The 57,671-nt window shown below is 63.2% G+C and carries 43 protein-coding genes (2 of these 43 running past the window's edge); 26 read left to right on the plus strand and 17 right to left on the minus strand.

Features of this window, described 5'->3' with window-relative positions; genetic code table 11:
* The 5 genes from PanNE5_RS18975 to PanNE5_RS18995 all read left to right on the plus strand — a co-directional run.
* Window positions 1-735: the 3' portion of a hypothetical protein gene (locus PanNE5_RS18975; RefSeq protein WP_261938624.1), read on the plus strand. It extends 1,197 nt beyond the left edge of the window; the window shows 735 of its 1,932 coding nt (coding positions 1,198-1,932); the start codon falls outside the window, past its left edge; it ends in the stop codon at window positions 733-735.
* A gap of 10 nt (window positions 736-745) precedes the next feature.
* Window positions 746-1,762 (plus strand): ATP-binding protein, encoded by a 1,017-nt coding sequence (locus PanNE5_RS18980; protein ID WP_130025919.1) that lies wholly within the window; start codon window positions 746-748, stop codon window positions 1,760-1,762.
* A complete protein-coding gene (locus PanNE5_RS18985) occupies window positions 1,759-4,449 on the plus strand; it encodes a hypothetical protein (RefSeq protein ID WP_261938625.1) in 2,691 nt (896 codons plus the stop codon). The genes PanNE5_RS18980 and PanNE5_RS18985 overlap by 4 nt, the downstream gene beginning before the upstream one ends.
* A 148-nt stretch (window positions 4,450-4,597) precedes the next feature.
* On the plus strand, window positions 4,598-5,239 hold the full coding sequence (locus tag PanNE5_RS18990) for an HAD family hydrolase (protein ID WP_172417063.1): 642 nt from the start codon (window positions 4,598-4,600) through the stop codon (window positions 5,237-5,239).
* Between the two features lie 574 nt (window positions 5,240-5,813).
* Complete coding sequence (locus PanNE5_RS18995) at window positions 5,814-6,776, plus strand: LysR family transcriptional regulator (RefSeq protein ID WP_017234396.1); 963 nt, start codon at window positions 5,814-5,816, stop codon at window positions 6,774-6,776.
* Window positions 6,777-6,842: 66 nt separating this feature from the next.
* On the opposite strand, the gene PanNE5_RS19000 is transcribed toward PanNE5_RS18995, so the two are convergent.
* The 8 genes from PanNE5_RS19000 to PanNE5_RS19035 form a co-directional block, all read right to left on the minus strand.
* Window positions 6,843-7,649, minus strand: coding sequence for an enoyl-CoA hydratase/isomerase family protein (locus PanNE5_RS19000; RefSeq protein WP_261938626.1), 807 nt, complete (start codon window positions 7,647-7,649; stop codon window positions 6,843-6,845).
* A 75-nt stretch (window positions 7,650-7,724) separates the two neighbouring features.
* Window positions 7,725-8,333: a UbiX family flavin prenyltransferase gene (locus PanNE5_RS19005; RefSeq protein WP_017234394.1), complete on the minus strand. Its 609-nt coding sequence runs from the start codon at window positions 8,331-8,333 to the stop codon at window positions 7,725-7,727.
* Entirely contained in the window at window positions 8,330-9,787 is a 1,458-nt protein-coding gene (locus PanNE5_RS19010; protein ID WP_261938627.1) for a UbiD family decarboxylase, read from the minus strand. The genes PanNE5_RS19005 and PanNE5_RS19010 overlap by 4 nt, the downstream gene beginning before the upstream one ends.
* 20 nt (window positions 9,788-9,807) lie before the next feature.
* Window positions 9,808-11,361 carry an AMP-binding protein gene (locus tag PanNE5_RS19015; protein WP_261939872.1) on the minus strand — a complete coding sequence of 518 codons (1,554 nt, stop codon included), beginning with the start codon at window positions 11,359-11,361 and terminating at the stop codon, window positions 9,808-9,810.
* Between the two features lie 11 nt (window positions 11,362-11,372).
* Entirely contained in the window at window positions 11,373-11,885 is a 513-nt protein-coding gene (locus PanNE5_RS19020) for a (2Fe-2S)-binding protein (protein WP_017234391.1), read from the minus strand.
* Complete coding sequence (locus PanNE5_RS19025) at window positions 11,882-12,700, minus strand: FAD binding domain-containing protein (RefSeq protein ID WP_017234390.1); 819 nt, start codon at window positions 12,698-12,700, stop codon at window positions 11,882-11,884. The genes PanNE5_RS19020 and PanNE5_RS19025 overlap by 4 nt, the downstream gene beginning before the upstream one ends.
* On the minus strand, window positions 12,697-15,741 hold the full coding sequence (locus PanNE5_RS19030) for a xanthine dehydrogenase family protein molybdopterin-binding subunit (protein ID WP_261938628.1): 3,045 nt from the start codon (window positions 15,739-15,741) through the stop codon (window positions 12,697-12,699). Before PanNE5_RS19030 ends, PanNE5_RS19025 begins: the two co-directional genes overlap by 4 nt.
* A gap of 438 nt (window positions 15,742-16,179) precedes the next feature.
* Window positions 16,180-16,971, minus strand: coding sequence for a sterol desaturase family protein (locus PanNE5_RS19035; protein WP_039830428.1), 792 nt, complete (start codon window positions 16,969-16,971; stop codon window positions 16,180-16,182).
* A gap of 126 nt (window positions 16,972-17,097) precedes the next feature.
* Here PanNE5_RS19035 and PanNE5_RS19040 point away from each other — a divergent pair, with 126 nt between their 5' ends.
* The gene (locus PanNE5_RS19040) at window positions 17,098-17,787 is read left to right on the plus strand and encodes a TetR/AcrR family transcriptional regulator (protein WP_017234387.1); all 690 of its coding nucleotides are present in this window, start codon (window positions 17,098-17,100) and stop codon (window positions 17,785-17,787) included.
* An 80-nt stretch (window positions 17,788-17,867) separates the two neighbouring features.
* On the opposite strand, the gene PanNE5_RS19045 is transcribed toward PanNE5_RS19040, so the two are convergent.
* From PanNE5_RS19045 to PanNE5_RS19055, 3 genes are all read right to left on the minus strand, one after another.
* Window positions 17,868-19,325 (minus strand): aldehyde dehydrogenase family protein, encoded by a 1,458-nt coding sequence (locus PanNE5_RS19045; protein ID WP_017234386.1) that lies wholly within the window; start codon window positions 19,323-19,325, stop codon window positions 17,868-17,870.
* A 156-nt stretch (window positions 19,326-19,481) separates the two neighbouring features.
* Entirely contained in the window at window positions 19,482-20,837 is a 1,356-nt protein-coding gene (locus tag PanNE5_RS19050) for an MFS transporter (protein WP_261939873.1), read from the minus strand.
* Window positions 20,838-20,951: 114 nt separating this feature from the next.
* Entirely contained in the window at window positions 20,952-22,727 is a 1,776-nt protein-coding gene (locus tag PanNE5_RS19055) for a GMC family oxidoreductase N-terminal domain-containing protein (protein WP_261938629.1), read from the minus strand.
* A 382-nt stretch (window positions 22,728-23,109) separates the two neighbouring features.
* Here PanNE5_RS19055 and PanNE5_RS19060 point away from each other — a divergent pair, with 382 nt between their 5' ends.
* Window positions 23,110-24,138, plus strand: coding sequence for an XdhC family protein (locus tag PanNE5_RS19060; protein WP_261938630.1), 1,029 nt, complete (start codon window positions 23,110-23,112; stop codon window positions 24,136-24,138).
* 368 nt (window positions 24,139-24,506) lie between these two features.
* Entirely contained in the window at window positions 24,507-25,355 is an 849-nt protein-coding gene (locus PanNE5_RS19070; RefSeq protein ID WP_261938631.1) for a class I SAM-dependent methyltransferase, read from the plus strand.
* 56 nt (window positions 25,356-25,411) lie between these two features.
* On the opposite strand, the gene PanNE5_RS19075 is transcribed toward PanNE5_RS19070, so the two are convergent.
* Window positions 25,412-25,891: a hypothetical protein gene (locus tag PanNE5_RS19075; RefSeq protein ID WP_261938632.1), complete on the minus strand. Its 480-nt coding sequence runs from the start codon at window positions 25,889-25,891 to the stop codon at window positions 25,412-25,414.
* A 265-nt stretch (window positions 25,892-26,156) separates the two neighbouring features.
* Here PanNE5_RS19075 and PanNE5_RS19080 point away from each other — a divergent pair, with 265 nt between their 5' ends.
* The 9 genes from PanNE5_RS19080 (at window position 26,157) to PanNE5_RS19120 (ending at window position 36,453) form a co-directional block, all read left to right on the plus strand.
* The gene (locus PanNE5_RS19080) at window positions 26,157-26,702 is read left to right on the plus strand and encodes a carboxypeptidase-like regulatory domain-containing protein (protein ID WP_232424638.1); all 546 of its coding nucleotides are present in this window, start codon (window positions 26,157-26,159) and stop codon (window positions 26,700-26,702) included.
* Between the two features lie 41 nt (window positions 26,703-26,743).
* Entirely contained in the window at window positions 26,744-29,296 is a 2,553-nt protein-coding gene (locus PanNE5_RS19085; RefSeq protein ID WP_410007597.1) for a cation-translocating P-type ATPase, read from the plus strand.
* 206 nt (window positions 29,297-29,502) lie between these two features.
* Window positions 29,503-30,120: a sigma-70 family RNA polymerase sigma factor gene (locus PanNE5_RS19090; protein WP_026132027.1), complete on the plus strand. Its 618-nt coding sequence runs from the start codon at window positions 29,503-29,505 to the stop codon at window positions 30,118-30,120.
* On the plus strand, window positions 30,117-30,851 hold the full coding sequence (locus PanNE5_RS19095) for an anti-sigma factor domain-containing protein (RefSeq protein WP_150563900.1): 735 nt from the start codon (window positions 30,117-30,119) through the stop codon (window positions 30,849-30,851). Before PanNE5_RS19090 ends, PanNE5_RS19095 begins: the two co-directional genes overlap by 4 nt.
* A gap of 187 nt (window positions 30,852-31,038) precedes the next feature.
* Window positions 31,039-31,830, plus strand: a complete 792-nt coding sequence (locus tag PanNE5_RS19100; protein ID WP_261938634.1) for a DUF1295 domain-containing protein — start codon at window positions 31,039-31,041, stop codon at window positions 31,828-31,830.
* Between the two features lie 31 nt (window positions 31,831-31,861).
* Window positions 31,862-32,965, plus strand: coding sequence for an SAM-dependent methyltransferase (locus PanNE5_RS19105; protein ID WP_261938635.1), 1,104 nt, complete (start codon window positions 31,862-31,864; stop codon window positions 32,963-32,965).
* Window positions 32,966-33,116: 151 nt separating this feature from the next.
* Window positions 33,117-34,421 carry an NAD(P)/FAD-dependent oxidoreductase gene (locus PanNE5_RS19110; RefSeq protein WP_017234374.1) on the plus strand — a complete coding sequence of 435 codons (1,305 nt, stop codon included), beginning with the start codon at window positions 33,117-33,119 and terminating at the stop codon, window positions 34,419-34,421.
* The gene (locus PanNE5_RS19115; RefSeq protein WP_261938636.1) at window positions 34,418-35,245 is read left to right on the plus strand and encodes a DUF1365 domain-containing protein; all 828 of its coding nucleotides are present in this window, start codon (window positions 34,418-34,420) and stop codon (window positions 35,243-35,245) included. Before PanNE5_RS19110 ends, PanNE5_RS19115 begins: the two co-directional genes overlap by 4 nt.
* Window positions 35,242-36,453: an SAM-dependent methyltransferase gene (locus PanNE5_RS19120; RefSeq protein ID WP_261938637.1), complete on the plus strand. Its 1,212-nt coding sequence runs from the start codon at window positions 35,242-35,244 to the stop codon at window positions 36,451-36,453. Before PanNE5_RS19115 ends, PanNE5_RS19120 begins: the two co-directional genes overlap by 4 nt.
* 62 nt (window positions 36,454-36,515) lie before the next feature.
* Here PanNE5_RS19120 and PanNE5_RS19125 read toward each other — a convergent pair whose 3' ends face one another.
* Together PanNE5_RS19125 and PanNE5_RS19130 are read right to left on the minus strand one after the other, a co-directional pair.
* Window positions 36,516-38,291: a sensor domain-containing diguanylate cyclase gene (locus PanNE5_RS19125; protein ID WP_261938638.1), complete on the minus strand. Its 1,776-nt coding sequence runs from the start codon at window positions 38,289-38,291 to the stop codon at window positions 36,516-36,518.
* Window positions 38,292-38,517: 226 nt separating this feature from the next.
* A complete protein-coding gene (locus tag PanNE5_RS19130) occupies window positions 38,518-40,539 on the minus strand; it encodes an NADPH-dependent 2,4-dienoyl-CoA reductase (protein WP_261938639.1) in 2,022 nt (673 codons plus the stop codon).
* A 188-nt stretch (window positions 40,540-40,727) separates the two neighbouring features.
* On the opposite strand from PanNE5_RS19130, the gene PanNE5_RS19135 reads away from it, so the two are divergent.
* The 3 genes from PanNE5_RS19135 to PanNE5_RS19145 all read left to right on the plus strand — a co-directional run bounded on the left by PanNE5_RS19135 (window position 40,728) and on the right by PanNE5_RS19145 (window position 43,599).
* The gene (locus PanNE5_RS19135) at window positions 40,728-41,297 is read left to right on the plus strand and encodes a PadR family transcriptional regulator (protein WP_017234369.1); all 570 of its coding nucleotides are present in this window, start codon (window positions 40,728-40,730) and stop codon (window positions 41,295-41,297) included.
* A 338-nt stretch (window positions 41,298-41,635) separates the two neighbouring features.
* A complete protein-coding gene (locus tag PanNE5_RS19140) occupies window positions 41,636-42,580 on the plus strand; it encodes a beta-propeller fold lactonase family protein (RefSeq protein WP_232424646.1) in 945 nt (314 codons plus the stop codon).
* Window positions 42,581-42,591: 11 nt separating this feature from the next.
* Window positions 42,592-43,599, plus strand: a complete 1,008-nt coding sequence (locus tag PanNE5_RS19145) for a sterol desaturase family protein (RefSeq protein ID WP_261938640.1) — start codon at window positions 42,592-42,594, stop codon at window positions 43,597-43,599.
* Window positions 43,600-43,630: 31 nt separating this feature from the next.
* Here PanNE5_RS19145 and PanNE5_RS19150 read toward each other — a convergent pair whose 3' ends face one another.
* From PanNE5_RS19150 to PanNE5_RS19160, 3 genes are all read right to left on the minus strand, one after another.
* Window positions 43,631-44,224 (minus strand): molybdopterin-dependent oxidoreductase, encoded by a 594-nt coding sequence (locus tag PanNE5_RS19150; RefSeq protein ID WP_261938641.1) that lies wholly within the window; start codon window positions 44,222-44,224, stop codon window positions 43,631-43,633.
* A gap of 181 nt (window positions 44,225-44,405) precedes the next feature.
* Complete coding sequence (locus PanNE5_RS19155) at window positions 44,406-44,885, minus strand: VOC family protein (RefSeq protein ID WP_261938642.1); 480 nt, start codon at window positions 44,883-44,885, stop codon at window positions 44,406-44,408.
* Window positions 44,886-44,947: 62 nt separating this feature from the next.
* Complete coding sequence (locus PanNE5_RS19160) at window positions 44,948-46,375, minus strand: NAD(P)/FAD-dependent oxidoreductase (protein WP_261938643.1); 1,428 nt, start codon at window positions 46,373-46,375, stop codon at window positions 44,948-44,950.
* Window positions 46,376-46,601: 226 nt separating this feature from the next.
* On the opposite strand from PanNE5_RS19160, the gene metE reads away from it, so the two are divergent.
* The 6 genes from metE to PanNE5_RS19190 form a co-directional block, all read left to right on the plus strand.
* Window positions 46,602-48,890 carry a 5-methyltetrahydropteroyltriglutamate--homocysteine S-methyltransferase gene (gene metE / locus PanNE5_RS19165; protein WP_261938644.1) on the plus strand — a complete coding sequence of 763 codons (2,289 nt, stop codon included), beginning with the start codon at window positions 46,602-46,604 and terminating at the stop codon, window positions 48,888-48,890.
* Between the two features lie 382 nt (window positions 48,891-49,272).
* A complete protein-coding gene (locus tag PanNE5_RS19170) occupies window positions 49,273-49,932 on the plus strand; it encodes a response regulator transcription factor (protein WP_150608314.1) in 660 nt (219 codons plus the stop codon).
* The gene (locus tag PanNE5_RS19175; protein ID WP_261938645.1) at window positions 49,929-51,296 is read left to right on the plus strand and encodes a sensor histidine kinase; all 1,368 of its coding nucleotides are present in this window, start codon (window positions 49,929-49,931) and stop codon (window positions 51,294-51,296) included. Before PanNE5_RS19170 ends, PanNE5_RS19175 begins: the two co-directional genes overlap by 4 nt.
* 60 nt (window positions 51,297-51,356) lie before the next feature.
* Entirely contained in the window at window positions 51,357-53,072 is a 1,716-nt protein-coding gene (locus tag PanNE5_RS19180) for a glycosyltransferase family 39 protein (protein WP_017234363.1), read from the plus strand.
* Between the two features lie 317 nt (window positions 53,073-53,389).
* Complete coding sequence (locus PanNE5_RS19185; RefSeq protein WP_017234362.1) at window positions 53,390-56,563, plus strand: efflux RND transporter permease subunit; 3,174 nt, start codon at window positions 53,390-53,392, stop codon at window positions 56,561-56,563.
* 12 nt (window positions 56,564-56,575) lie between these two features.
* Window positions 56,576-57,671, plus strand: partial view of an efflux RND transporter periplasmic adaptor subunit gene (locus tag PanNE5_RS19190; protein ID WP_017234361.1) — the 5' portion only. Its footprint extends 158 nt past the window's final position; only the first 1,096 of its 1,254 coding nucleotides appear in the window; its start codon is at window positions 56,576-56,578; the stop codon falls past the right edge of the window.

Below are 57,671 nucleotides of genomic sequence, written 5' to 3' on the forward strand. Positions count from 1 at the left end.
GCGCGTGATCCGGTGCGTACCGCGAGCCGACTGGGGATCACGTACCAGCAACTGCTCTATCTCGCGGACGTACTGTGTGCCAACTACAACGCCACCCCTCATCGGGCACTCGGAGGACAGTCACCACTAGAGGTGCTTCGTGCCTTCGCTCACCGTGGGTTCGATGGCCCCTTGCTGCCGGCCTTGCCTACACCCTCGTGGAACTCGCCCGCATTGGGTGTGGAGATCGTCACGCCCGTCGTCCGTGGCTCGATACGGCAGGGCCGGCGGCCCTATGTCGAATTTGGCGGCGCACGATACAGCAACGAGAACCTGCAAAGCGCGTGGCATTTAATCGGCAAGAGGATTGTGGTGCATGTGCCGCGCGATGCGCGCAAATGCGACGCCTATCTAAGCAATGGCTTTGCGTTTGGCGAATTGACAATACTGCACGCAGGGTGGGGGCGACATGCCCACACCCTGGAGATGCGGAGGACGATTCAGGCCAACGAGCACCGCTATGCACCAGATGACGATCCCATGCAGGAAGTTGCACGAGCGCTAGCCACACGTATCGAAGAACAATCACGCAAGCGTCCAACCAAGATATCTCGCGACGCGACCAAGCTTGCCAATCTGGCACGTGAGAGCGGCGTCACCATCGACGCGACAGCAGCGCCAAAGCGACCTGCGCGAGTGCCACACATTCGCTCGCTGACACATCGACTCAAACCAGTGGTGTGGAAAGGGCGCTAGGAGAGAGATCATGAGAACGACGAAACCACCGCAAGGCACGCGAATGACTTTGCCCGAGCTTCTTCAGCTCCGGGACGAAAAGCTAAACGTGCATCCATTGATCAAGGACCAAGTCATCGCGCCGACGCCCGCGATCAAGGAGGCATTCGATATTGTGGAAGACGCCTTGATTCATTATGAATCGGGGGTATGCTTCGTTGCCGAATCACGGTTTGGCAAAACGTTCGCCATCAACCTGATCGATACCACTGTCACACAGCATTTCGCCAATGTTCCTCGGTTGCGCGTGAGCGCGAAAGAGCACGACCATCCCACCGAGCGCGCCCTATACACCGATCTCCTGCTGGATCTGGGCCATGGTAGCCCAAACACGGGGACCGCAATCGCACGCCGGATCCGTGTTTTTTCGCTGATGCTCGCGGCCGCGCAGACGAACGCGAGCGACCGGATTCTGCTGTTTGTCGACGAAGCTCAGAACTGGAAAACGGCGGATTTCACGCACATGCGTGATTTGTCCAACGACTTGACGCGCCAGGGCATCTCCCTCGTGGTGGTGCTGTTCGGTCACCACCAGCTCCACACGCTGCGAACCGAGCTGCGCACAGCGAAACGAACCGACTTAATTGGCAGGTTTCTGCTCTCGCCCTATGCATTTCATGGCGTCCGTTCGGAACAGGATCTTCTTGTAACGCTGCAGTGCTATGACAATCCTGACATCTTTGAATTTCCGTCGCGCAGCGGGGTATGCATCTCCTCCTTCTTCCTACCGCGCGCCTACGATGCCGGCTGGCGCATACAGCGTGAGGCACCGGCATGCTGGGATGCTTTCGCCACCTTCGGCAACCACCGCACGGGCCACGACGCAGAAATCGGCATGAAATGGGTCGGAGGGGCCATTCGTGACTTCCTGTGCACCCACATGGACGACGATGGCAGAGATTTCCAGGCATCAAGAGACGCATGGATCCAGGCGGTACAACGCAGCGGCTTCGAGGCGACGCTCTCGCAAGATCCGGCGGGTCTATGAATCTCTTGATGACCCCACTCGGCGGCCAGGCAGCACACGGTGCACTGCGAGACGGGTTGGCCTGGGCGCCAGCGTGGTTTGTCGTAGGCGAGAGCGCTTATGCGTGCTTGGGGAAGCTTGCGATTGCGAATGCCATGGGCGCCGCGGAACTGTGTGCCAGCGTATTCGGCAAACCACTTGCCCCCAACGATTACTCTCGGCGCCATCCCCGCGAATTGCTGTGGGGCGAGTGGATGACGCAACGCAAGTCCGAAAGCGCCCTGATCCGGCAAATTCGTGACGGGGTGCTACAGTCCGAACCCGGTCGCTGGGCAAGCGGGCTCGCCAGCGACGAGGCGCTCAGATTTTGCCCGACCTGCCTGAGCCTCGGGTTTCATCATGCAGCCTGTCAAATTGAAGCGCTGGAGAAATGCCCGATCCATGGGGATACGCTACGCTCAAACTGTCCTCAGTGTGGCGCTCGCACGCCACGATATGCACTGACACATGCAACTTTTGATGCGCCGTTCAGTTGCCCGTCATGCGGTCATTGGTACGGCGCCGCCTGGGGCCCAACATCAACGGGAAACGCATTATCCGACATTGTTGTTGCAGAGACTGAATATGCGTCGTTGACACGCTGGCTAACGGAGCTCGCCACGCTAAGCCTCACGTGGCCAAATCAATCCAATTGGTCTTGTTCATTCTCGGACGTTGAGCGAGAGCGAAGGATATCGGTATTTCACGCGCTCAATCACATCCGCTGGTCACGGACGCCCGCATCGCTTCTAGCGCCCTCAAGACAAATCGCCGTCATTGGCAGCTTGCGGTCTTCTGGCCCCTTGACCTTCAGCCAGATCAACGTCCGCGAAAAACACATGGTGTCGTTGTTTCGTGCCTTTCGCCGCTGGCTGTGGAACTCGCTCGGGCTCGGTGGCGATGCATCAAATCGGAGCTACGTCACGCGATGGCTCGAACAACATGAAGATGGCGCAATGCTCGTCTCGCCTCCTGATGAGCCGCCTGAGCTCAGCGCCTATATTCTGTGGCGACAGCGATTCGAAAGAGCACGTGACGTACGCGCGCCTAAGCCACTGACGTCGTTGCGCAGTCGAATGGCTTCATGGCCGGTCGACGTTATCGTGACGATGGAAACATGGGTCGCATACTGTGCAATGAGCTTTCTGGCTGACTACGCCGTGTGCGTGCATTGGCAAAGCCAGATCAAAACACTGGATTCGCCAGGCCCCCGCAACCCTCGATGGATGGAGCTGATCAATGAATTTCGCCCGAAACTCAATTCGGCAAATCCGCCGTGGCCGCGTCACTTGAACTACGCGTATGAATCGGATTCGCCCGGCATGGCGACCCAGATCTGGACCTTCGTTTGCGCGGGCGAAGGCTATGACACATGGATTCATCTAGCATCGTGGCTTGTCGCCGCGATCCCGACGGTTGCCACACGCCTATCGAGGCACTTTGAATGCACAGACCGCGAGATCAGCGCACCACCGACGAGCGTGGAGGAACGAAATACCGCGTCCACTACCAAGCTGGATCGCCCGCAACGCCTAGCGCTTTTGCATCCGGGGCCCGAACTCGATGGTCATGATGGCACATTCCGCGCGCCGGAAGGTCCGTCGATACCGTTGCAAAATGACCTGCAGGCCATCAACGCGTGGTTGGATACATTTCGGGATCATCCCGCAGCCGCCACGAGTTACAAACGCGCCCTCGAAAAAATTGTAAATTGGGCTTACGTGCAACGTGGCAAGGCCATGAGTTCGCTTGACAGCAGTGATTTTGATGCATTTGAGGCCTTCCTGCTGGAGCCCAATCCACGGGCGTTGTGGATCATGGGCAACGGCACCGATGCACAATGGGCACCATTTCGTGGCCCACTCGCGCTATCGAGCATTCGCACGACAATGGTCACAGTCCGCCTATTCTACGAATGGTTAAGCAGCATTCAGTATGCCACGAACTGTCACGAAATCCGTCCGTATCAAACCGGGCCGCTGGCCCTTGCCAACCCGCTGATCGCAGGGAGCGTAAAGCAAATTCGCAGCGAGCCTATTGGTTCCTCTGCAATGGCCTATCTCTGGCAGGCGATTAAGAATGATGGCACGCCGGAAGGGTTGCGACGTGAACTCCTGATATCGCTTTGCTTTTACGGGACGCTAAGCCTGCCCGAAGCTCAAGCACTATCAGGCGCGGACCTCTCCATTCAGCCGCATGAAACTGTGCTCAAAGTTCGGCGCAGATTGCCCGATCGTCAGATCGTCTACGTGGTGCCGCCATTAGCCGAAATGCTGAGCCACTGGGTCGGTCTGATGGCCATCCAAACTTCGTCGGACGACTTGTGGACGGTTGAAGAAGCGCCTGCCAATCCCACGTCGGAACCCCTTCTTGGCACGGGTCTCGTGGGGATTCAACAGATCGCACGGCAGGCGTTCCGCGATGCGGCGTCATTGGCGACCGCAGTATCGGATGCTCACACAGCCGAGCAACTATTGCATGCAGGTGCCCGGCGATTGGCGAACACATTTTTGCAACAGGTCGAAGATGCTGGGGGAAACAACTGGGCACTCTTTGGCAAGCCTTACAGCATTCCATCCTCGACGTTGGCATACTTGGGACCTCGTGGCAGACTTCCCGCCGAAAGACTGCTAAAAGATCTCGCTAGAATTTCACACCTGTGGCGTTAGCCTTGCGACGGACGAGCGAGGCGTAAGGTTCGGAAATGCAGCGGGCAGGGGAGAGGGAGGTAGATTCGAAACAAGTATGGGCCGGTATGCCCACATGAACATGTCACGCGGTCTTTGTGATTCGCCCGCAGACCTTCGGACGCCGATCATGCCAATTGCACCGCAAGAGCATTCCGCGACAATCGACGCCGTGCTTTTCGACGTCTACGGAACCCTCTGTAACGTCGGTCGGAGAAAGCACCCGTTCTTGAAGTTGGCGAAGCTGTCACCAGATCCGCGCGCAGCGCTTGAAATGGTGATGACGCGTCGCATGACGCTTGAGGATATGGCCAATCACGTCCATGCCGGCGCCGACATGTTGGCCTCACTCGAAAGGGACTTGCAGATCGAACTGGCGAGTATCAGGCTATTTCCCGATGCCGACAAAACCCTACGAGTCCTTGCAGCAAGGGGCGTCAAGATCGGACTAGTGTCCAATTTGACGAGCCCGTACGCACAACCGGCGCTCGATTGTTTGCCCATCACGCCCACGACCTGCATCTGGTCATTTGAATCCGGATGGCTCAAACCAGATTCTCGAATGTTCGAACGGGCATGCGACGAGCTTCGGGTTGACGTCCAGCACACCGTAATGGTGGGGGATTCGCTCGCCGGTGATTACGCAGGTGCCAATTCCGCAGGCATTCGGGCAGTTCTCATTGACCGATCTGCCTCTCGGCACCAAGGGATCACCAGCATTGGTTCGCTAGAGCTGCTACTGCGGACCATCCACGCGCCAGGGAAACAGTAGGGAAACTCCAAATACCATTGATCGACGTAACAACAGCACCTGCCTAGATGGACACAAATTTGCCACGATTCTGCGAGTCGCCGTTTGCAAGACAGAAAATTGCTGCGAATCCGCAAATTGGCTGAAGTCGCACATTTGTGTCCCAAAAACGGGTTTTGTTAACCTAATTTGTGTCCGCCGACTCCAGCCCCTTGATTATTGCTGTCCACAAACGGGTTTCGCTAGCCCACTTTGTGTTCGCTAATTTTCGTAATTTAACATAATGTACATTATGCGAATAGAATCCGCATTTTGGGCTTGCGGGTTTACCACTTTCGCTCCGCAACATCCTTCAATCCCACATTGTCCAGCGTCGCGTCCGCCAGCAATCCCTCTAAGCGTAGAAAGTTATCAGAGTGGCCGCGCATCATGCCAAATAATGTAGCCTAGCCGCTACAATCAACACTGTTGATAATCTTTAACGTTCGTCGGGAATTTATCTGAAGCACGATCACTGTGCTAGCAACCAGCGCCCGTCATTGCTCCTTGTCCCTCATCAGATCATCGCAAGCAGCGCTATTATTTGGCACGAGTCATGGAATTTCGTCAGGTTCAATATTTTCTCTGTCTTTTTGAGGAAGGCACCGTAACGAAGGCGGCGCACCGTCTAAACATTGTGCAGCCCGCTCTCAGCATGCAGATTGCGAAGCTGGAAGATCAGCTTGGTCAGCAGTTGTTCGAGCGCACCAAGCAAGGTATGGTGCCGACTGCGGCGGCTCGCGAAATGTACCGTCTTTTTCTGCCGATCATGCGCGACTTCGCAAATGCTCGCGCACAATTGATATGCAGCGATGGTGAAATTCTCGGTCACGTCGACATCGGCTTGATCGCCTCCATCACTGAAGGCGTGCTGGTGGAAACGCTCAGCGCGTTCTCGCAGAAATACCCGGACGTGAGCGTGAAAGTCGCGGACGGTTACAGTACCACGTTGATCGATGCGGTAACCGCGGGTCATCTCGACGCTGCCATTGTCAACAAGCCGCGCCGGCCGCTGGCGCTCAACGTCGAGCACATCGTCGACGAGGAAATGGTGCTGATTACCAGCGCGGGCAATGCGTCGACGCTGCCACGCCAGCTGACGCTGCGCCAAGTCGCCTCGCTCGGCCTGCAACTCGTGCTACCCACCCGCGGGCATGGCCTGCGGAGCAACATCGACAGCTTCGCGCAGAACGAGGCCATCGAGCTTGTACCGAAGTTCGAGATTGACTCCCTGGTCGCGACCATCAAACTCGTGGAGCAAACCCAGTTGGCAACCATCGTGCCGCGTATCGCCGTGCATCAGGCGTTGGCTGCTGGCCGCCTGCGTTCTCACAACATCGTCTCGCCGCGCCTGATCAGGCAGGTGGTCGCCGTCTCGCATCCGCGCCGACCGTTGAATCCGGCAACCAAGCTCTTCCTGGCAATGCTGGCCAAGAACATGATCCTGCGTCTGCAGCAACAAGCCGAGGGGTCTGTGCATGGCACGACCGGGGAGCGCTCATCGGCAGATGCAGAATGACGGAACGCCGCCGGCTTGCGGCGGCATTGCGGATCAAATCACTGACCGTTCCGTCGGTGGCCGTGATCAGGAACCGATGAACTTCGGCGCTCGCTTGCTGTGGAATGCTTCCACGCCCTCCCGGAAGTCGTCGGAAGAACGCAGCCGGCTGTAGCAGTGCCCTTCCAGTTCGATGGCAATGGACAACGGGGAATCCTCGGTGTCGTTGAGCAGTTTCTTCGCGGTGCGCTGGGCGATCGGCGAGAACGCACGCAGTTCGTCCACAAGTCGATCGGTGGCCGATTCGAGTTCGGCATCCGGCACGATCTCGGTAGCGACGCCCCAGTCGTAGGCCTGCTTGCCGGGGATGCGGCGCGAACGCATCACGATGTCCTTGCTGCGGGTGATGCCGACCATCTTCTGCAGACGGGCCGAACCACCGGAGCCCGGAATCTGGCCCAGCTTCTGCTCGGGCAATGCATATTGCGTGGTTTCGGTGACGATGCGGAAGTCGCAAGCCAGCGAGATTTCAAACCCCACACCAAAGCAGTAGCCGCGATTTGCAGCAATCACCGGCTTGCTGCAGCGAGCCGGGGCGGCAATGTTCCATGCCAGTTTCGACACATGCTCGGGGCTGGCCTCAAGGAAGCCCTTGATGTCCCCGCCGCTGGAGAAGTGCTCGCCCTCGGCGCGCAGCACGATAACGCGGACACGGTCGTCGGCATCCAGCGCTTCGAACACCAGGCGCAACTGGTCACGTTCCGGCATGGAGATGATGTTGAATGGCGGACGCTGCAGGATGATGTCGGCGCGTTGGCGAGTGGCGTCGATTTCAACGCGGAAGCCGTCGAGGTTCTCCAACAGGTTTTGAGCGGGATGGCTGATTTGTGTCATTGCGTTCTCCTTGGTGGCTTGTTGAAGCGGCGCTGCCCGATGGGGCGGCTGTCCGCTGGAATTTTCATTTCCGGCTTATTCGTCGTGACTGTTTCGCTTTTCCATGCCGGCCCAGCGCTTGACCAGACCTTCATGTGGAATGTCGAACAGGTCGAGCAGCCGGCCGATCGTATGGTTGACGATGTCGTCCAGCGTTTCCGGCTGCGTATAGAAGGCCGGTACCGGCGGAAAGACGATGCCGCCCATTTCGGTGACGCTCGTCATGTTGCGCAGGTGGGCGAGGTTGAGCGGCGTTTCCCGCGCGAGCAGCACGAGGCGGCGCCGCTCTTTCAGAATCACGTCCGCCGCGCGGCTGACAAGGTTATCGGCGAAACCCTGCGCAATGCTCGCCAGCGTCTTCATCGAGCACGGTGCGATCACCATCCCCGCCGACTGGAAGGAGCCGCTGGCGATGGTGGCGCCGATGTCCTTGACGTTGTGCACGACGTCGGCCAGAGCTTCGATCTCGGCACGCCTCATGTTCAGCTCCTGCTGCGCGGTCATGACACCGGACGACGACATCACGAGATGCGTTTCGCAGGTGCCGGCGGCGCGCAGCATTTCCAGCATGCGCACGCCGTAGATCGCGCCGCTGGCGCCGGTGATGGCGACGATGAGCTTGCGCTTTGGCGGGGCGGAGTTCATTTGCGTACGAGGCTCAGGGTGTTCCAGTTCACCGCAACGCCGCTTAGCACTTCTTCGTTCAGATCAACCTCGTTCTCGCCGGGGATGCGGACCTTGGTGAAGACGTGGCCGTGGTAAACCACCGGCTTGGTGGCATCCAGGCCCATCTTGGCGCTGACACCTTGCATATGGGTTGGGGCCGGCTCGCCATTGGGCCCTTCGGTGCCCACCGTGGTGGAAGGATCGAGCACCGAACCGAGCGCGCCCGAGATCACGATCAGGTCGCGATCGGCCTGGAACCGCGTGGCAACTGCCCACTCAACCTGCTGCGGATCATGCACGTCGACGTCATCATCGACCACCGTGACCTGCTTGATGTCGTAGTGCGCGCCGAACGCGGCCAGGATGACGTTCTTCGCCTCACCCTCGCGACGCTTTTTCATCTTGACGAACAAGTGGTAGCGGCCGACGCCGCCGATGGACAGATGCACATCGAGCACGTTGGGATGACTGCGCTGCAGATGAGCGAGCAACGTGGCCTCGCGCGGGATCGAGCCCAGCAGCAGGTGCTCCATCTCGGCCGGAATGATGGTGTGATACACGGGCGAGTTGCGGTGTGTGACCGCATCCACGGCGATCACTTCGCGGTTTTCCTGCTCGCTGTAGTACTTCGGAAATTCACCGAAAGGACCTTCCAGTTCGCGCACCTTGGGCAGAATCTTGCCTTCGATGACGATCTCGGCATTGGCCGGCACGCGCACATCGTTGGTCAAGCACTTGACCACCGGCAGCGGCGCGCCTTGCAGGGCGCCGGCGATTTCCAGCTCGTCATGGTCGATCGGTGTGATCGCCTGCGAAGCCAGCAGCGTGAGCGGGTCGGCGCCAATCACGACGGCGACGTCTAACGCCTGATTGCGCCCTTCCGCCTCCTGATAGAACGCGTGCAGGTGGCGCGGCAGCATCAGGATCGCCATGCGATCCTTGGCGTGGACCTGGATGCGGTTGATCGAGACGTTCTGAATGCCAGTGACCGGATTGCGGGCGATTACCATGCCGGCCGTGATATAGGGGCCGTTGTCATGCTCGCTATGCGTCGGGATCGGCAGCAGTGCATGCAGATCGATCTCGCGATGCACGACTTGCTGGCAGGTGGCTTGCGCTTGCGGCACTTCGCGCCACGGCAGCGGATTCTCGGCCGCGCGGCGGAAGGTTCCGAGCAGTTCCGACGATGGCACGCCCATTGCCTCGGCGATCCAGCCGCGGCTCGCCATGAAACCGGAAATGACTGGGATCGCGTGACCTTCAGGCAGCGGGAAAAACGCGGCCTGCTTGCCGTCCAGGCACTTGGCGATGGCGGCCAGGCGATGCTTGAGCGGCACGTTCTCGCGCAGCACTGCCAGGCGGCCCGTGTTGCTCAGATGCTCCAGCCATTGGCGCAGGTCGCCGGCGACGGCCGGGCGTTTTGCTGCCTCCATTTTCAATGCCTCCTCTTCTCTTACTTGGTGTTCGTTGTTGCGTCGGCCGGCGGTACGACGCCTTCATATTCGCCGGCGACGAGTTTGCGGCGCAGCACCTTGCCGACCGGCGACTTCGGAATCTCGCGCACGAAGACGTATTCGCGCGGGCGCTTGAAGTTCAGCAGGTCGGATTGCTTGCAGTGCGCATCCAGCTCGGTCGGGTCGATAACTTCCTTGCACTTGATGAAGGCCACCACGCGCTGGCCCCAACGCTCGTCCTTGAGGCCAGCCACAACGACTTCATCGACCTTCGGATGCAGCGACAGCACCGATTCGATATCCACCGGTGAAATGTTCTCGCCGCCGCTGATGATCATGTCGTCCACGCGGCCGCTGACAAACAGGTCGCCGTCGTTGTCGATGTAGCCGGTGTCACCGGTGAAATACCAGCCCTGACGAATCGCTTTCGCGTTGGCATCCGGACGGTTCCAGTACCGCTCGAAGGCCTCGTCGCCGGCGAGGTCTGCAATGACCTCCCCTTCTTCGTTCGGTGCAGCGACATCGTCGGGCGACGTGGCATTGAGCTTGACGACGCGGATGCGGGTATTGATGCCAGCACGGCCAGCGCTTCCGGGTTTGCGCATGGCCTCCTGGTCAATGGCGAAGGTATAGACCTCTGAGGAGCCGTAGTGGTTGACGAACAGCTCCGGCTTGAAAGTGTCGTTCAGTCGCTGCAGCAAGGCATCATGCATGGGCGCACCGGCAAAGCCCAGCTTGGTGACGGACGAAACGTCCGACGGATGCTTCTCGCGCTGGGCCAGCATGTCGTGATACAGCGTCGGCACGAGATAAAGGCAGGTGATGCGTTCCTCGGAGATGTAGCGCAATGCGGCGACAGGGTCGAACTTCGGCACGCAGACGAACAGGCCGTCGATGAGCGCCATGGCCAACAGCGAGCGTACGCCCATGGTGTGGTACAGCGGCATCACGCCCAGGGTGCGCTCACCACGGCGATACAAGTTTTGTGCCACATGGGCCAGGGCCGCGGCGCGCTCATGCCGGTGTCGGCGCGGTACCCCCTTGGGCCTGCCGGTCGTGCCGGAGGTGTAGAGCATCAGCGAGATGTCGTCGCTCTCGGCCTGCAGGATGGGCTGCTCGGGAGCGCGCTCCTGTAGCTTGCCGAATGCCATGGTGCCGCCTTCGGCGCCGTTGACGGCGATGCGCGTCAGCTTCTGGGCCACCGGACTCTCGGCAACGGCGGCCGCGCTCACGGCTTCGAAAACCACGGCCTTCGCGTCGGCGTCGGTCGCGCAATAGTCCACCTCCTCCGGCTTCGCGCGCCAGTTCAGCGGCGTGGCGACCACGCCCAGGAACTGGCAGGCCCAGTGCAGGGTCGCCATCTCGATACGGTTTTGCAGTACCACCAGGAGATGATCGCCGCGCTGGAAGCCAAGCTCGCGCAGGCCCGCGGCAGTGCGCTGTATGACCTCATACCACTGTGCATACGTCAGTCGCTGCTGCCCGTCGACGATGGCCAGCGCATTCGGACTGCGTTCGACACTTTGCAAAAATGTGCGTCCAAGATCCAGCATTGATGTCCCCTTTATTTTTGGTCTGCGGCGCGGGCACGGCGGGATGCAGCCGTCTCGAGCACAGCCTTGACGATATTGGTGTAGCCGGTGCAGCGGCACAGGTGTCCGGAAAGCATGTCGCGCACTTCGGCTTCCGTCGGGTCGGGCTTGCGCTGCAGATAGTCCTGGCACGACATCATGATGCCGGCGGTGCAGAAGCCGCATTGCAGCGCGTGATTGCGACGGAAGGCCTCCTGCAGGTCCGACAGCCCATCACCACCGCCGTTGAGTCCTTCGACCGTATCGACGCGGCGGCCGTCGGCCTGGACGGCGAGCGTGAGGCAGGAACGCGCCGCGACGCCGTCGAGCTGCACGGTGCAGGCGCCGCAGACGCCATGTTCGCAGCCGACGTGGGTGCCCGTTGCGCCGAGTGCTTCGCGCAGGAAGTCGGACAGCAGCATGCGCGGCTCGCAGCTTCCGGTGCGTTCGCGGCCATTCAAGGTGAGGCAGATTTTCACGGTACTGCCCTTTTCATGCTTTTTCATGACAGTGCCTTTTGGATGACGGCGTTACCCAGGTGGCGCACGAGCTGGCGCCGGAATTTCGCCGAAGCGTGATGATCGTCACGTGCGCCGAGTTCCCACGCGAAATCGTTGATCGCGCTTTCGAGATCCGCACCCTGCAACCGCTCCCAGGTCTTCGCGCGAGGACGGTCGGACACACCACCGACGGCGAGGCGGATGCTGTTCGGACCGACCACGGACGCCACCGAGACGATGGCAAAGTCGCCGTGACGCAGAGAGAATTCGTCGAAGGCATAGCGAAAGCGTCCATCAGCCAGCGGATAGCGCACCTCCTCCACCAACTCGTCAGGTGCGCGTGCGGTCATCAGCATGCCTAGGAAGAAGTCCTCCGCCGCCAACACGCGACGGCCCTTGCGATTACGCAACACCACCTGACCGCCGAGCGCCACCAGAGCCAGCGGCAGTTCCGCGCTCGGGTCGGCATGTGCCACCGAACCGCAGACCGTGCCGCGATTACGGATCTGAAAATGCGAGATATGGGGAAAGGCCTGCGCCAGCAGCGGCACTTCCTGCGTCAGCGTCTTGCGCCATTCCACGCTGCCCTGCGTTGCGGCCGCACCGATCGCCAGATAGCCGTTGTCAGGACGCACATAGTTCAGGTCTACCGTGTGCGATACGTCGATCAGCACGCTGGGCTGGGCCAGACGCAGGTTGAGCACCGCCATCAGCGACTGGCCGCCGGCGAGGATGCGCGCATCTTCGCCGCTGCTGCCGAGCAGTTCGACAGCTTCGGCGACGCCGTCGGCGCGAACATAGTCAAATGCTTGAGGCTTCATTTACCGATTCCGAAGAAAGCGAGCAGACGGGCGAGGAACGAGGGCTTGGTTGTCGTTGCAGCCTGCGCCCCAGTGCCGCCAGCTTCACGCCCGAGTTGTTCGAACAACTGGTTGAGGACCATCTTGGCCGCGCCTTCAAGCATGCGGCTGCCGACCGCAGCGACCTTGCCCGAGACTTCGGCGGCGTAGTCGTAACGCACCCGCGTGCCGCCATCCTTGGGCTCGAGCATCACGAGGCCGCTGCCGCGCGCGCTGCCGACCGACGACAGACCGGAGCCGGCCAGGCGCAGGCTGTGCGGCGGCTGCAGTTCGGACAGCGCGACCTCGGCGGTATAGCGCGCCTTGATCATGCCGATGCCAAGCGTGACGTCGGCGCGATAGCGGTTCTCGCCCACAGGTTCGAGCGCATTGCAGCCCGGGATGACTTTGGCCAGCGCCACCGGATCGAGCAACACGCGGAACACGGCTTCGGGCGGGGCGGACAGCACAACTTCGCCCTTGGCGGCGAGCGACTTGCCGCCCTTGCCGCGCTTCGCCTCAGCGCCTGTGTCGGCGAGTGCGCCCTGCTCTTGCTGGATCTGCTGCTGCACCTGTTTGCTCGGCGGCGGTTCGTCAATGCCGATCAGCTCCATGATCTTTGCGGGCGTGAGTGGCAGCGTGACATCGTCCACGCCGAGCGCATCCGCGACGGCATTGCCGATGCATGCCGGCGTACTCATGTTGTTGCCCTCGCCCAGGCCTTTGGCACCGAGCGGCGTGAAGGGCGACGGCGTCTCGATGTGAATGATGGTCGGTTCGGGGATCTCGCAGGTGGTCGGCACCAGGTAGTCGGCAAAGGTGCCGGATTGGAAGCTGCCGTCCTCGCCATAGCGGAACTCCTCCATTAGCGCCGCGCCCACCCCCTGGGCGAACGCGCCGCGAATCTGGCCGTCGGCCAGCGCCGGATTCAGGATCTTGCCGGCGTCGTGGGTCGTGATGTACTTGTCGATACGCACCCGACCGGTGTGGCGGTCTACTTCCACGGCGCAGATGTCCAAGGCAAAGCCGTACGCGGCCGAGGTATTGATGCGATCCTGTTCGTCGGGTGCCTGTAGCGATTCGCCAGTCCAGAACGCGGTTTCCCGCAGACCCGGCTCGACGCCTTCGGGCAGTAGGCCGGGCGCCCAGTGCGGGCTGGCGGCCATGCGCGAGAACACGAGTTGTTTCTCGGGATTCTGCGTCGCGTAGACCTTGCCGCCGGCAAACACGACATCTTGCGGCGTGCATCCGAGCTGCGGCGCGGCGATCTGGGCCAGCTTGTCCCGCAGCTTGCAGCAGGCGAGGTGCACGGTTCCAGCGACGGCACCGGCAAAGCGGCTGGAATAGTTACCCGCCGCGACCGACCAGGCATCCTTTTGCGTATCGAATTCGACGTTGACGGCGACTTCATCGGGATGGATGCCGAACACATCAGCCGCAACCTGCGTGCAGACGGTGCGATGGCCCTGCCCTGCCGGTGCCGAGGCGATCACCACGTTGATACCGCCAAGCGGATCGATGCTGACACTTGCGGCGGCGATGGCACCATTCTTCGGACCGGCTTTCGCCCGTGCTTCCTTGGGCAGCACGGTGGAGATGTAGCCCATGTTGGAGATGGAAGGTTCCACGATGGCAGCGAAGCCAATGCCGTAGAGCCGACCTTCGGCGCGCGCTGCCGCACGCTTGGCATAAAGCGCTTCCAGCCCGCCCTCGCGCGAGGCAAGTTCGAGCGCCAACTGGTAGTTGCCGGAGTCGATCAGCGCGCCGGCAGCGGCACGGTACGGAAAGGCGTCGGCGGGGATGAAATTGCGACGATAGAGTTCGGGCTCGTCAATGCCGAGCATGCGCGAAATGCGCTGCATCAGGCGTTCGAGCTGAAAATAGACCTGCGGGCCACCGAAGCCGCGCACCAGGCCGGCGGGCGTCTTGTTAGTCAGCACCACGCGGTTGCGCACGAGCAGGTTGGGGATCGCATAAGCGCCGGTGAGGCAGCCGTGCATGCGGTAGAAGGTTGCCGGTTCCGGCGCACGCAGATAGCCGCCGCAGTCGTCGAACTGGTCGTACGCGAGCGCGGAAATGCGGCCATCGGCTTCTACCGCCGCCTTGAGATTGGACACGCGGCCGGTGGCGGATGTGAGACCCACCAAGTGTTCAAGGCGGTCTTCCACCCATTTCACCGGAGCACCGGCCTTGCGGGCGGCGAGGCACATCAGGACCACGTACTGGAACACAGCATGCTTGACGCCGAAACTTCCGCCCGAATCGCGGAAGGTGCGATGGCGTAGCTTGGTGCCGGGCACCCGCAGCGCCATGGCCATCACGGTGTGCAGCGAGAACGGCCCCATGAAATTGGAACTGACGTCGAAGCCTTCTTCGGCGGAAAGATATTCCGCAACCACAACAGCCCCCTCAATCGGCGTGCAGGAGTTGCGCGGGTATTCGGTAGCGATTTCAATGCAGTGCGCGGCGTTGGCGAACGCGGTTTCGGGATCGCCGTAACGGAAGCTGCGATCGCTCACCACGTTCGAACCCACGCCTTCGTGCAGAATCGTCGCATTTGGGCCGATGGCGTCTTCGACACTGACCATCGGCGGCAATGGCTCGTAGTCCATGGCAACCAGATCGGCGCCGTCCTCGGCAAGGTAGCGCGACTCCGCGATCACTACGGCAACGGGATCGCCGACATAGCGCACGCGATCCGTCGCCAGCGCCCACATCTCCATCGGCGCCTTCACGCCGACGACAAAGGGCTTTGACCAATCGCGGATATCGTTGCCGGTCAGCACGGCACGCACGCCCGGGGCGCGCTCGGCGTGGCTGGTGTCGACGTGCTTCAGGACGGCATGCGCATGCGGTGAGCGCACGATGGCGGCGAACAAGGTGCCAGGTTTCACACCGACATCGTCGCCATACTGACCGCGGCCGATCAGAAGTGACGCGTCTTCGATCCGGCGCTGCGGGCGGCCGACATGCGGCTCGGCCTGTGGCGACGCTACCCGAGGTTGAGCGACTTTCATTTCCATGGTGCTAGCCTCGTAACGGCGGTGCGCGACGGGACCGCGCAAGCGCGCCAGCCATAGATGGCGTGGCGAAATAATTGGGTCATCGGCGTCTCCATTCGTACTCCGCACGCGGGCGCTGAACGCTGTGCAGCGCTCGCGCACTGCCTGATATCGGCATGCGGGCCGGCGTATTCGATTTAATCGTTCCGAGTATAAGCACCGAATATCATCACATCAAATAATCTTTAATGATTCAATTCATCAGTATTTATGATGACAAGATTCACGCATCGGGCTTTTCAGGATTTCTTTCCTGACGTTTCCGCAAGAGGGGGCGAAATAGGACGGAACCACGTAAAAAAGCGCCCGCCCGGCTAAGCCGGGCGGGCGCTTTTCGTTATCTTTTCATTGCAAGGGATACTGAGTCAGTATCTCCGATTGACATGCCGCGACCCGTGCTCAGGCAGCCCGGCGCTTGGCCTGCGCCCTCGCCTCGCGGTCCAATTGCTGGGCGGCGAGCTTTTCCTTGTCTTCCGGCTTGCGGGCGTCGTCGGACATGCCATTGAACAAGGTAGCGACTACCCCCTTGTTCAGGTCGCTGGTGCCGAACAACGCGTCACAGATCGGAAACGTCAGGTTGAAGTTGCGGTCATGCATGAAGTCCGGATTGTGATGCAGAACATGCATGCGGCGCACGGTGTTAATCAGCGGAATGTGGTCAAGGATCGGATGATCCAGGTGAGACGCGGTATGCAGCCCTTCATACATCAGGAAGTACGAAGCCATGGCCAGCATGGCAATATAGCCGGCGTTGGCCGTCCAGAGATTGCCGACCAGCAGCGCAGGAGGCAGCGCGGCGAAAACGAACAGGATTGGCGCGAACGGCGGGAACAGCAGCGCGCGCCACTCTTTCTGGCCGTTATATTCCAAGGTCTTGTGCGAGAAGAACTGATGATGGGTAGCGACATGGCGCTTGTAGGCGGACTTGAGCACGCTCTTCGGGCTGTGCAGCAGGTAGCGGTGGGCGGCCCACTCCGCCCAATTGCCGAACAAGAACATGGGCACGACGACGTACGCCCATTCCTGCCAGCTCACGTTGTGCAGGTGGGTCGCGCAATATACGATCACCGAGAGGGTGAACACAAGGGTGAAACCAAGGTGCATTTCGCCCCGGTACCAGCTCGGCGTGTTTTGCACATAATCCTGCCGGAATGCGCGCGAGCGCGCGACGATTTCTTCTTCGCGGTTCATCATCAATACCTTCCTGTCTCCAAGCGCTGGTCCAGCCCGAAATTTTTGTCGGGCAACTTGTGCCATAGAATGACGATGGCACAATTAAGTCAATTGACTTAGTTAAGTCTACATACTTAAATTCAGATGTCAACTCCAAAAACACAAAGATCGGATGGCAACGAGACCCGCACCCGGATAAAGGCGGTAGCGCAACGGCTGTTTGCGCTGCATGGCATTCACGGTGTTGCGATCAAGGACATCGTCGAGGCCGCCGAGCAACGGAACAAGGCCTCGGTGCAATATCACTTCGGTTCGACGGAAGGCCTGATCGGCGAATTGCTGGTGGACGGCGCCAAGCAGATCGATGCCTTTCGGCAAGCCATGCTTAACGAAATGGCGGCTGCCGGCGGACCGCGCAACGTGCGCGATGTGCTGCAAGCCTTCATCCGTCCAGTGGATCAGATGGCGGAGAGTGCCGAGGGCAGCACTTATCTGCGCTTCCTGTCCAACGTACAGATGACGCACCGTGCGCTGATCAAGACCCACATCGGTAACCGCTGGAACGCTGGCTACCGGCAATGCCTGGAGCACTTCCGCGCGCTGCTCGGCCACATCCCGCCGGCACTGGTGGAGCAGCGAATGTCGCTGGTCGCTACCTATGCCACGGCCATCTTTGCCGCCAAGGAAGCGGCACGCGACGAGGGACGGACGTCGAGCCGCTTCTGGAGCGTGCCCTACACGCTCGACAACATCATCGACACTTTCCAGGCCATGCTGGAATGCACGCCCTCGGCATCGACGCTGGAACTGCTGGACGAGCGCGACAGCGCATGAAAATCGGCCAGGTCGAGCCGCGCGACCTGGCCGTTTCTGGCAAGTAGAACCTCGAGGGCGGAGGCGCGCCCTACATCCGCTTACATCACGCCCGAACGGCGGAAGATGTGCTTGGTCTCGAGGAAGTCGAACAGGCCCTCGTAGCCATGCAGGCGGCCGATGCCGCTGCGGCGATAACCGCCTGTCTCAGCTTCCGCGAACAGCCGGTTGTGGTCGTTGATCCAGACCGTGCCGTTGCGCAGTGCACGCGCCAGGCGCATGCCGCGGTCGCCGTCGGCGGTCCAGACGCTGGCCGAGAGGCCGTACACCGTGTGATTGGCGCGCGCCACCGCTTCCTTCTCGTCCTCGAACTTCTCCAGCACCAGGAAGGGGCCAAAGATCTCTTCCTGCACGAAGGAGGCGCTGGTGTCGGCGTGCGCGACCAGGGTCGGCGTCAGGAAGTGGCCGTTGGCCAGCTTGCCGCCGGGACGACCGCCGCGCAGGACCACTTCATCACAGGTATCCATGGCCTGCTGGGCCGCGCGGTCTACCGCTGCGGCGGCACTCGCGTCGATCAACGGCCCCATGCCGGCGCCTGGCGTATCTCCCGGCGCCACCACGATGGCTTCGAGCGCCATCTTCAGCTCGCGCTTCATCTCGTCGTAGCAAGAGGCATGCACCAGCACGCGGCGCGCGGCGGTGCATTGCTGGCCGGAGATCACCGTCGCTGCTGCCGCGATGCGCGTGGCGACCGTGGCGAAGTTTTCGGTAGTGTCCGGAAACACCAGACAGCAGGACTTGCCGCCGAGCTCCAGAGAGAGTTTCTTCATGGTCGGCGCGGCGGCAGCCATGATGCGTTGGCCGGTCGCATTCGAACCGGTGAAGCTGAGTACGTCGACGTCTTCCGATGCCACCAGCTCCTGCGCCACTTCACTGCCGCCTTCGGAGACGAGATTCACCACGCCACGCGGCAAGGCCTCGACCGCCGCCAGCTGCCGCAGCACCTGCGCGGTGATCTGCGTGGTCTGTGCCGCCGGCTTGATGACTACCGTGCAACCTGCGGCCAGGGCCGGAGCGAGCGAGCGGATCAACAGCACGATAGGCGCGTTCCACGGAATGATCAGGCCGGCGACGCCGGCGGGTTCACGTAGTGTGGCGGTGTAGGCGCCCGGCTCGACTTCCATGAAGTGACCAGGAATGTGCCGGGTCAGGCCGGCGTAGTAGCGGATCTCGGAAATCGCGCCCGCCAATTCTCCTCGTGACTGGGCCACGATCTTCCCGTTTTCCTGCGTCAGCAGACCGGCCAGCTCAGGGTGCCGTTCCAGACGATCAGCCCATTGCAGCAGGACGTTCTGGCGCAGGCGCGCATCATGCGGCCACAGCGAGGTCTCGAACGCTTGCTTCGCTGCGGCAATCGCGATCCTGGCATCTTCGCGATTGCTCTGCGCGAAGGTGCCCAAAAGGCTGCCGTTCGCCGGATTGCGGCTTTCTCCAGTGGCGCCGCTCAGCGCGCCCTGCCATTGGCCATTGATCAGATTCAGTGCTGCGAGCTCGGTCATGTTGATTTTCGATGCATTGCGGCGAGTGCGGTCGGCATCGCCATCGGATGACGGATGACTTTGCGCACGTCCTGCGCATTTTCATAACAAGGTTGGGAAGCGGCGGTCCCGCTTGTCCGCAGGGCCGCGCCACTAACCACTACCACTAGCCACTACTTAAACTGCGTCATTGGACGGCTTGTCGAGATTGCCCTGTGTCTCCGGAACGATCAGCGCCCCAATCAGGTAGATCACGCTGATGCCCGCGAGGAAGAATGCGAGGGTCGTCGGCAGGCTCGTCGGTGCCGGCGAAGCCAGCGACACGAAGGTCGGCATGATGCCGCCGATGGCGAAGCCGATGTTCCAGGATAGACCGGTACCCGTGGCGCGGATGGCCGTCGGGAAGCGTTCGTTCAGGAAGATCAGGACCGGCGCATAACCGCTGCTGCCCAGCATGCTGAACAGGACGACATAGCAGGTCAGCGTGGTGATATCGGAGATGCCGGGCATCTTCAATGCGAGCATCGGCAACAGAATCAGACGGGCAACGCCGACGACGAGGAAGGTCTTCTTGCGGCCGATCAAGTTGCTGAGGTGTCCGGTCAGGACCGAGGCAACGATCACGCTTACGCTTGCCAGCATCAGAATGGCCCCAGCGGTTTCGCCGGGCGTATGGTTCACGACCTTCAGGTAGGTCGGCAGGAAGCCGGAGGTCAGGTAGTAACCACTGCCGCCGCCGATCGTCAGCAGCAGGTTGACGAACAGAATGGAACGGAAGTCTGCCGAGAACAGCGCGCGCACCGGCGAGCGGGACGACTTGGCCTGCGCCGCCTTGGTCGCTTTGGCTGCCTGCAGCTTCTTGAAGAGCGGGGATTCTTCCAGGTTGTTGAAGACGAAGATGCCCAGGATGGCGCTGATCAGGCCGGCGAAGAACATGCAGCGCCAGCCCCATTCATCGAAGGCCGCGCCAGGGAAGATCCACGACAGAAGGTAATACACTCCCGACGCGAGCAACGCCCCCAAGCCGGCACCGCCACCACCGATAAGTCCGGAGCAGGCACCGCGCCACTTTGGCGCCACCGATTCCGTACCGATCGTGTGCGTCGAAGCGACCACGCCACCGACGAATATCCCTTGCACCAAGCGCAGAGCCAGGAAGATGACCGGCGCAATGAAGCCGACCTGATGTACGGTTGGCAGCGCCCCGAACAATGCGGTTGAAACGCCAACGCCGACCATCGCAAAAATCATGGCGCGCTTGCGGCCATGCTGGTCAGCGTACGAACCGAACAGCGCGGAACCCAGCGGGCGCATCAGAAGGGTGACGCCGAATGAGGCATAGACCGCGGCCAGCGACAGCATCGCATGTTCCGACGGAAAGAAAAGGCGGCCGATGATCGGTGCCACGAAGAGCAGGATAAAAAGGTCGAAGAGGTCGAGCGACCAGCCGACGCAGGAGGCCAGTACGGCGCCTAATACCTGTTTGTTGCTGACCGGTTGAGCGAGTGCCGCATCGTTTGTTGCTACAGCCATGATTGTCTCCTTGTGTTTTTGTAAGCGCGCGTGGCAAATGCGGCGCATGTGGTCAAATCAAATCAAACCAAATGAATCGTTCCTGGGAAGACGTGTGCAATTCGCGTTGTCGACCTACGCCTCACTGCTAACGAGGACGCCGGGAGGCGCCTTGCGCCGCGCCAAGATCGCGTCGGCAATTTTTTCCGCCATCATGATGGTCGGGATATTGGTATTCGCCGACGGCAGCTTGGGCATCAGGGAAGCATCGACCACGCGCAGGTTCGCCACGTCGTGCACCAGCCCTTCCTGATTGGTTACCGCCATGCGATCGCTGGCCGGCCCCATGCGGCAAGTGCCGCTGGCATGCCAGACGCCGAATACATACTTGCGGATGAAAGCATCGAGCTCCTTGTCGTCCGCCAGCAGCGCCGACATGCGAATGCCGCCGGTGACGAATGTGTCGATGATCCATCGGCGCAGCGGCGCCGGTGTGTCGAGAGCCAGGCCCAACACCTTGGTCAACGCGGCATTGCCGGCACTAAAGCGGCTAAGTGCCTTGACCCGCGGCGAAAACGCGGCAGGGAAGAAATCGTCGGGATGGCGGTGCAATGCCGTCTGCTGCACGATCTGCGCGACCCTGCGCACGCCGATGGCCATGCGCCTTGCGTCGCGCTCGTCGTCCAGCAGATTCAAATCGACGCGCGGTGGCGTAAAAGGGTCAGCGGAAGTGAGCTGCACGCGCCCGCGCGAGAATGGCCGGTTGCACCACAGGAAGAACAGGCCAAGCCGATTGCCCAGCGCATGCCATGCTGCGCGCGTGGCACTCGACAGATACATGTCGGCGTTATCACACCCGTCCAGGCCGGAGGAAAAGCGCGCTGCGGTCATGCTCGCGCGGCGTCGCGAGAGCGGCATGCGAAATTCAGGGTCCAGGAAGTGGCAGAAGGTCAGCGAGGGATGGTCCTGCAGGTTGCGGCCCACGCCCGGCCGGTCGGCGACAACCGGAATGCCCAGCGCTTGCAACTCGCTGCCGGCGCCGATACCGGCGCGTAACAACAAGGCCGGCGATTGCAGGGCGCCGGCCGACACGATGACCTCCGCGGCATCGATCTGCAGGCGCTCGCCGCCCGCGCTCATCGCCACCACGCCATGCGCGCGCTGGCCGGTGACGATGAGGCGTTCGACTGTCGTATTCGAGTAAATACGGAGATTGGTCCGCGCGCGCGTCGCCGCATCGAGGTAGGCAACCGCGGTTGAAACACGCTTGTCGTCGAGATTGGAAAACGCAGCGGGAAACATGCCATCGCCGAATTCCGCGTTCTGGTCCTCAAGCATTGGTAGACCGTTGCGCTGCAAGCCTTCCGCAAACGCGTGACAGAAGCGCGGCCAGGCATCCGGCTTGATGCGCCGGATGGCAACCGGCCCATTGGCACCGTGCAGCGCAGAGCCGCCGTAATCCACATCACGCTCGAGCTTGCGAAAGTAAGGCAGGACATCCTTCCATGCCCAGCCGGAGGCGCCCTGCTCGGCCCAGTCATCGTAATCGCGGGGCAAGCCGCGGTTGGCAGCCTGGACATTGATGCTCGATCCGCCGCCCATCACCTTGCCCTGTTCATAGACCTTGAGCGGTGAGGCTGCGGTCGCCTTGGCTTTAAGCTCCGGCCAGATATAGCGGTCCCCGCAGAATACGGGCATTGGGTAACTGTCGAGGATTTCCGCCGGTATGGCACCAGGCGGCGTGTCGGAACCCGCCTCGATGAGGGCGACTCGCAGCTCGCGATTCGCGGACAGTCGATGCGCGAGTACACAGCCCGCCGATCCACCGCCGATGATCACGTAATCGAATCGCTCACGCACGTTTTGCACAGAATGTCTCCTGATTCGTCGATGCGCATGGCCTCGGGGCATTGCCGCATCTCGACTATCGCCAACGGGTGCCGCAATTCGCGGCGACATGCAGCGACTTGCCTTCCGGCCAGGTACAACTTGTTCTTCGACGTGTGCCTTTTGCCTGGAACCGGACTGCGTTCTTCCTGCTGCAGCGCTTTTTGGGCATTCACGGCACATCTTGTCCTTGCGTTTGGCAAAGATTAGACTGATCACGTCATCGCTTCAAATAATGTTTACTGATTCAAACTATCATTATGACTGATACAAAGAAATGCAGGTCGCGACGCAAAGCCACTGAAGGCGCCCATGCATTCATTCCGACGAATCGATCCCTTTGCCCTTCAATGCCCATCCTCTCCATCATTCGCTGGGACTGAACCATCTGGCATACACGAAAATCATGGACAACATTGATCTGGAAGTCTTGAAGACCGCAGTGCAGTGGTCTGAGTCAGGGGCCTACACGCTGCTTGCCACCGTTGTTCGCACGTGGGGCTCGGCACCGCGGCGCGTAGGCTCCTTAATGACCATCCGCGAGGACGGGCATGTTAAAGGGTCGATCTCGGGCGGCTGCATCGAAGACGACCTGATACAGAAGATAAGCACCGGCGAGTACCGCGACCGGAAACCACGTGTACTCACATACGGCCTGAGTGCCGACGAAGCCCATCGCTTTGGATTGCCATGTGGTGGAACCCTGCAGTTCGTACTGGAACCGGTTTGCGCTCAGTCGCGGCTGCCGGAACTGCTTCAGGTGCTGCAAAGGCAAGAGCTGGTGACGCGCAAGCTGAACCTGGTCACCGGCGTTGTATCACTCACGCCGGGTGCGCAAGTCCCCGCCCTCCGATTCGACGAGCATTGCCTCACGGCAGTGCATGGCCCGCGCTACCGCCTGATCATCGTAGGCGCCGCACAGGTGTCGCGCTATGTGGCCGCGATGGCGAAGAGCCTGGACTATCAGGTCGTCGTGTGCGATCCGCGCGAAGAGTACCTGGATGAATGGGATGTGGAAGGCGTCGAGTTGTCGCGCGAGATGCCGGACGATCTGCTTCTCCGACTGCAGCTCGATGCCCGAAGCGCAGTCCTGACGCTAACCCACGATCCCAAGCTGGACGACATGGCATTGCTCGAGGCACTGATATCGCCGGCCTTCTATGTCGGCGCTATCGGCTCACGGGCGAATAACGAGAAGCGGCGCGAGCGACTGGCACTGTTCGATATCAGCGAGGCGGAAATCGCGCGACTGCATGGCCCGGTCGGCATGCACCTCGGTGCGCGCACGCCACCTGAAATCGCGATCGCGATCCTTGCGGAGATGACCGCCATACGCAATGGCGTGCCAGTGCTGCAAATCCATGAGACGCGGCACGCGCATCGTCTCGTCTCGCCTCGCCTGAGGGATGTGCAGCTTGAGCAAGGTCAAGCATAGTTTGAAATTCTAGCGGTGCGCATGACGGTGTCTCACTCGCAAATGGTCACCGTCGCCCTGCACGGACCTGATCATCAGTTGGGAACACCATGGATCGCGCCGGAACGAACGCCAGGCTGATCGTGTTCCTGCATGAAGGGCTCTGCTCGATTTCGATGTGGGGGAGACTGGCCGCAGCGCCTGTGCGATGCCATCGGCCGCCGTGGCTGGGCGTATGCGCGCGATGGATACGGTCGCTCCACCCGACCAGACGTGAGCACGGCCGCCGATCATGTTCAGCAGGGCGATTCCGCGCGTCAGCGAGTCTTTTCGGTAAACTGCCGGTATTTACGGGACGGACCACCGCCCGCTGCTTACTTAGTCTGCTCATGTCAAATGCCCACGAAGTCCGCCCCGGCCAGTCCATCGAGCTGCTCAAGGAACTCCACATCCTCACGCGCGACGGCAAGATGAACCAGGACAGCCGGCGCAAGCTCAAGCAGGTCTATCACCTGTTCCAGTTCATCGAGCCGCTGCTCCAGGAAATCAAGACCGAGCGCGGTCGCGTAACGCTCGTCGATCACGGAGCCGGCAAGTCGTACCTGGGTTTCATCCTCTATGACCTGTTCTTCAAGGCACTCGCGGACGACTCGCATATCTACGGCATCGAAACCCGTGAGGAACTGGTCAAAACCTCGCAAGCGCTCGCCGAGCGGTTGGGTTTCACGGGAATGTCGTTCCTGAACCTGTCCGTGGCGGACTCCATCACCTCGCCGGCACTGCCGCCGACGGTCGACGTCGTCACCGCGCTGCATGCCTGCAATACCGCCACCGACGACGCGATCCGTTTCGCGCTGGCCAAGCAAGCGCGTCATATCGTGCTCGTGCCCTGTTGCCAGGCCGAGATCGCAGGCGTGCTGCGCAAAAACAAAGGCAAACAACTGGCGGGCAATCCACTCACGGAAATCTGGCGCCACCCGCTGCATACGCGTGAATTCGGAAGCCAGATCACGAACGTGCTGCGCTGCCTGCAGCTGGAGGCCCACGGCTACCACGTCAGCGTGACCGAACTGGTGGGCTGGGAACACTCAATGAAAAACGAGCTGATCATCGCGCAATACAAGAACCTGCCGCGCCGCCGCCCCGCCGAACGCCTGGACGAGGTGCTCGCTTCGCTCGGGCTGGAAGAAATGCGCGAACGTTTCTTTACCTCGCCAGCACCAGTGTCAGCGGAGTAGTCCCTACGATCTGAGGTGCGCGAAGCGCGAACAACAACGCGCCACGCGCCCTCCTCTCAACGCGCCGGTCGAACGAACCCGGAGTGCCGGTTGACTTCGTAGCGCTGAACGACGACATCCTTCTCCGCCGTCACCACATCGGCAGTGATGGTGTCGGCATCTCGCTCGACCACCTTGCCGAGTTTGAGGCGCGCGTTGCCCATGCGCTTGAGCCACCCGTCCATGTTGTTTCGGACCTGATCAACGCTCAACTTGAGATCTTCACGCTGGGCCCCCGGCCCGCCCCCGCCCGCGGCGCCAGGCCCCCAGCACGGCCCGCAGCCGCCAGGGCCCTCCATCATGCCCGGCCCGTAGCCATAACCGCCGCCCATCATGCCCGGCCCGTAGCCATAACCGCCGCCCATCATGCCCGGCCCATATCCCCGCCCGCACCCCCAGTCGTCATCCTTCGGTTGCGCAAGCGCCGGGATCGCAGTGATTATCAAAACCGCTGACGACGCGATCGATAACGCGCGCTTCATGGTTCTCTTTTCCATCTCATCAATCTCCTGAACCTAAATCCTGACAGCACCAACGCGTGTACAAACCGCGCGAATGCCGGGCCAATCGTGCATGTTCAGGGTAGGCGACGCCCCAAGGCGTGCCTTGAGGCAGGTCAAACCTTTGATCGCGTCGGCCGTGCCGCGCCAACGACGTCGGTGCGCATCAAGCGTTGCCGCCGGCCGGCAGCGCGGCACGCGCGCGTGTCGATGGACGCACGGCAAACGGTGCGCCCAATGCGATGACATCGCAAGCGGCTCCTTGACATCGATCAACACGCAAACGAGCGCCACCGGCCATTCTGGAAACGAGACCGATATGGGGAGAATTGTGATGTCGAGAAGCGCCCGCGTTTCGCTGTTTGTGCCACTTTTCGCATGGCTATGCATGATTGGCGTCGCGCTGGCAGCATCGACACCACAACCGGAATCGGAAAGTGGCGTCTCGTACATCACGGGCGGCATTGGCGAGGACGAAGTCCAGGTGTTTCGCGCCGCAGCGCCCCAGTACAACCTCCGGATGACGTTCACGTCGACGTCGGGAAGCTATCTCTCCGACGTCGATGTCACTATCACCGCAGGGGCCGGGCGACACGTCCTGGCGGTGCGAACCGAGGGACCGTTCCTCTTTGTCCGGATGCCGGCGGGCGACTATCGCGTCTCTGTGCACACCCCCGCCAGATCGGAATCCAGGAATATCCGTGTCCCCAAGCGCGGCGCCGTCGACCTCCATTTCTCCTGGGACGATCCGGACGCGCCAGCCGTGCTGCATCTCTGCAAGCAGTGTCCAAGACCCCATCGCCGGTGAGCCGCATTGCCACGCCGCGAGACGTCCAAGCGCCGACACGCATGTGCGCAACGCCATCCACATCCACATCCGCTTCCAGTGGATCCTGTGACATCGCCAGCGCACCCGAGGCCGCCCCGATCCGGCCGCCCGACGCCGAACACGGCCTATCGAGCGCCGAGGTGCTGGCCCAGCGCGCTCGGTTCGGCTGGAACGTCGTGGACTACGCCGCACGCCGCACCTGGTGGATCACGTTATGGGAAGTGCTGCGCGAGCCGATGTTCCTGCTGTTGCTCGCGGCAAGCGCCGTCTATCTCATTCTCGGAGATCGCGCCGAAGCGCTGACGCTGCTTGCCTTCGTTACGGCGATTGTCCTTCTCACCGTCTATCAGAGCCATCGCACCGCCCAGGTGCTCGACTCGCTTCGCGAACTGTCGGCACCGCGCGCCAAGGTGCTTCGCGACGGCAGCCGTCAACTGGTCTCCGCCTCGGAACTGGTCCCCGGCGACATCGTTTTCGTCGATGAAGGCAACCGCGTGCCCGCAGACGGCCTTGCCGTTGAACTCCACGAACTCAGTGTGGACGAGTCATTGCTGACGGGGGAATCCGTTGCCGTCAGCAAGGCCGTCACCCCGCTCGATGCCCGCTCCCGCCAATCGATCGAACAGGGCGAGGCCGCCGACAGCCAGCTATTTTTCGGGTCCATGGTGGTACAAGGGCAAGCCCGCATGGTCGTGACCGCCACCGGACCGAATACGACGCTCGGTCGCATCGGCAAGTCGCTGAGCGGCATCTCGGAAGCGCTCTCCCCGCTGCAAATCGAGACGAGAACCTTCGTCAATCGCTTTGCCGCCGTCGCCATCGCCACGGTCGTTCTCCTCACGCTCACGTACCGTTGGCGCGTTGGCGAATGGCTTCCCGGCATACTCGCCGGGATTACGCTGGCGATGGGCCTCCTGCCCGAAGAGATTCCGGTCATCCTCACGGTGTTCTTCGCCTTGGGCGCACGCCGCATCGCCAAAGAGGGCGTGCTCACGCGCCGGATGAGCGCGATCGAGACACTCGGTCAAACGTCGGTGCTGTGCGTCGACAAGACGGGCACGCTGACCCAGAATCGCATGTCGGTGAGCGCGCTCGTCGCCCATGGCAGACGATTTGACGTGGATCCCTCGACCCCACGGATCGACACCGCCTTTCACGAGTTGATCGAATACCTCGTGCTCGCCAGCGAAATCGAACCCATCGACCCGATGGAGCGGGCGTTCCACGAGACCGGACGCCTGGGCCTCGCGGGCACCGGACGTTTGCACACGGATTGGTCGTTGGTGCACGAGTACGCGCTGACGCCCGAGGTGCCCGCAATGTCCCACGCGTGGCGCACCCCGGAACCCACCCGTCATTCGGTGGCCTGCAAGGGGGCACCGGAAGCCGTCTGTGCGCTTTGCCATCTGGACGAGACGGCAACCCAGGCGGTCCTGGATCAGGCGGCAGCCATGGCGTCGGGCGGATTGCGGGTGCTGGGGGTGGCGAAGGCCTCGCATTTGCACCCCGAGTGGCCGAAGGATCAGCACGACTTCGCGTTCGAGTTCCTGGGGCTGGTCGGTCTGTCCGACCCGGTCCGGCCGGAAGTCGCACAGGCGATCGCGCAATGCCATGCCGCAGGCATTCGCGTGGTCATGGTGACCGGCGACTATCCGTCGACGGCGCAAGCGATCGCGACCGAGGTCGGTATCGACTGCCGACGGATCGTGACTGGGCAGGCCCTGGCGGCCATGACCGACGCGCAAGTGCACGACGCGGTCAAGGACGTCGAGACCTTCGCCCGCATCCGCCCCGAGCAAAAGCTTCGCCTGGTGAATGCGCTGCGAGACAACGGCGAAGTGGTGGCGATGACGGGCGACGGGGTGAACGACGCACCGGCCCTGAAGGCGGCCCACATTGGCATTGCGATGGGATTGCGCGGCGCGGAAGTCGCTCGCGAAGTCTCCGCGCTGGTCCTGCTGCGCGACAACTTCGCCCCGATCGTGTCGGCCATCCGACTCGGGCGACGCATCTACGCCAATCTCGTTCTCGCGATCAGCTATACCATCGCGGTGCATGTTCCCATGGTCGCGGCAGCCGTGGTGCCGATTCTGGTCGGCTTGCCGCCCATGCTCGCGCCGGTCCACATCGTCTTCCTGCAACTCGTGATCGATCCGGTCTGCTCGATCGTATTCGAGAACGAACCGGAAGCCGCTCACCTGATGACGACCCCTCCCCGGCACGCCGGGGCACGACTCCTATCGTCCCGCGCCTTCCTGCGAGTGGCCTCCGTGGGCGCGCTGGCCGGCGTGCTGGTCCTCGGGGTCTACGCGGGACTGCTGCGCTATGTCAGCGCCGACGCCGACCCGATCCCCTTGGCCCGCACATTGGCATTCGAACTGCTGGTCGTGGTCAATGTCGCGCTGATCTTCGTGGTCCAGCGGGTACTGCGTACGAAGCGTCCCGATCGCGGACAGCCCCGAAACCCCTATCTCTGGCGGGTGTTGGGCCTGACCGGGGGCGCGCTAATACTGCTGATGTCCGTACCGCCCCTGGCACGACTGTTTGGACTTGTAGCACTGCTCACTCCCTGAACGCGAGCCAAAGGGGAACCGAGAATACACCGATGCCGCGCATCCGGACGCGTGCCTGATACGTATGACTCAACACGCTCATCGTCAGTCAGCACGCCATGCCGAATCCTCGCCTTCTCATGCCGGACACAACGCGCCATTTCGCACCGAAGGTGCTATATTGCGCGGAACGTCAATGCTATGGCCCACACGAAGGCCACGTCCGCATGAACGACATGCCCAGAAGTGCCAATCGAGCACGTCCATCCCCCTCGCAGCGCCAGCACGACCCCAGTGCCGACATGGCATGGCGCGACGCATTGAACCGAGCACTATCGGCCGTGGGGCAGGAAGACCGCGAAGCTTTTGCCGCCGTCTATCAGATGACATCGGCACGTTTGTTCGGCGTGATCCTGCGAATGGTGCGCGACAAGGCGGAAGCCGAGGACCTGCTTCAGGAGGTGTTCGTCAGCGTCTGGCGACGCGCCGGCGGCTTCGATCCCGAGCGCGGCAACGCCATGACATGGCTGATCACGTTGGCCCGCAACCGAACCATCGACCGACTGCGCGAGCACCGTGAGGCCGCCCTCGACGATGCCGATGCCCTTGCCATCCCATCGGATGACCCGTCGCCCGCCGCACTTGCCGAAGCGTCCGAGGAACGGCAACGCCTGGAGCAATGCCTGCAACGCCTCGAGCCGCAACAACGTGGCGTGGTGCGCGAGGCGTTCTTTACTGGCGCCTCGTACAGCGAACTCGCGGCGCGCCTTAGCGTGCCGCTTGGCACGATGAAAAGCTGGATTCGCCGCAGCCTAATGCAACTGAAAGTGTGCCTCGAGCAATGAATACGCCCGCCAACCAAGACGACGAGCTGCGTTGCGCCGAGTATGCCCTCGGCGTGCTGAGTGCCGCCGAACGGCGCGAACTCGAGCAGGCCGCCGACGCGAATCCGCTGATTCAGGCAACCCTGCACCAGTGGCAATCGCGCATCGCGCGACTGGCCGAAGACGTCGAGCCCATCGCCCCCCCGCCGCGCGTGTGGCAACGCATCCAGCGCGATCTTGGCGCCGTACCGGATGCCCCGCGCACGGCCCACCCGCGACCGGCCACCTGGTGGGACAACTTGCGCCTCTGGCGATGGGTGGGGCTCGGCGCAAGCCTCGCGGCGCTGGCGCTGCTTGCCGTGAACGTCGTGACGTTGATGCCCTCGCGCAGTCCGCCCGCCGTGACGGCCAATGCCTATATGGTGTCGACGATCGCCCGCCAGGATGGCGTCGCTCACTGGACCGCAACGGTCGACAGGCGCCGGTCGAGCATGGTCGTGGTACCGGTCGTGAAGCCCGTCATTGCCGCCGGCCGCGCCACCGAGCTGTGGCTGATCCCGCGGAACGCCAAACCCATTCCGCTAGGCGTATTTGCTTCGGATCAACCCGCGTCGATGACCCTGTCGCCGCAAATCCTCGCGCAGATGGACAGCAACGCCGTACTCGCGGTGTCCGTCGAACCGCCGGGCGGCTCTCCCACCGGCCAACCGACCGGCCCCGTGGTCGCGACCGGCGCCATCCGACCCGCCTGAGCGCCCTGGCGCGCCTCCGCCATCGTGTCATCTGAAGGGGTTGTCCGTACGTTGGACAACCCCTTCGTCGCTTTCCCGCAAGCCCGCTCCCCGCTTCGATTCCAAGATGTCTCCGGCGCGTGCATCCGGCAACGCGTGACGTTCGTATACAGCAGCATCGAGCCCCGAATCCCTATCTGGAGCCAGCATGCTGTTTGCTGTCGTCGTATCGTTCGCTGGAATGTGTGCTGCGTTGACGCTCGCCTGGTGCTACCAATGGCGCTCGCACAACGCCGGCATGGTCGACCCGATTTGGGCCGCCGCACTCGGCAGTGTGGCGATCGCGGCGGCAGGGCTCGGCACCGGCCACGCGATCAATCGCGCCTTCGTCGGCGTGGCCGGAGGCGTATGGGGCCTGCGCCTCGCAATGCATCTCTGGCGTCGCAACTACGGGCATCCGGAAGATGCGCGTTACCGGCAGTTTCGCGAACAGTGGGGCGAGCATGCCGGACGCAACATGTTCTGGTTCTTCCAGTTGCAGGGCGTGATCGCCATGCTGCTCGCGGCAGCGTTCTTCGTGCCGGCATTCAACGCCCACGCGCCGGCGCCGTGGGCGCTGGCCGTCGCCGCACTCGTCTGGCTGGCCGCCGTCGCGGGCGAGGCGTCGGCCGACCGTCAACTGCGACGCTTCACCGCCGTCACCAGCCACCGTGGCCAAGTCTGCCAGGTCGGCTGGTGGCGGTACTCGCGGCATCCCAATTACTTCTTCGAGTGCCTGCACTGGTGTGCCTACCCGGTGATCGCATTTGGCGCGCCCTGGGCATGGACGACGTTGCTCGCGCCGCTGCTCATGGCGTGGCTACTGCTCAAAGTGTCGGGCATTCCGCTGCTTGAAGCGCATCTGATGCGCTCTCGCCCCGCCTACAAGACGTACATGCAAACCACCAGCGTGCTCATTCCCTGGCCACCCAGGAAGTCCGCGGAAACGCCGCTGCCATGAATCCGCGCATTGAAGTCAGGAGCCCATCGCGATGACCGCCTCCCTTACGCAACCCCCCGCCGCCCGAGCCGAAGCGCCCGACGAAACCGGATTGATCCGGCTTTGCGAGCGGGGCCTTGTGCCGGATATCGTTTTGCGCGCGGGCATGCGCATGCTGATGCGCCAGCGCCTGCGCGAAGCGCATGCGCACGATCCAGAGAAAAGCGTCGAATCGCTTGCCGCGTTCGTCAGTGAACTGCGCGCGAGTCCGATTGCCGTGGATACGCAGGCCGCCAACACGCAGCACTACGAGGTGCCAAGCGACTTCTTTGCCGAGCACCTGGGGCCCGCCGTCAAGTACTCGTGCTGCTATTACCCGAATGGCGACGAGACACTGGCCCAGGCCGAGCAGGCGATGCTGGCCCTCTACGCGCAGCGCGCCGATATCGCCGACGGTCAGCGGATTCTGGATCTTGGCTGCGGCTGGGGCTCGCTCTCGCTCTGGCTCGCCGCGCAATACCCCGGTACGCAGGTCGTTGGGCTGTCGAATTCTCATGGTCAACGCCGTTTCATCGAGTCGACGGCGGCGCGACGCGGGCTTCGGAATCTGCAGATCGTGACCGGCAATGTGGCGGAATTTGAGTTCGATGACGGCGTTCGCGGAGGATTCGATCGCATCCTGTCCATCGAAATGTTCGAGCACATGAAGAACTACGGCGCATTGCTCGGGAAGATCGCCCGCTGGCTGAACGACGATGGCACCCTGTTCGTCCATCTCTTCGCGCATCGTCATGTGGCCTACCCTTTCCACAACAAGGATGGCAGCGACTGGATGTCGCGACACTTCTTCACCGGCGGCACCATGCCCAGCGCGGATCTGTTGCTGCACTTCCAGGACGACCTGCGCATCGTGAACCGCTGGTGGGTCGATGGTCGCCATTACGAGCGCACAGCCAACGACTGGCTGGCGGCCCTGGACGCGTCGCGTGCGACGACCCTGCCGATGCTCGAGGCCGGTTATGGCCCGCAGGCCGGCGTTCAGTTCCAGCGCTGGCGCATGTTCTATATGGCCGTTGCCGAACTGTTCGGCTACGCCCAGGGCCGCGAGTGGGGCGTGGGCCACTATCTGTTCGAAAAGCGGCGCCAACAGGTATGAGCCGCCGCCCCGCCGCCGCCATGACGTGGCGCGCCCTGCGTATCCGGCCGCGGCGGGCGCATTCGTGGGTGGCTCACCGCTTTTTCAAACGCGCATGCATCCGCGCGCGCTTACGTTTCGTATAAGCAAAAAACTTCGACGAGACAAGCCAATGAATGCATCGACCGCCACCCTGCCTCCCGGACAACGTGTCGCCGTGGTGGGCGCGGGCATCGCCGGACTGGCCAGCGCCTATTTCCTCGCGCGCAAGCATCACGTGACAGTGTTCGAGGCGGGCGACTATGCCGGAGGACATACGAACACGGTCGATGTCACGCTCGACGGGCATTGTGCCCCGGTCGACACGGGCTTCCTGGTCTTCAACGATCGCACCTATCCCAACCTGATCGCGTTGTTCGACGAACTCGGCGTGAGCGCCATCGCGAGCGATATGTCGTTCTCGGTGTCGGTCGACGGCGGTGCGCTCGAATGGGCGGGCACGAACCTGAACACCGTATTTGCCCAACGTCGCAACCTCTATTCCCCGCGCTTTCTGGGGATGCTCCGCGACGTACTGCGCTTTAACGCGACGGCGGAGCAACACCTGCAAAGCGCGGTGCGCGAGCGCCAGTCCGTCGGCGACCTGTTGGTGGCGAATGGTTACGGACAACCGTTCCAGCACCACTATCTCTTGCCCATGGCCGCCGCGATCTGGTCGAGCCGGGCGGCCGACATTCTGCACTTTCCGGCGGCGACCTTTCTGCGCTTCTGCCTGAATCACGCGCTGCTGCAGATTCGGCATCGTCCGCAATGGAAAACCGTCGCCGGTGGTGGACGCGCCTACGTGCGCCGCATGTTGGCAACACTTGACGATGTCCGGTTGCGAACGCCCGTACGGCGGGTGACGCGCGAGCGCGATGGCGTGACAATCGCTTTCGGCAACGGCGAATCGCAGCGCTTCGACGCCGTCGTGCTCGCCGGGCACGCCCCGGACAGCCTGCGGTTGCTGGGCGACGCCAACGCGTCCGAGCATCAGATTCTCGGTGCGGTGCGTTATCAACCGAACGCCGCGGTCCTGCACACGGATCCGAAGCTGCTGCCGCGCCGCCGTCGTGTCTGGTCCGCGTGGAATTACGTCAGTCAGGCGAACGCGGCCGCCGACGCGCACCGTCCAGTGTGCGTGAGCTATCTGATCAACCAGCTCCAGGCCCTGCCCTTCACGTCGCCCGTGATTGTCACGCTCAACCCGAGCCATGAGCCAGCGCCCGACAAGGTGTTGGGACGCTATGCCTATGAACACCCCCTGCTCGATCTGGCGGCCGTGGACGCGCAATCGCGCTTGCCCGATATTCAAGGCCGCCAACGGACGTGGTTCGCAGGCGCCTGGACCGGCTATGGGTTTCACGAGGACGGCCTGAAATCCGCGCTGCGGGTGGCCGACGCCTTCGGCGTGATGCCGACGTGGGCACAACCATGAGCACGAAGGAGGTCACGGGCAACCCCTCGACACCGCCTGCCTGGCTGCTGCGCGGCCTCGTGACCCACGAACGGCTGCATCCGGTCCGGCATGCGTTCACTTACTCGATGTTTCAGATCGCCTGCGATGTCGGGCGTCTCGACGCTCTGCGCAGCCGATGGTTCGCGCTGGACCGGCGACGCCCACTCGCCTTGAAATCGGCCGACTACGGTCCCCGCGACGGCAGCGCGCTCCTGCCCTGGATGCGCGCACGTCTGGCGGAGGCGGGAATTCCCGCCGACGGCGCCGTCTGGCTGCAGACGATTCCACGCATGGCCGGCTACGCGTTCAATCCGGTGAGCTTCTGGTACTGCCATGACCGTCAGGGGAATTTGCGCGCCTTGTATGCGGATGTGCGCAACACCTTTGGTCAACACCACGGGTATCTGCTCAGTGCCGACGATCATGCGCCCATTCGTGGCGATACGCGGCTCGTCTGCCGCAAAGTCTTTCATGTCTCCCCGTTTTGCGACGTGCAGGGGCAATACGAGTTTCGCGTACGCCGCAAGGGCGCGATATGGTCAGTCGCCATCGACTACCGCGTCGGCGATGCGCTGCTGCTGCGCACGGCGATCGCCATGCGGGCCGAACCGTTCACGGGGCGGCGCGTTCTGTTCGCCGTGCTTTCGCAGCCCTCCAATGCGCTGAACGTCGTCATCAGAATTCACTGGCAAGCGCTGAGGCTCTGGCTCAAGCGCGTGCCGTTCTTCGGCAAGACGCCGCCAACGCTACGTGCAACGGCGCCGGAGCGCGCCGCTTCCGCCGACCGGGAGATTCGTCCATGATTCCGCTCCGCCTGCTTTCCGTGCGTCCGATCGCACCGATTTCCGCGCGCCTGTTTATCGCATTGCTGCGCCGGATTCACGCCGGACACCTTACGCTGATCTGTCCCGACGGCACCCTGCATGTGTTCGGAGATCCCCACAGTTCGCCAGGCGCAACGCTTCACCTGCGCGACTGGCGTGCCTGCCGCCGCATCATGCACGCCGGGGACATCGGCTTTGCAGACGCCTATCGCGCCGGCTGGGTCGACTCGCCCGATATGGTGGCGCTGCTCCGGCTCGCGATACGCAACCTCGCGTCGATCTCCAACACCGTCACGGGCTCGCGGATCGCACGAATCTGGTATCACCTGCGCCATCGCCTGCGCGGCAACACCAAGTCGGGCAGCCGTCGCAACATTCACGCGCATTACGATCTCGGCAATCGCTTCTACGAACTGTGGCTCGACGCCACGTGGACCTATTCCAGCGCCTGGTTCGAGGGCGACCCCCACCGTTCGCTTGCCGACGCCCAGGCCGCCAAGTATCAGCGGATCATCGATACGCTGGCGCTGCGTCCGGGCGAGCGGGTGCTGGAAGTGGGATGCGGATGGGGCGGATTTGCGCTGCACGCGGCCCGGCAAGGCATCGCAGTGCATGGCATCACCCTCTCGCCAGCGCAACTGACGCTCGCCAAAGCCCGCATCGACGCCGAGGGACTGAGCCACCTGGCGGACGTCTCGCTCACGGATTACCGTGACGTGCAAGGCCAGTTCGCCGCCATCGTTTCGATCGAGATGTTCGAAGCCGTGGGCGAAGCGTTTTGGCCGGCGTACTTCAGCATGCTCAAGTCGCGCTTGCGCCCCGGAGGCCGTGCGCTCATTCAATCGATCACCATCGACGACAGCGCCTTCGACGCCTATCGCTCGTCGAGCGACTTCATCCGCGAGTTCATCTTTCCAGGCGGCATGCTGCCAAGTGCGGAGCGATTTGTCGGCGCGTCGGAGGCATGCGGGATGACCGCCGTCGAGACACTACGCTTCGGTCTCGATTACGCCAGAACGTTGCAGCACTGGCGTGCCGCCTTCGACGCGCAGATCGACGCGGTGCGTGCGCAAGGCTTCGACGACACGTTCATCCGGTCTTGGCGGCTGTATCTCCAATATTGCGAGGCGGCGTTCGCTGAACAGCGCATCGATGTGCGGCACTTCGTTGTGGCGCATGGGCGTTGATGGGCCGTGCGCGTTCGCGCGCGGTGGCCCGCGGGCCTTGCCTTGACGCGATGCGCCGCGCCCTACTCGATGGCTCGCCGCCGGGCGCGGCGCGCGGCGTCGAGCTGACGCTCCGCCTGACTCAAGAGTGCCGAGACATTGGCCGGCCCGCCGCTGGACACCGGCGTCGGCCCCAACGTCGCCGGATCGCCGATGGCGATGCCGACGCTCGCTGTCAGCGGCACGACTTCGCCGTTCGGCAACGTCAACGCGGTGGCTTCGATACGCCCGCACATCAGTTCCGCGAATTGCTGCGCGCGAGATGGGGCAAGCACACGGGCCACGATCGCGAACGCGTCCGCACCCAGCCGCGCCGCCACATCCCCCGGCTGACACGTGTTGAGACACACCGCGCCGACACGGCGCAACACATCGTCGCCGACCCCGTGTCCCCAGGTCGCGTTGATCTGCGTGAAGTTGTCGATATCCAGCTTGATCAACGCCACCAACCCCGGCGACGGCATCGCACACAGCGCCTGGGCCTGCCGCTCGAACGCCCGCCAGTTCATCAGTTGCGTCAGCGGGTCCGTGTCCCCGCTCATTTCCAGCTCACTCTGCAACCGGGTGCGATCGCGCCGCAATTGCCTTAATTCAAGGGCGTTGAGCCTGAGTACGCGCAGCGCATCGAACACGGCCCGCACCTGCGGACGATGCGTCGGCATGTCGTCAACCGGCACCGCCTCATCGAGATTGTCCTGCGCCAGCGCCTCGACGAAACGCGTTGCCGCCTCGAACGGTTGCACCACACTGCGCCGGAAATTCCGCAACGCAACGATCATCCCGAGCACCAGCGCAATCGCAGCGATCGCCGTGACGATCAGCCACTTGAGCGCGAGCGCGGCGCGGGCGTCGACCTTGCGCTGGGCCAGCGTCAGCATGTTGTCGCGGAAGTCGGTGATCGCGCGCATCGTCGGCACGTATTGGCGCGCAAACTCGGCCGTCGTTGGCGCGACCGGTTGGGGCTGACTGGCTAGCGTGCGTACCGTCGCCACATAATGCAGCCCCGCGCCAAAGTACTGGGTGTTCAGGGCGTCGAGCGTCTCGGGGCTGAGTTCAGAGGGATCGATCATGCGCGCGGCGATCATGTCGTGCAATTGCTCGACGCGCCCGAGCGTGCGTTCAATCGCGCGCTGATCGACCTCGGCGAGCGGCTTCCCGGTGGTGAGCGCCGCGGTGAAGCGTGAGCCGAGTTGTCCGGCAAACTCGCGCAGATCCGCCGCCAGTCGCGCCAGGACGACGTAGTGAAGCGCGTCGGGCGCGCCTCGCGAAATCACGTCGATGCGCGACGATGCCACAGAGGTGAACTCGGGGATGACACGGATCATGCGATCGACGGCATCGCGCACGGCCGCGTCGCCGCGCATGTCGCGTGGACGTTGCACCAACAGGTCGACGTTCGCGCTGGCCGCCGCGAGATCCAGGCGCGCGCGCTCGACGATCCGCAAGCTGCTGCTGCAGGCGTCGCACCGATCGGCCGAGAGCGCAGACAGCAGTTCCTGAAGACGCGCGTTGGTGGCCTCGCGGGCATTGCGCAGCGCAACGACCGATGCGTCGGGAAGCGGGAGATCGGCGCCCAGCACGGCATTGGCCGGCCCGCGCTCCGCCGACGCCTTCTCCATCGCGAGCAGCGTGGCACGCAAGGCCTCAAGCGCAAGGGACGCGTCGCTCGCGCGCTGGTATGTTCCCCAAGTCCAGGCGAGCAAACTACTGCAAAGGACGACGACAACGCAGACGACAGCGAGATTCAGCCACCGCAGGCGGCCGGTGAGCGAAACGGTAGAGAGAAACGTGCGCTTCATGGACGATGACACCGTCGGCCACACGGTTCAGGCTCCCACGCGGGCCGCGTCGGACACCGCCGTGACGGCGACAATCCACAGCGTGCCTCGGACACGTGACGCCCGGCACTTGGCGCCCACGCTTTGGCATTGCGACAACGCCGGCGGACGATAAACGAGCAGCCGAAATCGACGAGGCGCCATTGTCGCACAACGATCTGGCGCCGCCCGCGCTCGCCCGGCACCGTCACAGGTCGATCGCCACCTCGGTGCCCTGCTGGATCGCGCGCTTGGCGTCGAGTTCGGCCGCCACATCGGCCCCACCAATGACATGCACGCGTGCACCCGCCGCCCGAAGGCCCTCGGCGAGCTCGCGCAACGGCTCCTGTCCGGTGCACAGCACTACGTTATCGACGGGCAGAACGTGCGGCGTGTCGTCGATGGTGACGTGCAAACCTTCGTCGTCGATCCGGCGATAGGTCACCCCGGGGATCATTTCCACGCCGCGATGCTTGAGCGCGGTGCGGTGAATCCATCCCGTGGTCTTGCCCAGTCCGTCGCCCACCTTCGAGGTCTTGCGCTGCATCAGGTAGACCTTGCGAGGCGACGTCTGCGGCACTGGCGAGCGCAGGCCGCCGGCATGCGCGTAGGCCGCGTCGATGCCCCACTCCGCGTAGAACTTCGCCGGCACGAGCGTGGCACTCTCTCCGGCTTGCGTGAGGAACTCGGCCACGTCGAAGCCGATGCCACCTGCCCCGATCACGGCGACGGTCTTGCCGACCGATGCCCCGCCACGCAGCACATCGATGTAACTGAGCACCTTGGGGTGATCCAGTCCCTCGATAGCAGGCCGACGCGGCACGACCCCGGTGGCCAGCACGATGTCGTCGTACCCGCCGTCGACCAGCGACGCCACCGTCGCACGCGTGTGCAATTGCACGTTGACGCCCGCGGCATCCAGTTCATGACGGAAGTAGCGCAGGGTCTCGAAAAACTCCTCCTTGCCGGGAATCCGCTTGGCCATGTTGAATTGCCCGCCGATCTCGGCATCGGCTTCGATGAGCGTGACGTCGTGTCCCCGCCGCGCCGCGACGGTTGCCGCCGCCAGACCTGCGGGGCCCGCGCCGACGACGGCCACACGACGCGTGCGCCCGGCCGTCTCGATGCGCAGTTCCGTCTCATGGCACGCGCGCGGATTGACCAGGCATGAGGTGATCTTGCCGCTGAACGTGTGATCGAGACACGCCTGATTGCAGCCGATGCACGTGTTGATCGTCTCGGCGCGGCCGGCCGCCGCCTTGTTCACGAACTCGGGATCAGCCAGCAGCGGGCGCGCCATCGACACCATGTCCGCTTCGCCGTCGGCAAGAATGCGTTCGGCCACGTCCGGCATGTTGATGCGGTTGGTCGTGACGAGCGGAATGCCGACGTGCCCCTTGAGCTTGCCGGTGACCCACGCGAATGCGGCGCGCGGCACGCTCGTGGCAATCGTCGGGATGCGGGCTTCGTGCCAGCCGATCCCCGTATTGATCAGCGTCGCCCCGGCCGCCTCGACCGCGCGGGCCAGTTGCGCCACCTCCTCGAAGGTGGACCCGCCTTCGACCAGGTCGAGCATCGAGAGGCGGTAGATGATGATGAACTCGCGCCCCACGCGCTCGCGCACGCGGCGCACGATCTCGACGGGGAAGCGGATCCGGTTCTCATAGCTGCCGCCCCAGGCGTCGGTGCGATGGTTGGTGCGGGCCGCAATGAATTCGTTGATGAGGTACCCCTCGGACCCCATGATTTCGACCCCGTCGTATCCGGCCTGCTGCGCGAGCGCGGCGCAGTTGACGAAGTCGCCGATGGTCGCCTCGACCTCGTCGCTCGTCAGTTCGCGCGGCTTGGCGGGCGTGATGGGCGCCTGCAATGCGCTGGGCGCGACCAGATCGGGATGGTACGCATAGCGCCCGAAATGAAGAATCTGCAAGGCGATCTTGCCCCCGGCGGCATGCACGGCCTGCGTTACGACACGGTGCTTCTCGGCCTCTTCCTCGGTGCTGAGCTTGGCGCCGCCCGCATAGGGCCGACCGGCGTCGTTCGGCGCGATGCCACCCGTCACCATCAACGCCACGCCGCCACGCGCCCGCTCCGCGTAAAACTCGGCCATGCGGGCAAAGCCATTGCGCGCCTCTTCGAGCCCGACATGCATCGAGCCCATCAGCACGCGGTTGCGCAACGTCGTAAAGCCCAGATCCAGGGGTTGCATCAGGTGGGGATAGCCGCTCATCGTTGTCTCACTTTTCATTCGGCGCGGGCCGCAGGTTTTGGCAGGGACTACCCGGCAAGCACATGACGCGTCGTTCGCGCGTCTTTGGTTTATGCAACCGGTTGCATAGTTCGAGGGCGATTTTAAGGGGGCGTTGCCCACTATGCAACTGGTTGCATAGTCTAAATAGAGTCCCTACACTGCCGGACATGCCGCTTGCCCACGCCCTGATGACCTCGTTGCTGGAGAAATCGTCCTCCGGATACGACCTTGCTCGCCGTTTCGACAAGTCGATCGGCTTTTTCTGGCATGCCAGCCATCAACAAATCTACCGCGAACTGGCGCGTATGGAGGCGTCCGGCTGGATCGATTCGATGGCTGCGCCGGATGGCGGGCGCACGCGCAAGCGCGTCTACCGCGTGCTCGACGCCGGGCGCGATGAATTGCTCAACTGGGCCGCCACCCCCACGGCCCCCGCCGATCTGCGCGACGATCTGATGGTGCGACTGCGTGCCGATGCCGCCATCGGGCCGCTCGGCCTGCAGCCGGAATTGCAGCGGCGCGCGGCACTCCACGCCCAAAAGCTCGCTGCCTACCAGGCCATCGAAGCGCGCGACTTTCCCCCGGACGAGGCGCTAACGCGCGCCGCCACACTGCAACGGCACATTCTGTTACTTGGCGTGCGGTATGAGCAAGGCTGGCTCGACTGGACGCGCGAGGCGCTGGCCCTGCTGGAAAAATGGGATGGCGTGGCACCCGCCGATGCGCCTTCCGCCTGACAAGACGCGGCGTGAGCCTACGCGCTTGGGGAGCGGATAAGTTTTATCGGACTGCGGCATCCCGCCGCTTCGCGCCACGTTTCGGCCAATGTCGCACCCTGTCTCCCCACTTCGTCCGCCGATATCCCGTCTTGCCGTGTTTCGTCCCGTCTCGTCCCATTTTTCTGTCAACGCGCCGGGCACGTGGCGCGTTTAACGAAGGAATCGACGCATGGCTTACCGGCCCTGCGTTACTGTCCTATGCCCCACCTCAGGCTCTCATGGCGTTCTCTTTCAAGTTTTCCCGGCTGAGCGGCCGTGCCCACACCCTGGCGACGCTTTCGGTCGTGGTCGCCGCGATGCTCCCGCTCTCGCCCGCGCATGCCGGCACCGTCATCGTGCTCGATTCCGGCGCAGCCCAGCTTTCCCTCATCGATCAGGCGTCGCACAAAGTCGTCGGCACCATGCCGACGGGCAAGGAGCCGCATCACCTGATGATCACCCCCGACAAGCGTTCGTTGATCGTCGCGAATTCGGTCTCGAACAGCCTGATGTTCCTCGATCCGAACACCGGCAAGCTGCAACGTCAGATCGCGGACATCGAAGACCCGTATCAGCTCGCGTTCTCGCCTGACCGCAAATGGTTCGTCACGACGGCACTGCGCCTTGACCGTCTCGACGTGTACCACTATGACGGCCAGAACTTCTCGATCGCCAAGCGCATTCCGCTGGCCAAGACACCCAGCCATATGACCTTCACATCGGACAGCAAGACCGTGTTCGTGACGGTGCAGGACACGGGCGAGCTGGCCGCCATCGACCTTGCGACGCAAACGGTGAAGTGGCGCATGGCGCTTGGCAAGACGCCTGCGGGGCTCTGGATGACACCGGGCGACAAGTACCTGCTCGTCGGCATGACGGGGGAAGACGATGTGGCCGTGGTCGACTGGCGCACGCAGAAGATCGTCAAACGCATTCCGACGGGACGCGGCGCCCACAACTTCCGCTCGCTCGCCGATGGCCGTCACATCGCCGTGAGCAACCGTGTCGAGAGCACGATCAGCATTCTCGATTACGAGTCGCTGACCAAGGTGGGCGATATCACCGGCCTGATGCCAGGGCCGGACGATATGGAATTGTCCGCCGACAAGCGTTATCTTTGGGTGACATTCCGGTTTGCGCGTCATGTGGGGGTGATCGACTTGACGACGCGCAAACTCATCGACCGAATTGCCGTCAATCGATCGCCGCATGGTATTTTCTTTGCTGATCGCGCGCCCGTACTTTCGCCGAATCCGGACTGACGAGACCCCAGATGATTCAGGAAGCCATCAACTTCGTAGACAGCGGCATCGCCGCTGCGCAGACGCTCGTCTACGTCGATGGGGTGCAGCCGCTGCTGTTCCACTTCAACCTGATGGGCTACGCCGACGATATCTATGACGCCTTGTATTGGGTGCTCGTCGGAGTCTTCCAGATCGGCGTAACGTATGCCCTGCTGCGTCCGCTCGAGGCGTTGCGTCCGGTCGAGCAGTGGCAGGATCGCCGCCAGGTGCGCGCCGACGTGATCTACACGTGGATCGCCAAGCTCGGCATTCTCAATCTGCTCTTCTTCATGGTGCTGCAACCGGTCTTTAACGCGCTGCAGAGCCAGATGGTGATCCACGGGCTGCCGAACGTCCAGTTGGACGGCTTGTACCCGGGCGTGACGGATCAACCGCTCGTGACGTTCCTGCTCTACCTGATCGTGCTCGACTTCGCGGGCTACTGGTACCACCGCTGGCAGCATCGCTTCGGCGTCTGGTGGGAACTGCACGCGGTGCACCACAGCCAGCAACAGATGTCGATGTGGACGGACGACCGCAACCACTTCCTCGACAACATGCTGCAAGCCGCCTTCTTTGCGTCGATTGCGCTGTTCATCGGCGTGCAACCCGCGCAATACGTCGTGCTCGTGGCTGTGGGGAATTTCTTGCAGAGTGTTCAGCACGTGAATGCACGGCTACCGTACGGCCCGGTGCTCGAACGTCTGATCGTGAGCCCGACGTTTCACCGTCGTCATCACGCCATCGGCTACGGGCACGAAGGCACTCGGTACGGCTGCAACTTCGGCGTGCTGGTTCCCTGGTGGGACGTGGTATTCCGTACCGCCTCCTGGGAACGCGCCGCGGAGCCGACCGGCATTCGCGACCAACTCCCCGCCCCCGAAGGCCGTTCGCGCCGGTATGGGATGGGCGTGATAGCGCAACAACTGCGCGCCTTCGGACGTATCGCGAGACGCCTTACCCTGCGTCGCCCCGCCTTGCGCGCCGACGCTTCCTGACCGGACGCGCCCGCCTCAGCGCGGGCACGGTTCAGGAGACAGCGTTGATCTGGATGTGATAAATGCCCCACGGGCAAAGCGCGAACTGCTCCCTGAGGGGTTTGCCCGCCAGCATGGGGATCGCGGCCGGTTCGTAGACGGCCCACAGCGGCCCCAAACCACCGAGCGCAAGCGGCTTGTCGTCAAGATGCGTGGCGAGCAGGAAGCGATACTCGCGCAACTGCGCCAGCGTGGTCGCGACGATGTACCCGTCGATCGCGCGCAACAACACCTGCGTCGCCGGATTGGCGGGCACGCCCGCCTGCGCCAGAACGTCGGTCAGACGTGGTCCGCGCAGGGTGTGCGGCCGGGCATCGTATTCCAGCGTCGGACGGATGGTCTGCGCGGGCAGGCGCGTCAACATGCCGAAGTCGAACGCATACGCGGCGTCGAATTTCACCAGTTGCTTGTGAAAGAGCTGATCGAGCGCTGGATCGACAGGCCCACGGTTGTGATGCCCGATAGCGCCGCTGATGGTGACCAGCGATGTCGTAGCCGCTGATCCCGGCATTGCAGCCGTCTTGGCGAACAACGGCGCAGACGCGCCGACTGCCGCGGCACCGGCAAGAAACTCTCTTTTCTTCATGGAAGTTGACGAAAGCGATGGCGAATGCCGGCAGGTGCGCCGAAGCATTGCACGAGCGTATCACGAGCGAACAGCCCGGTGGCACGTCGCCTGCTGCTTCGTGCACTCGATCATGAACTTCCATCGCCCGTCACGATAAAGACGCAAGCACCCTCGCTGGGAGCGACATGATCGTCTTCAATTACGGTGCGCTCTGTGACGTCTCGGTGCTCGGTACGAGAAGGGTCGGCTCCTGATCGGTCGGCATCTGCGCCAGCTCTTCGACAGTGAGCCGCGCATAGACCTCGATCAGATAGCCACTGGGATCGCGCAGCCACAATTCGTGCAGCGGGGTGCCGCGCCACGTTGTGCGCGGAGGCTTGACAATGGGCGCCCCAGCGGCCAGCGCGGCATGATACGCGGCGATCACTTGCGTCTTCCCCGCCACCCCGAGCCCCAGGTGATAGAGGCTATAGGTATCCAACGGGTTCTGGCCATCGTTGACCAGTAGTACCAGGTTCAGATGCAAATGCGGCAAAAGGAATGTGCTGTATCGCGGCGTGGTGTCTTTGGGCGAGGCAGTGAATAACGCAGTGTAGAAGGCCGTGCTCGCAGCCAGATCGGCGACGCGCAGGCTCACGTGGAATTCTTGTGCCTGTGGGAACGCGGTGGAATCGACCATCCATTTGTCTCCGCAATGTGTCCTGCAACTGTCAAACTGTCGGCAGCCCTTCGCGCCGCTCGTCAAAATACCCTTTCGGCTGCGAACTGCGCGATGTTCAGACCAAACCCCGGCATCTTCCCGTGCGTCAGGAAAAACAAGTCCCGGTAGCTCATCTTCAGCCGATACGGAACTCGCCCCATTTTCAGCACATCGTCGTGGCCACCAAACCAGCTGTTGGAGCGCACGTAGAACGCCCGGCCCTCGCCCATGTCGCCAATGCAAAAGGTGACCGGACGAAGTGCCTGGTTGGCCTCCTCGGCGTCCATGCGGCCCATGTCGAGCGCGATCTGTCGTCCGACGATTTCGGCTTGCTGGTGCCCGATGCCGCCGATCTTGGGCACGGTTACCGATGCGCAGTCGCCAGCGGCAAGAATTTCGGGGTGTTCTGGATTGCGCATCAGCAGATTAGTCCGCACGAAACCCCGACTGTCGCAGATCGGCAGATCCCGCAGACACTCATGCGACACCCAGTCGGGCAGGATTAACTTGATTTCCGCCGCAAGCGTCTCCCCTGTGTTGAACTCGATGCCCTCAGCGGTAAGCCGGGCAATGTCGGGCATGTTGTTGCGGTAGTGGATGCCCATCGCGTGGGTCATCCGCAGGAAGGCCTCGACGTTCTTGACACCTGCGTCCGCCGCGATCACCTCATCAGGCGTGAAGACGGTGATCTTTTCCGGGGTTCCCCTGCCGGTGCGCGTGAGCCAACTCGCCATCGCTGTCGTCATCTCCAGGATAGGCCCCTCGCACGCCGCCTTCAGATAGGGAATGCTGCCGCCCGGATAGGGTTGCAGGCCCTCGGCGCCATCGCCCTGGTGAAAGTGCGCCGCACCAATCACGATAGGCCCACCGCGGTAGCCGCCCTCGAACAGATACCGACGAAGGCGCTCACCGTGAAACAGGTCCGAGACGGTATGCCCGTGCTCGGCAAAGCCGGGCAGGCGGTCATAGGCCAGATGGGCACCCAAGGCAACCACGAGGTAGTCGTAGTGCAACGACTCGGAGGCTTCGCCCGGGCGCTCGAACGGAAGAAAGTGGACCATTCTGGCGTCGATATCCACGCGTTGCACCAGCGCCTGGATGAAGTGGATGTCGTCTCCCGCCAGCGCTGGCCGCAATTGCATGCGCTGGTGCAGCGACGGATCGCGATTTTCGAACACGTCGGTGGGGATATTGGGCACGAATAGGAGATAGTCCTTGCGGTCGATCACCGTGATGTCCACGCTCTCACCCGCGTATTCACGGATTTTCTGCGCGCTGGAAAGTCCGGCGAAATTGCCGCCGAGGACAAGCACATGTGGCTTGGTCGCGGTGTTCATAAGCATGTCTCCAGCGCGCAGCGCAGTGAATTCGGACAGTCCAGGGCAAGCGCCACCCACGCGCCAGATCGTGACGTTGCCCCACGCCTTGGCAGCCGTCGCAGCGGTGTCACCTCGTTCGCGCGCTTCCATCCCCCTAAAAGCCTATCGGTATCGTCGGCGGGGGCATTGATGCGAATCAATCACACGCGAACTGATATGCGACGTGCGGGGCGACGCACGCGACATCAGGCGCTGCCCGATCAACATGAATAAAATTAACGTCAATCTAAAATAAGACCATTTTCATTCATGAAACGGAACCTCTATGATCGTCGTCACGATTTCATTCATCCGGCGACAAGCGTCATAAGAGACCATGGCAAAGACACACAATCTGGGATTTCCGCGCATTGGCGCGAAGCGTGAACTGAAGTTCGGTCAGGAAGCGTATTGGAAAGGGCAATCGTCGCGCGACGAGCTGACAGCGCTCGGCGCATCGTTGCGCCTGCGTCACTGGCAGGATCAAGCCGCCCTGGATCTGGCGCCCGTCGGCGATTTCTCGTTCTACGACCACGTCCTCGACATGAGTTTCACGCTGGGCAATCTGCCGGAACGCGTGCAAGGCTTCCACGGCGATGCGCTGGACAACTACTTCCGCGTCGCCCGCGGCCGGTCGGCCCATGGTGCCGAAGCGCACGACGCCTGCTGCGGCGGCGTCGCCGCAGGGGAAATGACCAAGTGGTTCGACACGAACTATCACTACATCGTCCCCGAATTCTCCGCCGCCACGACATTCGCGCTCGACGCCTCACGTCTGGTCGGACAACTCGCGCAAGCCCGTGCTGCCGGCGTGAAGGTCAAGCCCGTCATCATCGGCCCGGTCACCTACCTGTGGCTCGGCAAAGCCAAGGACGACAGCGACAAGCTCGCCCTGCTGCCGCGCCTGCTGCCGGTCTACGTGAAGCTGCTCGAGACGCTCGCCGCGCAGGGCGTCGAATGGGTGCAGATCGACGAGCCGATCCTCGTGACCGAACTCGGCACCGAATGGCAGTACGCCTTCGAGACAGCTTACGCCGCGCTCGCCGCCGCCCCGGTCAAGCGCCTGCTCGCCACGTACTTCGGCGAACTGCAGGAGAACCTGCCGCTGGCCTGCGGATTGCCCGTCGACGGCCTGCATCTGGATGCCGTGAATGCCCAAAGCGAAGTCGCCAAGGTTATCGACGCCCTGCCCCCGGATGCAGTCGTGTCGCTTGGTGTGGTCAGCGGCCGCAACATCTGGAAGACCGACCTGACCGCCGTGCTCGACTGGCTGGAGCCGGTCGCCCAGGCATTAGGCGATCGCCTGTGGGTCGCACCGTCGTGCTCGCTACTGCATGTGCCGGTGGATTTGGACAGCGAGCAGAACCTCGATGCCGAAATCCGATCATGGCTGGCGTTCGCCAAGCAGAAGCTCGCCGAAGTGACGGTCGTGGCGCGCGCCATCAACGAAGGCCGCGACGCCTTGCGCGCCGAGCTCGCCGCCAATGCCGCCGCCATCGCCAGCCGTCGCGCCTCGCCGCGCGTCCACAATCCGGCCGTCAAGGCTGCGGTGGCAAAGATCGAAGCGTCGCTGGGCCGTCGTCAGCACCCGTACGCCGTGCGCGCCGAGAAGCAAGCCGCCGCGCTGAACCTGCCGAGTTATCCGACCACGACGATCGGCTCGTTCCCGCAAACGTCCGAAATCCGTGCTGCGCGCCGCCAGTTCAAGGCCGGCGAACTGGATCAGTCCGGTTATGTCGCCGCGATGCAGGCCGAAATCGCCCGCAGCGTGCGCGAACAGGAGGCCCTTGGTCTCGACGTGCTCGTGCACGGGGAAGCGGAGCGTAACGACATGGTCGAGTATTTCGGCGAGCAGCTTGACGGCTACGCCTTCAGTCAGTTCGGCTGGGTGCAGTCATACGGGTCGCGTTGCGTGAAGCCGCCCATCATGTTCGGGGATATCCGCCGCCCGAAGGCCATGACCGTCGAGTGGATCCGGTACGCGCAATCGCTGACCCGCAAACCGATGAAGGGCATGCTGACCGGGCCGGTCACGATCCTGAACTGGTCTTTCGTGCGCGACGATCAGCCCCGCTCGGTGTCGTGCTACCAACTGGCGCTGGCGATTCGCGAGGAAGTGCTGGATCTGGAGCGAGCGGGCGTGCGCGTGATCCAGATCGACGAGGCAGCCCTGCGCGAAGGCCTGCCGCTGCGCCGTGCGCAATGGCAAACGTATCTGGACTGGGCCGTCGAGTCGTTCCGCATCACCGCGAACGGCGTGCAGGACGACACCCAGATCCACACGCATATGTGCTATTCGGAGTTCAACGACATCATCGCCTCCATCGCCGACATGGATGCCGATGTCATCACCATCGAGACATCGCGCTCCGACATGGAACTGCTGGATGCCTTCGATTCGTTCCAATACCCGAACGAAATCGGACCGGGCGTCTACGACATCCACTCGCCGAATATCCCGACGCAGGCGCACATCGTGTCGCTCATGCGCAAGGCGGCCGAGCGCATTCCGGCTTCGCGTCTGTGGGTCAACCCGGACTGCGGCCTGAAGACGCGCCAGTGGGCGGAAGTGATTCCGGCACTGCAAAACATGGTGGCGGCCGCAAAGACGCTGCGCGCGCAGTAAGCGGCCTCCCGGCGAAAGGGTTCGAGAGGGTCCGATCTGCCGGCCGACAACCATTTCGAACGCATGGGCCGGCACTCGCCGGCCCGCTGACGTTGGGTCGCCGTATTTGTCTCCCGATCCGCTGTGAAACGACGCCAACCGGCCTCAGCGATGCCGCACGACTAAGCCGATGCGGTCCCGTCATGGCGAGGTTACGTGAAAAAACCTTGCTAAGTCATTGATTAGCTATTGGTTTGCATGGCATAGTCGCGCGGACGCACCTCGTCGCGGACTAAGTTTCTCCTAATTCTCGCGCGCTATCGTGCGCCCGTGCCGTCCTGCGTGACGAGCGGGGTATCAGGCGTTCGTCTGCGTGGCGACGTCGGGAAGCGTTCGGAAAACCATGCGGATATTGCTCGTAGAAGACGACACCATGATCGGTGAGGCCATGATGCAGGCGCTCAAGGACGCCTCTTATGCGGCCGACTGGTGTCGTGACGGCGACGCCGCCCTGGCGGCGCTGGCCGCGCACAGCTACGACCTCATGCTGCTCGACCTCGGGCTGCCCGGGCGAGACGGCTGGGAGGTGCTGCGGGCGCACCGCACGGCGGGAGGTCGCACGCCCATCATCGTGGTGACGGCCCGCGACGGTGCCGACGACATTATCCACGGGCTTGATCTGGGCGCCGACGACTTCGTCGTGAAGCCGTTCGAAGTGGGCGAGTTGCTTGCGCGCATGCGCGCCGTGATCCGCCGGCAGGCGGGCGTTGCCGCACCGGTGCTCACGAACGGCGCGCTGGTTCTCGACCCCGCCACCCACCAGGCTAGTTACGGCGAGAACCAGTGTGTGCTCTCGGCACGCGAATACGCCCTGCTGCACGCGCTGATGCTGCGCCCGGGCACGATCCTCTCGCGCGACGCGCTGGAGCACCGCCTCTATGGGTGGGGCGAAGAGATCGAAAGCAACATGATCGACTTCCTGATCCATTCCATTCGCAAGAAGCTCGGGGCGGACGTCATCCGCAATATCCGTGGTGCGGGCTGGCTGGTGCCCAAGCCATGATCATGATGCGTTCGCTGCAGTCGCGACTGGTGGTCACGCTCTCGGCCTGTGCGCTGGGACTGGCCATCGTCGCGGGCTTCGTCTCCTACGCGGCGGCCTTTCGCGAGGCCTACCGTTTCCAGGACGATCAACTGCTGCAACTCGCCGCGCTCGTCGACACCCGCAATCTCGCCGAGGCCGACAGCGCCATGCATGGCCTGCCGGTCGAGGACCACGACTACCGTCTCACGGTACAGCGGCTCGGCGGCAGCTTCCCGGTCACGCTGGCCGACGGTTTTCACACGGTCAATACGGGCGACCACACCTGGCGCGCCTTCGTGCGCACTATCGAGCCGGAGCTGCGTATCGTTGTCGCCCAGCCAACGGAAGGACGCAACGAGATTGCGCGTAACAGCGGCCTGCGCACCGCGCTGCCCTTCGTGGGGTTCGTGCCGCTGCTCATCGGCGCCATCGTCGTGACGGTGCGCCGCGCATGGCAGCCGGTGCAGCGGCTGGCCGACGATGTCGACACCCGGCGCGATACTGATCTGCGCGGCCTCGACGCGCAAGACGCGCCCACGGAAATCGAGCCGTTTATTGTGTCGATCAATCGTCTGCTGGCGCGACTCGCCAAGGCGCTCGACGAGCAGCGCCGGTTTGTGGCCGACGCCGCGCACGAATTGCGCTCGCCGGTGACCGCTTTGGTGATTCAGTCCGAGAACCTCGACCGGGCACTCGACCCGGTGCCCCTCGATACCGAGACGCGCAACCGCCTGACCAAGCTCAAGAGCGGGCTGCGCCGCACGCGGGCGCTGCTCGAACAGTTGCTGACCCTCGCGCGCGCCCAGAGCGCCCCGACGGTCGCCGCCACGCCGCTCACACTGCTGCCCGCCGTGCACGAAGCGCTCGAAGACGTGTTCGTGCTGGCGGACCGCAAGCAGATCGTGCTCGACCTGGTCGATACGTCGCAGGCCACGCCCGGCCGCCCCACGCTGCGCGTGACGGGATCGAAACGCGATATTGTCACGCTGCTGAGCAATCTTGTCGGCAATGCCGTGCGCTATACGCCGGCGGGCGGCAGTGTCGGCGTGCGCCTGTCGGCCACGGCGGCCGAGGTGGTCATCGACGTGATCGACTCGGGGCCAGGCATCGACGCCGACAAGCGCGAGCGCGTATTCGATGCGTTCTACCGCGCGAGCGACCAACGCGAGGCCCGCGATCACGGCGGCGAAGGCACGGGCCTGGGCCTCGCCATCGTGCGCGCGATCGTCGACCGCCTCGGCGGTCGGGTGACGCTGGCGGATGCCCGTCCGACTCCGCCGCGCGGCTTGCATGTGCGTGTGACGCTGCCTAACCCCGATGCCGCCGACAACACCGGCGCCTGAACGTCATGCGCCTTATTCACGACACTTACCTCATTCAACAAGACCGGAAACCTCCCATTCATGTCCATACGCCCTCAACGTGACGCCGGGCTGGAACCCTGGCCGATCTCTCCCGCCGCCCTGCTCTGGCTGCTGGCCACATTCGCGCTGGTCTGGTTCGGCGTATTGAACCTGCGCCATCTGGTGCCTAGCGACGAAGGCCGCTACGCCGAGATGGCGCGCGAAATGCTGGCGACCGGCGATTGGGTCACCCCGCGCTACAACGGCTATCTATACTTCGAGAAACCGCCGCTCCAGACCTGGATGAACGCGCTGACGTTCATGATCTTCGGACTGGGCGACTGGCAGGCGCGTCTGTGGACCGCATTGACCGGTTTCGGCGGCGTGCTGCTCGTCGGTTATACCGGCCGTCGGGTGTTCGGCGCGCGCGCGGGCTTCTTTGCCGCGCTGGCACTGGCGAGTGCCCCGCTGTGGAGCCTGCTCGGCCACTTCAACGTGCTCGATATGGGCGTGTCGTTCATGATGGGGCTGGCGCTGTGCGCGCTGCTGCTGGCGCAACGCCCCGGGCTCACCGACACGCAGGTCCGCAACTGGATGTGGCTGTGCTGGGCGGCGATGGGCCTGTCGATCCTGAGCAAGGGGCTGATCGGCGTGGTGTTGCCCGGTGCGGTCCTCATCATCTACACGCTGATTTCACGCGACTGGGCCCTGTGGAAGCGTCTGCACCTTGCGAGCGGCCTGATCGTGATGCTCGCCGTCACCGTGCCGTGGTTCGCCGCGGTCATGGCGCGCAACCCGTCGTTCTTCGAATTCTTCTTCATCAACGAGCACTTCAACCGCTTCCTGAAGCCCGATCACCATCGTCCCGGCGCGCTGTGGTACTTCGTGCCGGTGCTGATCATCGGCTTCCTGCCATGGCTGTCGATGATTCCGCGCGTCGTGTCGGCGTCGCGCGCTGCACCGCGTCAGGCCAATGGGTTCCGTCCGGTACTGATGCTCACGGTCTGGGCCGTGTTCATCTTCTGCTTCTTCTCGGTGTCGCACTCGAAACTGCTGTCGTACGTGCTGCCGGTCGCGCCGGCCCTGGCACTGCTGATCGGGCTGGGGCTCGCGGGCATCTCGCGCGAGTCGCTGCGCAAGCACCTCGTCGTGTCCGCCGTGCTGTTCGTGGCGACGATCGTGACGTGCCTGGTCTTTCTCTCCCATCACTCCGATAGTCGCAACCCGGTCGAAGCCTACCGCACCTTCTCGTACTACCTTTACGCCGCCAGCGTCGCCGGACTGATCGGCCTCGCCATCGCGCGCTGGCTGAGCACGCGCAGCACGAAGCAGGCGCTCGTCGCCTTTGCCGGCGCGTGGCTGGCGTTTGCGATGATCGGCGGTTCCGGGCATGAAGCCTTCGGGCGCAGCAGCTCCGGGATCGATCTGGTGCCGGCCGTGCGTGCGGAAATGGATCGCCTGGGACCGGACACGCCGTTCTACTCCGTCGGCACGCTCGACCACACGATGCCGTTCTACCTGCGTCACACCATGATCATGGTCGCGGTGCAGGACGAACTCGAATTCGGCATCTCGCAAGCGCCGGATAGCTGGATCCCGACGCTCAACAAGTTTGCCGACGTCTGGATGGCGGCGCCCAAGGCGCTTGCGCTGGTCGACCCGCAAAAGTTCACCGTGCTCGAGACGCTCGGTCTGCCGATGAAGGTCATCGCGCGCGACAACCGTCGCGTCATCATCGAGAAGCCGACGACCGACACACCGCCGGCCGCCAACTGAGCGAGGCCGCGCCGAGGCAGGAATGGCTGGGGGACGCGTTGCCCCCAGCCATTTTTTTTGCGCGTCTCGTTCAAAGCGCAACACACCGTAATATGCCACGCCCCTCGTCGTGACCACGCACAGCGCCTTGTTGGACAAGGCTGTGCGGCCGGTGCCGAGATTTCTGTCAATTTCGCCACTTTCGCGCCATTTTGGCGTTGGGGGTGCGCCCCTACCATGGCGACATTCCTTCCGGGACCGGTGCCGCGCCATGGCGCACGCGCTCCGGACGGCCCTTGCCCCGTAAGTCTGCGACTGCGCCCGAGCGCGTCTGAACCATGTGGATTGTCAACGTTGCGCTCAAGCGGCCCTACACGTTCATCGTGATGGCCATCCTGATCCTGCTCGCTACGCCGCTCGCGCTCATGCGCACACCGGTCGACGTGCTGCCGGAGATCAACATTCCCGTCATCAGCGTCATCTGGACCTATAACGGCCTGGCAGCACAGGATGTCGCCAACCGGATCATCTCCGGCAACGAACGCGGACTGACGACCACCGTCAACAATATCGAGCACATCGAGTCGCAATCGCTGCCCGGCATCGGCATCATCAAGATCTTCCTCCAGCCGACGGCGAACCTCCAAACGGCCATCGCCCAGGTCGTGGCGATCGAGCAGGCGCAGGTCAAGCAGATGCCGCCGGGCGCCACGCCGCCGCTCATCATCAGCTACTCGGCCTCATCGATTCCGGTAATGCAGCTCGGCTTGTCGAGCCCCAGCCTGTCGGAACCCGCGCTCAACGACACGGCGCTCAATTTCCTGCGGCCGCAGTTGGTGACGATCCCGGGGGCCGCCGTGCCCTATCCGTATGGGGGCAAGACGCGGCTGATCTCCGTGGACATCGACACGCGCGCCTTGCTCGCCAAGGGATTGACGGCGCAGGACGTGGTGGCTGCGGTCAACGCCCAGAACCTGATCCTGCCGACCGGCACAACGAAGATCGGCCCGCGTGAGTACAGCGTCGACATGAACGGGTCGCCGGCCACGGTCGAGGGCCTGAACAACATCCCGGTGCGTACGGTAAACGGCGCCACGACCTATCTGCGCGAAGTCGCGCACGTGCGCACCGGCTTCTCGCCGCAGACGAACATCGTGCGCCAGAACGGCCAGCGCGGCGTGCTGATGTCGGTCATGAAGACGGGCGATGCGTCCACGCTGTCGGTGGTCGACTCGCTCAAGGCCCTGCTGCCCGAAGCGCGCGCCGCGCTGCCGCCGGATCTGCACATCTCCGCGCTGTTCGATCAGTCGGTGTTCGTGAAGGCAGCGGTGCAAGGGGTGATTCGCGAAGCGCTGATCGCCGCCGCGCTCACGGCCGCCATGATCCTGCTGTTCCTCGGCAACTGGCGCAGCACCTGCATCATTGCCATCTCGATCCCGCTCTCGATTCTGTCGTCGCTGCTCGCGCTGCATGCGCTCGGTCAAACGATCAACATCATGACGCTGGGCGGATTGGCGCTGGCCGTGGGGATCCTGGTCGACGACGCGACGGTGACCATCGAGAACATCGAGCGCCATCTGCATATGGGCACGCCGCTGCACCAGGCGATTCTCCACGGTGCGGGCGAAATTGCCGTGCCTGCCCTGGTCTCGACGCTATGCATCTGTATCGTGTTCGTACCGATGTTCTTCCTGACGGGGGTGGCTCGCTACCTGTTCGTGCCGCTCGCCGAGGCGGTCGTGTTTGCGATGCTGGCCTCATACCTGTTGTCGCGCACGCTGGTGCCCACGCTCGCGATGCTGCTCATGGGACACGCCCGCGCGGCCGATCCGAACGCGGCGCCCGGGGCGTTCCGGCGCGTCTATCTGCGCTTCGACGCCGCCTTCGAGCGCATGCGCGCCGCCTACATCGCCGTGCTCTCGATGCTGCTGGTACGCCGGCGCGTATTCGCCACGGGTTTCCTGGCGTTCTGCGTGCTGTCGATGGGGCTGGTGTTCGCGTTGGGGGCGGATTTCTTCCCGAGCGTGGACGCGGGCAACATCCGGTTGCACATGCGCGCGCCCACCGGCACGCGCATCGAGGAAACGGCGCGTCTGGCCGATGAAGTCGAAAAGGTCGTGCGCGAGATCGTGCCCGCCAACGAACTCGAAACGATTCTCGACAACCTGGGCCTGCCCTACAGCGGTATCAATCTCTCGTACAGCAACGCGGGCACCATTGGCACGCTCGACGGCGAAATTCAGATCGCGCTCACCCCCGACCATCACCCGAGCACAGGCTATATCGACAAGCTTCGTGCGGTGCTGCCGCAGCGCTTCCCCGGCGTCGAGTTCTTTTTTCAACCGGCCGACATCGTCACGCAGATTCTCAACTTCGGGCTGCCCGCGGCCATCGACATTCAGATCAGCGGCGCTCGACAACTGGCGAATTTCGACGCCGCGACGAAGCTCCTCAAGCAGGTGCGACAGGTGCCCGGCACCGTCGACACGCATATCCAGCAACGGATCAACGCGCCGACGATCCACCTGAACATGGACCGCACGCGCTTGCAGCAGCTGAACCTGAACGCCAACGCCGTCGCCCAGAACGTGCTGATCTCGCTCTCCGGCAGCTCGCAGACGTCGCCGGGCTTCTGGTTCAATCCGCAGAACGGCGTGGAGTACAGCCTGTCGGTGCAATCGCCGCAGTACCGTATCAGCTCCCTCGACGACTTGCTGCGTCTGCCGGTGGCGGGCACGACCAACAACGGCCAGCCGCAACTGCTCGCCAACTTCGTCACGGTCGAGCCGACGCAGCGCTTCGCGGTGGTCAGCCACTACAACATCCGGCCGGTGATCGACATCTTCGTGAGCGTGGAAGGCCGGGACCTGGGAAGCGTCGCGCGCGATATCGACCGGCTCGTGGCCCAGGCGCGCACGGACTTGCCGCGCGGCAGCCAGATCACGGTACGCGGCCAGGTCAGCACGATGCAAAGCTCGTACCTTGGGCTGGGCCTGGGCGTGGCGATGGCCATCGTGCTCGTCTATTTACTGATCGTGGTGAATTTCCAGTCGTGGGTCGATCCGCTCATCATCGTGAGTGCCCTGCCCGCCGCCCTCGCGGGCATCGTCTGGATGCTGTTCCTGACCGGCACACGGCTCTCGGTGCCCGCGCTCACGGGGGCCATCATGACGATGGGCGTGGCCACGGCCAACAGCATTCTCGTGGTGGCCTTCGCACGCCAGCGCATGGAAGCGGGCATGGCGCCACTCAAAGCGGCGCTCGAAGCCGGGGCGAGCCGAATCCGTCCGGTGTTGATGACGGCGCTCGCCATGATGATCGGCATGGTGCCGATGGCCCTCGGTCTCGGCGAAGGTGCCGAGCAGAACGCGCCGTTGGGCCGCGCGGTGATCGGCGGCCTGCTGTTTGCCACGGTCTCGACGCTCTTCTTCGTGCCGCTGGTCTTCGCCGGCGTGCATACGCGACTCGCGCGACGCAAGGCACGCCGTGCCGAACCCAATACCCCATCCTGACGGGGGCCCCCCATGACCGAAAAACATCACGCCGAACTGGCCATTCCCGAACACAATTCCGCCGACGGCCGGCAGTTGCCCCCGCGACAGGGCGAATTCCGGCGCGCCAGGCGCGTGTTGATCGTTGTGGCCGTGTTGCTCGCGGCCGGTGCGGCACGCACGACGATCTCCAATGCGCTGCAACGTCGCGACGTCGCCAAGGCCACAGCCGAGAACGCCTTGCAATATGTCAGCGTCGTCACGCCACAACCGACGCCGGCAAGCGAAACGCTGTTGCCCGCCACGTTGCGCGGCGCGGTCGAGTCGCCCATCTATGCCCGAGCGACCGGTTATTTGCGGCGGCGATACGTGGACATCGGTGCCCGCGTCAAGCAGGGTCAGTTGCTGGCCGAACTCGATACCCCCGAAATCGATCAGGAACTCGCTCAGGCGATCGCCCAGCGCAACCAGATCGATGCCAGCCTTGGACTTGCGAAATCTTCGCTCGCGCGCTGGCAGCAACTACGTCAGCGCGACGCCGTCTCGCAGCAGGAACTCGACGAGCGCCAGAGCACGTACACGCAGGGTATCGCCAACCTGGCGGCGGCCGACGCCAATGTCAAACGGCTCCAGCAACTCGAGTCTTTCAAGCGAATCGTCGCGCCGTTCGACGGCGTGATCACCCAGCGCAACGTCGACATCGGCGATCTCATCGATGCGGGCAGCGGCAACAGCCGCGCACTATTCTCGCTGGCGCAGACGGATCCGCTGCGCGTCACCGTGCAGGTGCCGCAGGCCTATGCACAGAGCGTGAGCGTCGGTCAGCCCGTGGTCGTGACGCAAGCCGAACTGCCCGGCATGCACTTTCAAGGCAAGATCACGCATGTGTCCGGCGCCATCGACGTGGCGACCCGCTCGCTGCAAATCGACGCCGCCCTCCCCAATCCCGACGGAAGGCTGCGCCCAGGCGCTTATGTGCAGCTTGCGCTGCCAAGCGCCGTGCAAGCCCATCTGAGCGTGCCGGCCAACGCCCTGCTGTTCCGCGCCGAGGGGCCGCGCGTGGCGGTCGTGGACGACCAGGGTGTCGTGCATCTCCACAAGATTGCGATCGCGCGCGATCTGGGACAGT

This window comes from Pandoraea sp. NE5, from assembly GCF_024363545.1.
In the GTDB taxonomy this organism is placed as follows: Bacteria; Pseudomonadota; Gammaproteobacteria; order Burkholderiales; family Burkholderiaceae; genus Pandoraea; species Pandoraea cepalis.

What these genes read in the sequence shown, in the direction of transcription:
- PanNE5_RS18980 (WP_130025919.1), top strand. Translation starts at nt 746, where the DNA reads ATGAGAACGACGAAACCACCGCAAGGCACGCGAATGACTTTGCCCGAG.
- PanNE5_RS18985 (WP_261938625.1), top strand. Translation starts at nt 1,759, where the DNA reads ATGAATCTCTTGATGACCCCACTCGGCGGCCAGGCAGCACACGGTGCA.
- PanNE5_RS18990 (WP_172417063.1), top strand. Translation starts at nt 4,598, where the DNA reads ATGCCAATTGCACCGCAAGAGCATTCCGCGACAATCGACGCCGTGCTT.
- PanNE5_RS18995 (WP_017234396.1), top strand. Translation starts at nt 5,814, where the DNA reads ATGGAATTTCGTCAGGTTCAATATTTTCTCTGTCTTTTTGAGGAAGGC.
- PanNE5_RS19000 (WP_261938626.1), bottom strand. Translation starts at nt 7,649, where the DNA reads ATGACACAAATCAGCCATCCCGCTCAAAACCTGTTGGAGAACCTCGAC.
- PanNE5_RS19005 (WP_017234394.1), bottom strand. Translation starts at nt 8,333, where the DNA reads ATGAACTCCGCCCCGCCAAAGCGCAAGCTCATCGTCGCCATCACCGGC.
- PanNE5_RS19010 (WP_261938627.1), bottom strand. Translation starts at nt 9,787, where the DNA reads ATGGAGGCAGCAAAACGCCCGGCCGTCGCCGGCGACCTGCGCCAATGG.
- PanNE5_RS19015 (WP_261939872.1), bottom strand. Translation starts at nt 11,361, where the DNA reads ATGCTGGATCTTGGACGCACATTTTTGCAAAGTGTCGAACGCAGTCCG.
- PanNE5_RS19020 (WP_017234391.1), bottom strand. Translation starts at nt 11,885, where the DNA reads ATGAAAAAGCATGAAAAGGGCAGTACCGTGAAAATCTGCCTCACCTTG.
- PanNE5_RS19025 (WP_017234390.1), bottom strand. Translation starts at nt 12,700, where the DNA reads ATGAAGCCTCAAGCATTTGACTATGTTCGCGCCGACGGCGTCGCCGAA.
- PanNE5_RS19030 (WP_261938628.1), bottom strand. Translation starts at nt 15,741, where the DNA reads ATGGAAATGAAAGTCGCTCAACCTCGGGTAGCGTCGCCACAGGCCGAG.
- PanNE5_RS19035 (WP_039830428.1), bottom strand. Translation starts at nt 16,971, where the DNA reads ATGAACCGCGAAGAAGAAATCGTCGCGCGCTCGCGCGCATTCCGGCAG.
- PanNE5_RS19040 (WP_017234387.1), top strand. Translation starts at nt 17,098, where the DNA reads ATGTCAACTCCAAAAACACAAAGATCGGATGGCAACGAGACCCGCACC.
- PanNE5_RS19045 (WP_017234386.1), bottom strand. Translation starts at nt 19,325, where the DNA reads ATGACCGAGCTCGCAGCACTGAATCTGATCAATGGCCAATGGCAGGGC.
- PanNE5_RS19050 (WP_261939873.1), bottom strand. Translation starts at nt 20,837, where the DNA reads ATGGCTGTAGCAACAAACGATGCGGCACTCGCTCAACCGGTCAGCAAC.
- PanNE5_RS19055 (WP_261938629.1), bottom strand. Translation starts at nt 22,727, where the DNA reads ATGCCCCGAGGCCATGCGCATCGACGAATCAGGAGACATTCTGTGCAA.
- PanNE5_RS19060 (WP_261938630.1), top strand. Translation starts at nt 23,110, where the DNA reads ATGGACAACATTGATCTGGAAGTCTTGAAGACCGCAGTGCAGTGGTCT.
- PanNE5_RS19070 (WP_261938631.1), top strand. Translation starts at nt 24,507, where the DNA reads ATGTCAAATGCCCACGAAGTCCGCCCCGGCCAGTCCATCGAGCTGCTC.
- PanNE5_RS19075 (WP_261938632.1), bottom strand. Translation starts at nt 25,891, where the DNA reads ATGGAAAAGAGAACCATGAAGCGCGCGTTATCGATCGCGTCGTCAGCG.
- PanNE5_RS19085 (WP_410007597.1), top strand. Translation starts at nt 26,744, where the DNA reads ATGTGCGCAACGCCATCCACATCCACATCCGCTTCCAGTGGATCCTGT.
- PanNE5_RS19090 (WP_026132027.1), top strand. Translation starts at nt 29,503, where the DNA reads ATGAACGACATGCCCAGAAGTGCCAATCGAGCACGTCCATCCCCCTCG.
- PanNE5_RS19095 (WP_150563900.1), top strand. Translation starts at nt 30,117, where the DNA reads ATGAATACGCCCGCCAACCAAGACGACGAGCTGCGTTGCGCCGAGTAT.
- PanNE5_RS19100 (WP_261938634.1), top strand. Translation starts at nt 31,039, where the DNA reads ATGCTGTTTGCTGTCGTCGTATCGTTCGCTGGAATGTGTGCTGCGTTG.
- PanNE5_RS19105 (WP_261938635.1), top strand. Translation starts at nt 31,862, where the DNA reads ATGACCGCCTCCCTTACGCAACCCCCCGCCGCCCGAGCCGAAGCGCCC.
- PanNE5_RS19110 (WP_017234374.1), top strand. Translation starts at nt 33,117, where the DNA reads ATGAATGCATCGACCGCCACCCTGCCTCCCGGACAACGTGTCGCCGTG.
- PanNE5_RS19115 (WP_261938636.1), top strand. Translation starts at nt 34,418, where the DNA reads ATGAGCACGAAGGAGGTCACGGGCAACCCCTCGACACCGCCTGCCTGG.
- PanNE5_RS19120 (WP_261938637.1), top strand. Translation starts at nt 35,242, where the DNA reads ATGATTCCGCTCCGCCTGCTTTCCGTGCGTCCGATCGCACCGATTTCC.
- PanNE5_RS19125 (WP_261938638.1), bottom strand. Translation starts at nt 38,291, where the DNA reads ATGAAGCGCACGTTTCTCTCTACCGTTTCGCTCACCGGCCGCCTGCGG.
- PanNE5_RS19130 (WP_261938639.1), bottom strand. Translation starts at nt 40,539, where the DNA reads ATGAGCGGCTATCCCCACCTGATGCAACCCCTGGATCTGGGCTTTACG.
- PanNE5_RS19135 (WP_017234369.1), top strand. Translation starts at nt 40,728, where the DNA reads ATGCCGCTTGCCCACGCCCTGATGACCTCGTTGCTGGAGAAATCGTCC.
- PanNE5_RS19140 (WP_232424646.1), top strand. Translation starts at nt 41,636, where the DNA reads ATGCTCCCGCTCTCGCCCGCGCATGCCGGCACCGTCATCGTGCTCGAT.
- PanNE5_RS19145 (WP_261938640.1), top strand. Translation starts at nt 42,592, where the DNA reads ATGATTCAGGAAGCCATCAACTTCGTAGACAGCGGCATCGCCGCTGCG.
- PanNE5_RS19150 (WP_261938641.1), bottom strand. Translation starts at nt 44,224, where the DNA reads ATGAAGAAAAGAGAGTTTCTTGCCGGTGCCGCGGCAGTCGGCGCGTCT.
- PanNE5_RS19155 (WP_261938642.1), bottom strand. Translation starts at nt 44,885, where the DNA reads ATGGTCGATTCCACCGCGTTCCCACAGGCACAAGAATTCCACGTGAGC.
- PanNE5_RS19160 (WP_261938643.1), bottom strand. Translation starts at nt 46,375, where the DNA reads ATGGAAGCGCGCGAACGAGGTGACACCGCTGCGACGGCTGCCAAGGCG.
- metE (WP_261938644.1), top strand. Translation starts at nt 46,602, where the DNA reads ATGGCAAAGACACACAATCTGGGATTTCCGCGCATTGGCGCGAAGCGT.
- PanNE5_RS19170 (WP_150608314.1), top strand. Translation starts at nt 49,273, where the DNA reads ATGCGGATATTGCTCGTAGAAGACGACACCATGATCGGTGAGGCCATG.
- PanNE5_RS19175 (WP_261938645.1), top strand. Translation starts at nt 49,929, where the DNA reads ATGATCATGATGCGTTCGCTGCAGTCGCGACTGGTGGTCACGCTCTCG.
- PanNE5_RS19180 (WP_017234363.1), top strand. Translation starts at nt 51,357, where the DNA reads ATGTCCATACGCCCTCAACGTGACGCCGGGCTGGAACCCTGGCCGATC.
- PanNE5_RS19185 (WP_017234362.1), top strand. Translation starts at nt 53,390, where the DNA reads ATGTGGATTGTCAACGTTGCGCTCAAGCGGCCCTACACGTTCATCGTG.